Genomic DNA, 41,070 nt, shown 5'->3' on the forward strand with positions numbered 1-41,070 from the left:
TTTCAAATTTTGAACAATAGTATTTTTTTTTAGAATATATATTTTTTTATTGAAGAAAATAATATATAAGAAAAATTTTAGGAGGATTACAATGAAGAACACTACATCTAGATTAATATCAATTTTTATTGCTACTATTATGTTGCTAACAATAACATCTTCAACAATATATGGAGTTGATAAAACTTATAAAACTTCTTCAGCGCCACCTCAAATAAGTAAGGAACTAAAAGGGAAAGAAGAATTAATAAAATATTTTAACGAAATAAAAAGAATAAGAAATAATATGAATACGATAAGTATTAATGCCGAAACAGCTAAGCAAAAATCAGATACTATACAAAAACAAATCACATCATATTCATCAGAACTAAAGACAGTTTTAAACCTTTTAACTAGATTTAAAGTTATATATAAAGATTCACCATCTGATTTATTTGTGGCTAATCAAATTGAAATAATTGCATTTATACTAGATTCATCATTGCAGCAACAAGCGCTTCTAGTAAATAGGTTAGCTCAAGGAGAAGCTACTGACTTGTTTTTCTCTGAGTACTTAGTAAGTATATACTATTATTTAAATATAGCGGACGAAATGATTAGTTATCTTGAAAGATTTTATAGTATTAAATAAATAAAAAATCTAACTTTTTAAGTTAGATTTTTATTGATAATATCGATAGCTATGTTTTGATGTATCGATATTATCAATTTGTAGAAAATTAACATCTATTGTAATATGAATATGTAATATTTAAATAGATAAAGAGGTATGGCTATGGAATATAAAATTAATAAAGATCAAATGACGCCGAAAGAAAGAATGGAAGCTTTCTCTAAGGGAGAGCCAATGGATAGAATTTTATGTTCACCTTTTTTAGGTGAAAGTGTATCATCTATATTTGGGCATACAATATATGAATATAATCACTCAGTAGATGCACTTGTAGATGTAGCAGTAGGAAGCTATGAATTATTTAGACCAGATAGTATAGGTTTTGGGCCAGGATTACAAGGTATACCAGAGGCTATGGGAAGTGAAGTTACATTTCCAACACATAATACACCTTATATAAGTAAATCTGCTATAAATGATTATAGTGAAATAGGAAAATTAAAGCCTATAGATCCTTATAAAGATGGAAGAATAAGATATTTTTTAGAAGCTTTAAAAATAACTCAAGATAAATTAAGTTCAGTAGTTGGAGTTGGGACTTCTGTTGGAGGACCATTTACGACAGCTTCCTTTTTAAGAGGAACAGATAAATTCTTGAGAGATTTAACTAAAAACAAAGATCAAGCTCATGAATTATTAGAGCTTTCAACACAGAGTGTTATAAATTATATAGATGCAGCTTGTGACATTGGGCTTGCACCAAGCTTAGCAGAGCCAAATGCATCATGCACTATGATAAGCGAGAAAAACTTTGTAGAATTTGCAAAACCGTACTTAAAAAGATGTATGGATAGAATTATTGAAAGAACTGGAAGTGGAACAACTTTACATATATGTGGAAAAACTAAAAAAGTATGGGGACATATGGTAGATATCGGAATATCTAACTTAAGTTTAGATAATGTAGATGATATTGGAGAATTAAAAGAGGCTTATGGAGATAAGGTTTGCTTAATAGGTAATGTCGATCCTGTTGAAACTATAATGAGAGGTAGCATAGAGGATATATATAATGAAGCTAGAGAATGTATAAAAAAAGCTCATGATAGTAAATGTGGATTCATATTAAGTACAGGGTGTGATGTGCCAATAGGAACTGATCCTAAAAAAATTATAGCATTAATGGATGCTGCTAGAATATTTGGAGCATACCCAATTAATATAAAAAATTTATAGGGGGAATATAAACATGGAAAACTTAAAAGAATCTTTATTAAATAAATTAGCTTCATGCGTACTTGAAATGGAAGATGAAGAAGTCATAGATGTAGCGAATGAATATATAGAAAATGATTTTGATGCGTATGAAGGTATATCCAAAGGGCTAGCATCAGGTATGGAAGAGGCAGGAAAATTATATGAAGAAGAAGAGTATTATATACCTGAACTACTTTTATGTTCAGATGCAATGTATGAAGGGATTAATATATTAAAACCACGTTTACAAAAACATCAAACAGGAGAACATTACAGAGCTGTAGTAGGTGTTGTAGAAGGGGATACTCATGATATAGGAAAGAACTTATTTAAAATAATGTTAGAAACTTCAGGATTCGAAGTTTTTGATTTAGGAAGAGACGTTCCTCCTATAGATTTTATAAACAAAGCAAAAGAAATTAATGCTGATGTAGTAGGAATGTCTACTCTTATGACAACTACAATGGATAATATGCAGGTAGTAATAGACTTATTAAAAAAAGAGAATATGCGTGATGATGTAGTTGTTATGGTAGGCGGAGGACCTATATCACAAAGCTTTGCAGACCAAATTGGAGCAGATGGTTATGCTCATGAAGCTTCAAAGGCGGTAAAACTTGCAAAAGATTTAGTAGATAAAAAAAGAGCCACAGTCAAAGAGGTGGTATAAAATGAATCAAAAAGAACGACTGTTTAAAGTTTTAAAAAAAGAAAGTGTAGATAGACCCCCATGTATATGCCCTGGGGGGATGATGAATATGATAATTGAAGATGTCATGGATATAGAGGGAGTAAAATGGCCAGAAGCTCACTTAAACCCACAAATGATGGCAGATTTAACACAAGGTATGCATAAAAATAAAGCTTTTGAAAACTTTGGAGTTCCTTTTTGCATGACAGTAGAAGCTGAGGGCATGGGAGCTACTGTATATATGGGAACTAAAAATACAGAACCTAGAGTAACTGAATATCCGATTATATCTAGTGAGGAATATAAAAAATTAAAAAATATAAATGTTGATGAAGGTCGAGCAAAGGTAGTTATAGATGCTATTAAGATATTAAAAGAAAGAAATGAAGATGTTCCAATAATTGCAAATTTAACAGGACCAGTTAGTTTAGCATCATCATTACTAGAACCTATGATATTTTTTAAAGAAATAAGAAAAAAACCTGAAATGATTCATGAACTTATGAACTTAGTAACTGATAATCTTATAGTTTTCGGAAAAGCTCAGCTTGAAGCAGGTGCGGATATCTTAACAATATCAGACCCTAGTGGTACAGGTGAAATATTAGGTGCTAAAAACTTTAATGAATTTGCAGTTCCGTATTTAAATAGAATAATAGATGAATTAAAAGAATATGCAAATGGGGGAACTATAATACATATATGTGGAAGGTTAAAAAGCATATATAAAGAATTAAACTCACTACATAGTGATGCAATTAGTTTTGACTCAATAACTAGTGTTAAACAAGTTATTGAAAATGTATCGAATAAAGCTATTATGGGAAATGTAAGTACTTTTGCACTTGAAAATAGTGATACAGAAAGTTTAAAAACTATGTGTAACTCATGTTTAAAAAATGGAGTAGATATAATATCTCCAGCTTGTGGCATAGGAGTAAGAACTAAATTAGATAATATACAAGTTCTATTAGAATGTACAAAAAATTATAGCAGATAAAGAGGGATTTTATGAGTCTTTTATATGATGGGGACAAAAGTTATAAATTTGAAGTCGGGAGAAATCTTTTAGATATAATACAAAGTAATAACTTAGGTATGGAAAGTCCTTGTGGTGGAAAAGGGATATGTGGAAAGTGTAAAGTTAAAGTTTTAAGCGGAGATATTAATCCTTTAACTAATGAAGAATTAAAGTTTTTATCTAGAGATGAGATTGAGAATAAAGTAAGACTAAGCTGTTTAGTTTATCCTGAAGGGGATATATGCATAGAATTTTTAGATAAAAAAATATAAATCATAAGATATTATCAGATGGCTATATGCCAAACTTTGAAAAACAACCACTACTTAGAAAAGAAGTATATGATATAGAAAAACCTACGCTAGATAATAACATACCTTATGAAGAAATACTTGAAAAACAGTTTAAGTGCAATTTTAAAGATGATTACTATTTATTGAAAGACATTCCTAATATATTTGAATGCGAAAAATGTACAGGGGTGTATATAGATGAGAAATTAATAGGAATAGAAGAAAATGATACACAGGACAAACTATATTCAGTTGCTATAGATATTGGAACAACAACTGTAGTTTGTTCATTAATTGATATTAAAAATAAATGTGAAATAAGTTCTGAAAGTGAAATAAATCCACAAAAAGAATACGGTCTAGATGTTTTATCACGTATTCATTTTATTAAGAATAAAGAAAATGGATTAGAAATTTTACATAAATTAATTATAAATTGTATAAATGATTTAATAAAAAAATTATGTAATAAAAATTCTATAAATGTATCTAATATATATGAAGTTTCAATAGCTGCAAATACAACTATGATGCATGTATTATTAAATATTAACCCTATGTCTATAGGAAAATCTCCATATTCACCTACTTTTGTGAAAAGTAAAAATGTTAGGGCTAAAGACTTAGGTATAGAAATATCTAAGTTTGGAAGTGTGTATTTACTTCCAGGCGTATCTAGTTATATAGGGGCTGATATTGTAGCGGGTGTATGTGTTAGTAACTTAAAAGAGACAGATAAAAATGTATTATTTATAGATATAGGTACGAATGGAGAAATGGTCTTATCTAAAAAAGGTGAGTTAGTATCTTGTTCATGTGCAGCAGGACCTGCATTAGAGGGTATGAATATAAGCTGTGGAATGAGGGCTGGAGATGGGGCTATTGAAAATATCAAAATTGAAAATCAAATAAATATCAATACTATAGGAAATCAGAAACCTGTAGGAATATGTGGAAGCGGAATTGTTGATGCAATTAGTGAATTAGCAAGATTAAAACTTATAGGAAAGACAGGGCGTATAGTAAAAAAAGATGCTGCAAAAGATAATAAAAAAATAAGTCACTTAAGTGATTACATAGCAGATGAAAATAAAAAGAGACGATTTATAATATCTAAAGGTGATAAAGAAATATCTATAACTCAAGAAGATATAAGACAAGTGCAACTTGCAAAAGGAGCTATTTTATCAGGAATTTATGCATTAGCAGATCAAGTTAACATGGATATAAATGAGTTAGATAAAGTAATAATAGCTGGACAATTTGGGAAGCATCTAAGCATAGAAAGTTTAGTTGGGGTTGGTATAATACCAAAAGAGCTTAAAGATAAGATAATATATATAGGAAACTCCTCTAAAACAGGAGCTATTATGAGTTTATTATCTAAGAATATTAGAAAAAATATGGATTTTATAGCAAGTGATATAAATTATTTCGAATTATCTACAAAAGAAGGATATGAAAGATTATTTACAGACTGCTTAAAATTTTAAAAGGTGATTAAATGATAAAAATAGATATAGTCTCTGGATTCTTAGGTTCTGGAAAAACTACGCTTATAAAAAAATACTAAATGATAATAAGAATGAAAAAGTTGTAGTTTTAGAAAATGAGTTTGGACAAATAGGAATAGATGGAGAACTTATAAAAAAGATGGACTAGAAGTTATAGAACTTCAAAATGGATGTATATGCTGTAGTATAAAATTAAATTTTAAAAACACTATAGAGGAAATTATAGAAAAACTTAGTCCTGATAGAATAGTAATAGAGCCAACTGGAGTAGGTTTACTCAGTGAAATATTAGTAATGCTTAATGATAAAAAGCTTAAAAAATATTTAAAATTAAATTCTATAATTACTGTGGTAGATGGAGTTAATTATTTCGATTATATAGATAATTTTGGTGAATTTTATGAAGACCAAATAAAAAATGCTAAGACAATAACAATAAGTAAATCTCAACTTATAGATAATGAAAATTTAAATATGGTAATTAATTCATTGAAAAATATAAATGAAAACTCATACATAATTTATGAAGAATGGGATAGTGAAGAATTTTATAAAGTAATTAAAAATATTAATGAGTTAGCTAATTTTAGCGATGAAGATATAAAAAAATAAAACTAAAAGATAATAAGTAGAAAGCAATGAAAGAAATCTCATCTATAGCTTTAATGCCTATTAAAACATACTCTACAAAAGATATAGAAAAAATCTTTGAAACTTTAGAAACAGAGTCATTAGGTAAAATAATAAGATGTAAAGGTTTTGTAAATAGTGGAAATAGTCTATTGGAGTTCAATTATGTAAATGGTAAATATGACATTAAAAAAGTTGCTTAAAAATTTGTCCTAAACTTTGTATAATAGGAACAGAGTTAAAGTTTGAAGAATTAAAAAAGACTTTTATATAGGGGGAAATATGGAAAAATTAGATTTTAAATGTGATCAGATAGATAATGAAAATATACCACTAGAGATAATACAGGGTTCTAATTTAAGTTTTCCTAATTTACATAAGAATGCAAATGATATGGCATACATATCGAAAAGTTTAAAAGATTATAGAAAAGATAGTATTTGCAAGTTGCCATTTTGTACTACAGTAGAGGCTGAAGCTTTTGGTGCAAATATAAACTTAGGAGATGAAAAAAACTGTCCTAGGTCAAGAGATTATGCATTTTCTAGTTTAGAAGAATTATCTAAATTAGATAATATAGATTTTGACAATGGAAGGATAAAAGAAGTATTAGAATCAATAAGTATACTAAGTTCAAAAAATGAAATAGTAACTTTGAATGTTTGCGGACCTATGACAATTATATCTTTACTTGTAGACTTAAAGTATTTTTATAAAGGGGTTAGAAAGAACCTTGAGTGTATAGACAAGTTAATGAATATTATTGAGGATAATATAGTTAATTATATAGTTAAAGGATATGAAAAAGGAGCTAAGATAATATCCTATAGTGACCCAGTAGGAGATATAAATATTGTTGGCCCAAAAGTATATGAAGAAGTAGTTAGTAAAACAACTATCAATATATTAGAAAGAGCTTCGACATGTATTGGCGAAGGGGTAATACACATATGTGGAAAGACGTCTTCAGCGCTTTTTAATCTAAAGAAATGTAAATTTACAAAAGTTGAATATGAAAGTTGCTTAACTTACGGAGAAGCTATCTGCAATATTATAGAAAGTAAAAAAGTTAAAATTATAGGTAATAATTGTATGAAAAGAACTCAATATAATTTGAAAAATTCACAAATTTTTATAATCGATATTAATTAAAAAAGAAACTACCATTAAATTTTATTAAAATTTAATGGTAGTTTCTTTTTTAATTTTCATATGCTAATTTTGAAAAGCTTTGAGTAATTAACATATTAGTTAAAACTAGTTCTCGTAAGTTATATCTATCAATTTGCAGATTACCCATATTAATTAGTGACAAAACTATCATTACATACAAATATACACATATAATATTTTGATAAAAGAATTTGTTGAGGAGGGATTTTTATATATTGTAAAGCTATTTTAGAATATGATGAATGCATTATTAACATATATGAGAAAGTTGAAACTATATCAAAATTTTTAGGAAAAGACGAAAACATAAAAAAATATGTAAAATCAAAGTATAAAATAAGTAAAAAAATTCTATTGAATGTGTTAAATCTATATTAATAAGTATAGAAAAATCCAATAGGGATTGGAATGTAACCAATTTAGAAAAAGAAATTCAATATATATTAAATAAATGTGAAACTTTAAACATCCCAGTAATAATAGATTTAAAAGAAGTAGAAAGCTACATAGGAGAACTTAGTAGATTGAAGCAAAAATATAAGCATAATTTTTATTTGAAAAAAGCAGTTAAATTAAAAGAAGATGAAGAATACTCTAAATGTGAATTAAACATAAAAAAAGGTGTGAAAAAATTATATATAGATATAATAGACTCACAAGATATATGTATATACATATATAACCAGTATAATAATTTCTTGGGACCATTAGATTTTGATTCAATAGGAAATACCTTTGATTTAGAAAATACAAGCATAGACATAAGTTCTAAAAATGAAAAATCCTTAACTATAAAAATGACATCAAAAAAATCAATAAACGAAGGAACATGGAGTTTATATTTTAAAAAATTAAATGTAAAAGAAAAAAATTAGAAGTTTATGTTACAACAGGAACGAACTGTGAAATAAAAAATGTGTTACTAAAAGATGGTAATAAATCGTTAGTTATTGCCAAAAATTCAAATAATGTGAGACAGTTGCATCATAGTAAAGTTAATGAAGATATAGATTATGATAGATATATACCCTCCTTTTATATTCATTTTAATGAAGACATATATGAAGATCTAGATAAATTAAATGGAATGGTTAAACTTTATAAGATACATAAGAATTTTGGAATTATATATTTAGATAAAAATAATATAGATCAGAGTTCATATATTTATGGATTAAAATCAATAATTTCAATTGAGAGACATATAAAGATGACTCAATTAGCTAAAATTAACTTAAGTACAGAAAATGGGATAACTGCAACAGAGGAAATAGGAGCAAATTATTTTAAAACAAATCCTAATATAGATATAAGTGGTAGTAAAGTTTTAATTTGCATTGCAAATTCAGGGATTGATTACTTGCATCCTGATTTTATATATCCGGATGGAACTTCAAAGATTCGCTACTTATGGGATCAGACAAAAGATGAAAATCCTCCTGATGGATTTATTATAGGAACTGAATATACTAGAGAGGATTTAAACAAGGCAATACAAGAAAATAATAAAAATCTGTCTATAGACGAGGAAGGCATAGGAACGGCATTAAGTGGAATATGTAGTGGATTAGGACGTGTAGATAATGAATACTCAGGAGTTGCAGAAAGTAGTGAGCTAATAGTAGTTAAACTAAAAAATAATGATTTATCAATAATTCCATGCTAAGTGCGGCATTAGAATATGCATATGAAAAAGCAAAAAAGAAAATTTGCCATTGATTAACAATATAACATTAGGAAGTAATCAGTCTGTGTCTAGTGGAATAAGTACTATTGAGAACGATAAATTTTTTGAATATGGATTTTGTAATATTGTAGCTGCAGGAAATGAAGGAAAAGGAGATCACCATGCAACAGGATTGATAAATTTTGAGGGGGAAGTAAAAGATATAAAAATTGAAGTACATGAAGATGAGGAAGAGATTGAAGTAGATTTATGGATGAATAAACCAGATAAATTAAACGTAATAATAGTATCTCCAACTGGAGAAGAAAGTAAACTGTCATATGTATCAAACTACAGTATAATGGAAGGATTATTTGACCTAGAGAGAACTATGTATAGAATTTACACAATATATCCTTTACCATATGGAGGACAGCAACAAACGGCAATTAAACTAACAAATGTAAAAAAAGGAATTTGGACAATTAGATTAATTGGTCAGTATATAACAAATGGAATTTATAATTTATACCTTCCAAATAATGGTTTAACCAAGTCTGTTGTTAAGTTTAGTTTAAATAACCCTAAATACACAATAAGTTTTCCAGGAGGGTATAGAGACATGATAACGGTAGGAACATATGATAGTGTAAATAAAAGTATTTGGTCTGAATCTTCAAGAGGACCTGTAATAGGAGTTATAGGGAAAATGATTAAGCCGGATATAGTAGCTCCAGGGGTTAATATAATAGCTGCATATCCTGGGGAAAAGTATTGTACTATTACAGGGAGTTCTGTATCAGCATCGTATGTAGCCGGAGGAGTTGCATTAGTTATGCAATATACATTTTCAGACAGGTATTACAAAAGTAAAGCGGTCGTTCAAAAGATAAGAACATTTTTAAGAGGTGGAGCAAAGAGAAGTGATCAATTAGTATACCCAAATGAAATTTATGGTTATGGAATTTTAGATATAAAAGGTGCATTTGATCAATTAAAATAATTTTTTGGAAGGATATTAATTATGAAATCATATATTATTACTTATAATGGAGAAATATATGAACTCAAAGATGAGTTAGAAAAGTATAATATTAACCAGTATGCTATTTTGAATGAAAAGCTGGTCACTATATATGTAGAAGAATCTTTTGATGAGCGAATTTTAAATAAACTTGAGTTTGCATATGATTGGATGTTATCTATTCCTGTAAGTTCCCTTATAGAAATTGGTGATAATAATTATAATAAGGGTTCAAGAGTAAGAGAAGTAGCAGATATAGATTATATAGACCGAAATCCATACATATGTACATTTGGTGATGGTAATGTAATTGCTATTATTGACTCTGGAATAGATTATTTACATCCTGACTTTATCAATGAAGATGGAAGTAGCAAAATTATAGCTATATGGGATCAAGAAAGTGACAAAGGTAATTCACCAGAAAACTTAAACTTTGGAAGCGAATTTAGTAGGGAGGAAATAAATGAATATATAAAAATTAATAGCTACGAGTTGACTAAGGACGTACAAGGAACAGGAACTATAGCTGCAGGAATAGCATGTGGAAATGGAAGGTTAAACTCACTATATAAAGGAATAGCACCAAAAAGTGAATTACTTATTGTAAAATTAAGAGCTATTAAAGATGTATATAAAAAGGGAACAATAGGATATGAGCTAAGTGATTTTTTAGCAGGAATTAGTTATGTAGTAAGCTTTATAAAAAAATATAATAAAAATTTCATATTTAATTTAACTTTAGCAGAGAGAAGTGAATCAATTATTTTAACTAATTTTTTAGATACTTTTAGTGAACTTAAAAGAGCTGGAAATATAGTAGTTAGTGGAATGGGAAATGAAGGTAATACAGATATTCATTGTAGTGGGAAATTTACTAGCATGGATGAAATAGAAGATGTAATTATACAAATAGGAAATCAGGAAAATTTAGATATTTCAATAAGCTGTATTGGCCCAGATAAAATTTCAGCAACTCTAATATCACCATCTGGAGAATATAGTTATCCTATTCAATATTCTCCAGATGGAAATATGTATAATGGGACATTTAACATTGAAAATACTAAATATTCATTTCGGTATATATATCCATGGATAAAATCAGGAACAGCAGAAATTTTAATTAAATTAAAAAATGTAAAACCTGGAATGTGGACACTTAGATTACAGCCTGAATTTATTATAACTGGAGAGTATGATGTTTACTTGCCTAATAAAAATTTAATAGATAAAGATACTAGATTTGTAAATTCAAATTATTTTTCTACTACTAATATTTTTGCTGCTACAGAGAATAGCATATCTATAGGGGGATTTAATAATGAAATTGATAGTATGTGGCTAGGATCATCAATAGGAACATTAAATCAAGTACCATTAAAACCTGATATAGTTGCTCCATGTATAAATATAGTAGGACCTTATAAAGATAGGTCCTACGCAAAAGCTAGTGGAACTGGAGTAAGTAGTTCTATTGTAACTGGAGTTGTATCTATACTAGTAGATTTTTTGGTATCTCAAAGTAATTTGAATCAAAGACTAATATACACCGATATAATAAAGACATATTTAATGATAGGAGCTGATAGATTTATATATAAGTATCCTAATATAAGAATGGGTTATGGAGTTTTAAACTTAAGAAACACTATACAGCAAATATCTCAAAATTTAAGATAAAAGAAAGGATAATATGGAAATAAAAAGAAAGATATCAAAACTTAAAACAAATTAGCATTATAACATTAATTTTTTTTATAGTTATTATGAGTTGGATAATGTATTTAATGAATAATAAAAAATATAGAAAAATTGATGGTGATTCTAATATTATAGATAAAATTAACGAAATGACATTAGATGAAAAAATTGGGCAAATGGTATTGAGTGGATTCGATGGAACTGACTTTAATGATGAATTAAATACATTAATAAATGATTTAAAAGTAGGTGGGATAATACTTTTCTCAAGGAATATAGAGAACTCTAAACAATTAAAAAAATTAAATTTAGATATTGAAGAAGCAAATAAAAATATACCTCTATTCATCTCAATTGATGAAGAAGGAGGGAGAGTAAATAGATTATCTAAAAATATAAAAAAAATTTGAAAGTGCTAAATCAATTGGAGATAAGGGAGATGCAAAGCATGCATATGAAAATGGAAAAGAGATAGGAAAAACTCTAAAGGAGCATAAAATAAATATGAATTTTGCACCCGTATTAGATATCTATAGTAATTCTAAAAATACGGTTATAGGAGATAGAGCGTTTGGGGATAATGAAAAAATTGTAGAAACTATGGGAATAGCTACAATGAAAGGGTTAAAAGACGAGAATGTAATACCTGTAATAAAGCATTTCCCAGGACATGGAGACACTGAAGTAGATTCACATATAGGATTACCTATAGTTAAGAAAAATATAAATCAATTATATGAGTTTGAGTTTGTACCTTTTATAAAGGCCATAAAAAGTGGAGCTGATGTAGTAATGGTTTCTCATATATTAATGAAGCAAATTGATGATAAAAATCCAGCCACTTTATCTCATAATTTAATAACTGGTATATTGAGAAATGATATGGAATTTTCGAATGTTATAATTACAGATGATATGTTTATGAAAGCTATAACTAATCAGTTATCAGTTGAAGAAGCAAGTGCAAAGTCTATAAAAGCGGGAAGCGATATAATTTTAATAGGAAGTGATGTAAATAAAACTAAGTTAGTTATAGAAAAATAAAATTAGCTGTGGAAAGAAATGAAATTTCGGAAAAAAGAATAAATGAAAGTATATATAGAATTTTGAAATTAAAAGAAAAATTGTAAAATAATAAAAATAGCCTCATTTTAATTTTAAATGAGGCTATTTTTTATTAATTTATAACACTTATTTTAGTTATTGGATATATAGTTATGTTAGAATCATTATTATTTACAATTGCTATCCCTTTTCCAACATAATCAACAGTTCCATTAATTTGTTCATATGATTTTGATAGGTGGTCAATACTGATTAATTCAAAACCTGATAAAACATTTGAAACCTCTTTATTAAAAGTAAGGTCTTCTACAACATAATGTTTATTTTTTTTAACATCTATTTTATCAACAGCAGTATTGTATTTAACATCAGTAATATTGGATATGTCAGTTTTATCTATCTTATTTAAACTACTTATTGATTCAAAACCTTCTTTACAAACAGCTTTAGTGCTTTCTGGAGAATTAGTTATATTTTTAATTAGTTGTTTTTTATTTTTATTGAGGAGTTAAGAGAAGCTATATTCTTTTCATTATATTCAGTTATTTTTGTATTATAGTTTACATCTATATCTTTTATAACAGGTGTATAATTTTTAGATATACTAGAAATTGAACTATTTAATTGAGAATCTACATTTATATTTCCCAGTAAGTTACTAACATTCTCATCTATTACTGTTAATTTTTTTAGATTTATCTTTAGAGGTTCAAAGGTTCCATCATCTAACACGACTCCTATATATCTTTCTCCTGTAGGATCAATCATAAGCGGTTTTCCATCTAATTCAGATTTATTTACACCTTTATTGATAGGAGCGAAATCTAAAACTTCTATAGTATTAGATTTAATTATTTGAGTACTTTCATCTATATTAGACAGTGTGTTTTTTAGGGTAAATACATCAATATCAGATAAACAATCAATAGTGGATTTATTTACTTTATCTACAGCAGAAGTAGAACTAGGGTTTATAGAGACTTTATAATTTGATATATCTAAATCTGTTAAGACATCTATGGAATCAGTATATATAGGTTTTGAAACTTCTATTTCGTTTGATTTATCTGTAAGGACTAATTTTTTTTCAGTTTCAATATTTGAAACTACACTAGAATTTAACTTTTCAATATGGCTTACTACATCTATATTATTTACATCTATATTAAAATCATTTAGTGTATTTTCTTTTGTTATATCTAAATATGTAGATTCATTTAAAACGTTATCATGAATTTCTTTTGTATCTAAAGTATGACTAGTCTTTAAAGGAGTATTAAAACTTACTGTTTTTATATTTTCTATATTTTCATTTATGTAGTCTTGTATATTAGAATAGCCATTAAATTGATTAAAACTATTAATTTCGTTTGAATTAGAGAATGAATTAAAGTTATAAGATATATTGTCAAAAGCAACTAAATTTTCTAGTTTTTTTAGTAATAAAGACTTAAATTTACTAGAAGGTATATTTTGTGTAAGAACTCTAACTTTAGTTATATTACTTAAGTTTATAGCTGTATTTTTATAAATAATTACATCATTATTTATTAAAATTGTATTATCTTTAGAATTTGATATTAACATGTCAATAATTGAGCCGTCATCAGTTGTAATAGAAATAGGTACAGAGAAATATTTTTCATCACCAACTATGTATGACAAATCCTCAATTAAAATAATTGTATCTATAAGAGTTTGTATGGCAGTTTTTTGATCACACATAAAAAGCCTCCTCAAAAATAAATAGTATATATTATTTTTATGTCCATTAAAATAAATTTATTACAAACTCTAGTAAAGACCTAATCATAGGTCTTTACTAATGTTGTATTGAGTTTATTTTTTGCACCATTCTTCATAAAACTCATGTGAATAATGATGGCAGTCATCTTTGCACTCTAGCCCATTAAATGCAGTGTAAACAACTAGTTCGTCTTTTATAGTTACATAGAATTTTTCTTTTATAGAAAGACAGTCAAATACATTAGCTGTAAATGTATTACTAGTTGAAGTATACGTAGATGTAGGTATTACACATTTAGGAAGTATTTCAAGTTGGAAATCTGCTTTAACATCAATAGGGTCTGTAACTTGAGGAAGACAAATATTATTATATAATGTTATATCTCCAAATGAATCAACTTCACCAGTTAAAGGAGCTGCAGGATATGTTGCTACAAATGGTATACATCCTATTTTACCTTGTAAAACATATTGGAAATTAACTACTCCAACTTGTATAGGTCCTTGAGCTAGGTTAACATTTCTACCTTCTTCACAACATATAAAATTAGGAGTCAATTGACCTGTATAACTAGAATATAAATTTAATGTTGTAGAACAACTTAATGGAGTTGCTGTAAGTGTAGTAGCGTTTGAATCTATTATTATTGGTAATAAATTTTCAGCTAGTTCAGGATCAGTATTTGTAAATCCTAGGCAATCGTATTTAACTGAAATTTTTTCTATACATACTTTATCACCATTTGTATAAGGGCATGGTCCTTGAGAAACAACACTAAATGTTAAACCAGAAGCAACTCTTTCTTGCTTTTTATTTATACATTTAAAGTCATATATTCTTTCGCCTAGTATAGGTATACAAGTTGCTCTACGTATATCAGGGCACTTAAATTCTAAAGGATCACAACACTTCATACATTCATTTGGTTGTGGTTTTGGTGGTTTTGTACAACAACAATCGTTTTCTGGACCGTGTGGGTGATTACATTCTGTACATACTTCATGATTAGTTTTATTTTCACTCATGTTATATATTCTCTCCTATGCATAATATATTTAAAGAGAAGTTTTCTCTTTAATTAAATATATGAGATATGAATATACTATGTTACTTTATTTTAAAGAAAATTTGTCTAAAATATGAATAAAATAAAAGATTTATAATAGATATAAATAAATGGGAGAATAAAACTATCTATTAAAAAGGGGATGAAACTATGCTTTTTAATGATACTGATATACTAATAAAAAAATCAAATCAAGATTTAAACATACTTAATTTAGGTAGTGGTATAACATATCATGTTATAAAAAATGGTTCAAATGAATTATGTAGTCAAGATGTCATTAAAGGAGAATTTTCATTTATAGATACTTATGCTGATATAGATAAAAATGATAATATATATGGAATTTTAAGTGATAGAAACGGTAAGCTATTAGAACTGAAAATAGGAGAAGATATACAATTTAGCACGGTACTTAAATATGATTATAAAAATTTTTATATTAAGTTTCCTTATATAAAAATTATTTCAAATAAAAACATATAATTTATTATTCTATAAATAAAAAAATCCATTAATGTGTACTTTAATACATATATACATAGATGGAGATAAAACTATAAAATCTAAGGTAGATTATATACCTTATAATATAATGAGTAATTTTGAAGTTGTATGGAAAGATGATAGCCCTATTTTATTTTATTTTAAATCTATAGATGGGTGTGAAGAACTATTTACTACAACATTTGACAGTGAAAAAGTTTTATGGTCAAATCCTTTAAAGTTAACAGATTCTAAAGAACTTAAAATATATTTATCTGTATTAAAGGATAGAAATAATAATTGTCATATAGTTTTTTCAGAAAATAGTGGAGGCAAATATTTTTGTAAATACATAAAATTAAATTTAAATGAAAATAGTTTTAATAAAATAAGAGTAGAAACTATAAAGACAAGAACTATGTGCTTATTTCCTCATTTAATTAATTATAAAAATGATTTATACATACAATGGGGAGAATATAACTATGTTTATACATGTAAATCAAATGACTTAGGAGAGGTTTGGGATATAGAAAATATTTATGAAAAGAAATCAGATAAATCTCTAAGAAGATATATATTTAAATCAAACTATGAAAAAGATAAATTATGTAAGTGCAATACTATTTTTACAAATTTAGACAACATAAAAAGTAATAATTTTGAAATAGATTACATTATATAAGATATTAAAATTAGATAAAATATAAAAAAATGTAAAAAAAAGTAATTATTTGTATAAAACTAAATTTTCCAAAAACATACAGAAATCTTTACTATTATGCAAAAACATAATATAGTATAAATTAAGAATGAAAACGTTAGTTACTGAAGTAACTAAAACATTATAGGGGGACAAAATATGTTTTTACAAAGAAATTTTAGATTACATCATAATCCACATGTAAATGGATGTTGTGGGACTTGTGGGTCTGATGAACACGAACATGCTCATGAACATACTCACAATCACTTACACGATCATGAACATGTAAATGGATTAGGGCATGATCATAACCATGAAGATGGATTTACAGGGGTTCATTCACATGATCATAATCATACACATGAGCATGGGCATGACCATAATGGGGAACATGAGCATAGACACGAGTAAAAATTAGATATTATGAAATAGAAGCCATGAAGGTTTTACTTAAGAAAAAGGTCTGTTTTTGTACCTTTATTTAAGTGACTTCATGGCTTTAATATTTTTTAGGGATAATTTACTAAACATATGAAAAATGGGGGAAATTAAAATGATAAAAAGTAAAAGTTTAAAAAAGTTTATAGCATTAATGGCTATAGCAGGGTTAACACTTAGCGTTGTAGGCTGTTCATCAAACAACAATAAAGAATCTAAATCATCAGATACAAAAGTCGAATCAAGTAATTTTAAAACAGTAGAGTATGTTTATTCAGATGGAGCTAAAGATTATAATGTAAAAGTTGATGCACCAAAACAAAAAGCAGTTACATTGTCTCAATTCATGACAGAAATGTTATTAGCACTTGATTTAGGGGATAGAATGGTTGGAACGGCTCTTTTAGATAACCCAATACTTCCACAATTTGAAGCTGCGTATAAAAAAATACCTGAGCTTAAAGTGGGAGAAGGTCACTCTATATCAAAAGAATCTTTTGTAGCTACTGGGGCAGATTTTGTTAGTGGATGGGATTCTTCTATTAATGAGCAAACGACAGGATCTCCTCAAGAACTTATAGATAAAGGGGTAGCTCCTTTTATGGCATCAGCATATAAGCCAGATGCAACAATAAACAATGTATATGATGACTTTAACTTACTTGGAAAAATATTTGGAGTAGAAGATAAAGCTACTGAAGTTGTAAATAAAATGAAAAGTGATATAAAAGTTGTAGAGGATAAAGTTGGAAATGTCAAGGAAGAAGATAGAGTTAAAATGATGGTTTATGACTCTGGAGAAAAAGATGCAATGGTAGTTGGATCAGGACTTGCGAATAACTTAATAGAAATAGCTGGAGGAAATAATGTATTTGGAAAGGATGCTAAAAAGCCTTATATAAATGTTTCTTGGGAAAGTATAGTACAAAAAAATCCAGAAGTAATACTAGTAACAGATTTCTTAGCTGGACAACCTGTTCAAGAAAAAATTGATTATTTAAAATCAAATCCAGCACTTAAAGATGTACCTGCTATAAAAAATAATAAAATATATGTAGTTAAGTTAGCTGACTTATCTCCAGGTGTTAGAAATCCAATGGTAATAGAAGAAATGCACGGATACTTCTATGGAGATAAAAAATAATGCAAGTTTCGGTTGAAAATAAAAGAAGCCTTTCTAAAAAGAAAGGTTTCTTATTTTGGGTTATAGCTTTAACTATAATATTAGCAGGTACAATAGTTGGGGCAATAGCAGTTGGAAGTACTTATATAGAACCTGGTGAGGTATACAAAGTATTACTTAATAGAGTGACAAATGGAACATTATTTAGCGGTGTAGGCGAAGTTATGACTCAAAATATAATATGGGAAATAAGATTTCCTAGAGTGATTTTAGGCGCAATATGTGGAGCAGGGCTTGCAATATGTGGGGTTTTAATGCAGTGTGTAACAAAAAATCCAATAGCAGAGCCTTATATACTTGGAATATCTTCAGGAGCTTCTTGTGGAGCAGTTTTTGTTATAGTTTTAGGTGGAGTATCAAGTGTAGGAATAAATAGTATAACTAGTGGGGCGTTTGTAGGGTCATTATTATCTGGAGTACTAGTTTTTGCAATAGGAACTCAAATGGGTAAAACTACGTCAACTACGAGGCTTGTACTTACAGGTATGGCTATTTCTACTATATTTTCAGCATTAACAAACTTACTTATATATTCAGCTAAAAACTCAAATCAGGCTAAAAATGCATTGTTTTGGACTGTAGGTAGTTTAGGTGGAGCTAAATGGGATGTATTGTTAATTCCATTTTTAGTATTAATAGTTGTTATGATTGTAGCATTTACAATGTCAAAATCTTTAGATATCCTTCTTTTAGGAGATGATAGTGCGATAATACTTGGAATAAATGTAAAATTAATAAAATCAATAATACTAATATTGGCAACACTTTTAACATCTACTCTGGTTGCAATAACTGGGGCTATAGGATTTATAGGATTAGTAGTTCCTCATATATGTAGAACTATAGCTGGAAGTGATCATAAAAAACTTATAGTTTTATCTGCACTTATAGGATCTATATTTTTAATTGCATCGGACGTTTTAGCTAGAGGACTTTTCCCTCCAGTAGAAATACCAATAGGTATAATAACATCCTTAATAGGTGGACCATTCTTCTTATATCTGATTTCTAAGAAAAATTATACATTTGGAGGAAGAGACTAATGTTTAAATTACAAGTTAAAAATTTGGAATTTAGTATAGATAAAAAAGAAATTTTAAAAGATATATCATTTGAAATACCTAAAGGATCGTTTGTTGGAATTATTGGACCAAATGGATCAGGAAAATCTACTATATTAAAAAACATATATAGACTGTACAAGCCAGATAGAGGGCAGATACTACTTGATAATAAAAATTTACTTAATATGAAAGATAAAGACTGTGCAAAAGAAGTAGCAGTTTTAGCTCAAGAAAGTAACTCTCAATTCGATTTCACTGTAGAGCAAATTGTAAAAATGGGAAGGTACCCATACAAATCTGTATTTGAAGATTATTCAAAGAAAGATTTAGATATGGTTACTGATATGTTAAAACGAGTAGGGCTTGAAGATTATGTTGGAAGAAGTTTTTCAAAGCTTTCTGGAGGAGAGAAACAAAGAACTTTAATTGCAAGAGCATTAGTTCAAGATACTGAATTTTTGATTTTAGATGAGCCTACAAATCATTTGGATATAGGCTATCAAATACAGTTAATGGATTTAGTAAAAAGCTTAAATATAACTACTTTATCGGCTATACATGATATGAATATGGCTTCTATGTATTGTGATTATCTAATTGTTATGAAAGATGGAAAAATAAAAAACTGTGGAAGCGTTAAAGAAGTTATAACTGAGGAAATGTTAAAGGAAATTTTTGGTGTAAATGCATATGTAGGTGTAAATCCTATGAATAATAAATTGCAGGTATCATTTATGCATAGTCACTCACACATAAACGGAATTGGACATGATCACATACATGAAGATGGATTTACAGGAGAGCATGAACACTTCCATAAGCATGCAGCATATCAAGGATAAAATAAACTCTAATTTAGAGTTTATTTTTTTATTTATATACACAATTTAATCAATGAGATGTACTATATATATTATGTTATATATATAACATGGAATTTCCGTGAAAATGGTTGCAAAAGATGATTAATAGTATATAGTATAACATATAAGAAATAAAAAATATCAATAATATATACTATATATTGGTGGAGGTAGTGTTAATGTGTACTTTAATAGCTTATGGGAGTAATAATGGAATAACTAAAAACTTAGCAATGTCTTTATCAGAAAAATTAGACTCAGAAGTAGATGTAAGAAATACAAAATATAATTCATCTTTTTACTTAGATAAATATGAGAATGTGTTAATAGGAATAAACCTAGAAGATGGAGAAATTTCAACTGAAATTCAAAGATTTATAGAAAATAACATAGAAGAGTTTAAATTTAAGAAATTAGGATTTTTCACAGTAAATAAAGATGAAAAACAAATAAATTATATCGATAATAATCTACCAAAAGAATTTACAGGACTTATAAATTTTGAAGAACATTTTAAAAAAGAAGATGAAGAAAAAATTTATAATTTTGTAGATGTTTTAAATAATAATTTAGCATTAGCTTATAATTAATAAAATAGCCCATTGTAATATTAACAAATATATATTTAACAAATCACTAGTTATATGGAAACATATAGTCTATATTTATTTTAAGGGTAATATATATTATAATAAAATTGAGTTAAATTATATTTTTAAGGAGAAAATAAATGGGAAGATTATTAGAACTAAATATGGAGTCCGATGCATTAGAGCTTGCAAGAAATTTTTGTAGGGATAATGATTTAATGCTTTTAAGCAATAACATAGAAGACGATAGCTTACTTGTAATGGATAGAAGCTGTAATACAAAAAGGATATATATAAAGAATGATGAGTGGTCATTAACAAAATAAAAAATAGGAGTGTATACTCCTATTTTTTATTTTGTTATTAAATCTATAAATTCACTTGCTATAGATGAAATTGGAGAATCAATAAGTTTAATCCAACCAAGTGTAATTTCTGGTAAGACATCAATATTGACATAACGACCTTTGTGAGAGCTATCAAAATACAATTTTGTATAACTATTTTCTAATTTTAGTATTATAGTTGCAGCATTTACAGATTCCATTGTATAAATTAAGGCTCCATAGTCAGATACAAGTATATTATTTTTAAAAGATAATTTATTTTTATAAAAATCATTTGAATACAAAGCATTATAGTCATCATGATTACATGTAACTAATGGGTATTCAAATAGATCTTCAATTACTAAATTTTCTTTATTAAATAGAGGGTGGCTATCTAATATATAACCATGTAATTTACCAGAAGTTAGAGGATTAAATTCAATATTTTTAGATTTAAAAAGTTTATTCCATAAATCCATGTGTTCATTTGATATAGATATTATCCCAATATCTGATTGTTTTCTTACAACATCATCTAAAACTTCAAAGTAGTGAGAATGCTTAATTTTAAAATTAGTAATATTGCTATTATAATTTGAATGAAGAGCTAAAAAATTATCCATTATGTAAGAAAATGATTGAGTAGATAAAGAAAAATTAATAGGAGTTAATGAATTAGAATTTGATCCTATTGAATTGATATTTTCTACGTCTCTACAAATTGACTCAGCGTATTCTAAAAATTGAGCACCCTTATTTGTAACAGAAACACCTCTAGGAAGTCTTTGAAAAATTTTAAATCCAATATCATCCTCTAAATTCTTTATAGATGAGCTTAAATTAGGCTGAGTTAGAAGTAAATTTTTAGCTGCTTTAGATATAGATCCACATCTTGCAATTTCAAGAGCGTATACAATTTGTTCAAGTTTCATATTAATCCTCCAATCGTAAGTATAAATATTATTTATATATAGGTATAAATATTTTAGATTTTTTCAAAATAATAATTAGTAGTAATATTAAATTATACATTAAGTGAAGAATACATCAAATTTATTTTAAAATATTTATTGATATTGGAGGTAATTAAAATGTTAAGATATAAAGAAAATATAAGTGAATACATAATTAAATGTAGAAGAGATTTACACCAAATACCAGAGATTGGGTTGAATTTACCAAAAACATTAGAGTACGTAAAAAAGAATTGAAAAATATGGGTATAGATTATAAAGAGTTTAAAACATGTACAGGACTTTCAGGATTGATAGGTAAAAAAACAAATAAAAAGGTTATAGCATTAAGAGCTGATATGGATGCTTTACCTATAACGGAGGAAACAAAAGTAGATTTTAAGTCAACAAATGGAAATATGCATGCATGCGGACATGATGCACATACTGCAATGCTTTTAGGTGCAGCAAAAATATTAAAAGAAAATGAAGATAAATTAAATGGGCAAGTTAAACTTATTTTTCAACCAGGAGAGGAATATGGAGGAGGAGCAAAAGTAATGATGGATGAAGGCGTTTTAGAAAATCCAAAAGTAGATGCTATTATAGCCCAGCATGTTATGAGCATACCATATTTTAAACCTGGACAGATTGTAACAAAAAAAGGAGGAATGATGGCATCATCAGACCGATTTAAAATAAAGGTTGTTGGAAAAGGTGCACATGCATCAACTCCAGAATTTTCAAAAGATCCGATATTTATGACAAATCAAATTATAAATATGATACAAGGAATACTGACAAGAGAAAATGATGTTCAAAACCCTATTGTAATAAGTATATCCAATATAAAAAGCGAACAACCATCAACTCCAGCATATAATATAATACCTAATTATGTTGAGATTTTAGGCACAGTAAGATGCTTAGAAAATGATTCTAGAGATTTTGTAAATAAAAGATTAGAAGAAATTGTATCTGGGGTAACAAAGACTATGGGTGGAAACTATGAGTATGAATATGAATATGGATATCCAGCACTTAATAATAATAATGATATGGTTGATTACTTATCAGGTATTTGCAAAAATATATGGGGTGAAAACTCAATTATGCTTTTACCTAAAGGAGCTATGGGTAGCGAGGATGCATCTTATTACTTTGAAAAAATACCTGGAGTATACTATGGATTAAACACAATAATAGAGGGTGAGGAGATTTATCCTCTTCATAATCCAAAAGTAAAACTTAATGAAGACGTATTTGAAAAGGGATGTAGGCTTTTAGTAGAAGGAGCAATAAATTTTTTAAATAATTAGTAACATAATTAGCTTAATTTGAATATAAATTAATATTGACAGCAAGATATTTAATTGATAGAATTAAAATTAATTTTAACATGTTAAATGGAGTTATCAGGCACGTATTATTATGTGCTGGGTTTCTTAGGAAGCAGTGGATATATAAATCCATGGGATAGTTTAAAAACTTTTCCATGGATTTTTTTGCGCTTTAGGAATTAACAGACCGAAAAATTGTATATTAAACAGGTATAGGAATTTATAAGTTTGGTTTTAAGCGCAAAAAGTTTTTGAGCAACGGACAAAGTCGTTTTAGTAACGGGACACGAGTTTGCCGAGTGGACGTTGACGATATGAAATTTGAGTGACATGAAGTGGTTCGCAGACGTAGTCGCTCAAGCAAAGCTAATTTTTATTTTTAAAATTAAGGAGGCTAATTATGATATCTGATAATTATAAAAAAGTAAAACAAGTTTTATGGATAATATTATTTGCAAACATAGGTGTTGCAATATTAAAAATAGCAATTGGTAGTATTATAAAAAGTGCAAGTATGACTGCTGATGGATTTCACTCAATATCTGATGGAACATCAAACATTGTAGGCTTAATAGGAATATCTATTGCATCTAAGCCCAAAGATAAAGAACACCCGTATGGACATAAGAAATTTGAAGTTATATCAGGTCTTTTTATAGGTGCAATGCTTTTATTTATAGGTGGGAAAATTATATTTGAAGGTATTTTGAAATTTCAAAATCCAGTTGAACCAACAATAACAATTGGAAGTTTATTTGTGTTAATATTAACTCTTATAATAAATATATTTGTATGTACTTATGAATATAGAATAGGTAAAGAACTAAATAGTTATATACTAATATCAGACTCACTTCATACTAAAAGCGATATATTTGTTTCTATAGGGGTTTTATTAACTTTAGTTGGGGTTAGATTAGGATTACCAGCTATAATTGATCCTATTGCATCTTTAGTTGTTGCAGGGTTTATACTTCATGCTTCATATGAAATTTTTAAATCTACTATAGATGTTTTAGTTGATAAAGCAATAGTTGATGAAGAGGCTATAAAAGAGATACTAAAAAGCTTTAATGAAATAAAAGATGTTCATAACATTAGAAGTAGAGGTAGTGAAAATGATGTGCATATTGATATGCATATAATGGTTGAACCTAATATAACTGTTGAAAAATCTCATAAATTAAATCATGATATTGAAGAATCTATAAGAAAGAATATAAATAAAAGTGCTCAAGTCATAATTCATATAGAACCATTTTATAATAAGAAAACCACTGATATATAAAACTTGACTATGGGTGGTACTTTAAGATATAATCCATAAATCATATACTGTTTATATAAGTAATGACGTAAAAGATAATAATTAGGAGTGAGATAGATGAAAATAGCAGTTATAATGGGTGGTATATCTTCGGAAAGAGAAGTATCACTAAGATCAGGCGAAGAGGTTTTTAACAATATAGATAGAGATAAACATGAAGCAGTAAAGATTGTATTAAATGATAAAAAAGATATATTCACTAAGGTAACAGATGATATAGATTTTGCATTTTTAGCTCTTCATGGTAAATTTGGAGAAGATGGATGTGTCCAATCTATTTTAGAAGCTATGGATATTCCATACTCAGGATGTAATCCATTAACTAGTGCTTTATGCATGGATAAAAATATGACTAAAAAAATATTAAGAGATTCTAATTTACCAACAGCACCTTGGACAGTAGTTAGAAAAATAGAAGATATAAATTATGAAGAAATAGAAAAAATAGGATATCCAGTATTTATAAAGCCAAATAGTGGAGGGTCAAGTGTAGCAACATTTTTAATAAAGTCTAAAGAAGAAGTATTAAATGCAGTACAAAAAGGATTAGAAGTTGATGATTGTGTAATGATAGAAAAATATATAAAAGGTGGAGAGTACACATCATTTATATTAAATGGAGAAGTATTCCCTACTATATCAATAAAATCAAATTCAGAGTTTTTCGATTTTGAGTCAAAATATAGTTCAAACGGGGCTACAGAAGAAGTAGTTTATTTAGAAAAAGAATTACAAGAAAAAGTAAATGAAATATCTAAAGGATGTTGGGAAGCTTTTAACTGTAAAGCTTATGTTAGAGTAGATGTAATAATAAGCGATGGTGTGCCATATGTATTAGAATTAAATACATTACCAGGAATGACCCAAACTAGTTTAATTCCAAGAAGCGCGAAGGCTAATGGAATAGGATTTAGTGAGTTGATAAATAAAATAATACAGTACTCTTTAAATTAAAAATATAAAAAATAAGCTAATTCAAAATAAAGATTAATCTATAAGTTGAGTTAGCTTATTTTAGTTGAGTTATTTAATTAATTTGCTTTAGCTTTTTGACTTTCAAAGAATTTATCGGATTCTTCTTTTACTTCTTTTCGAAGTTTTATTACGCCTATCATATTTGTAGCTATAACGCAGGCTAGGGCAGAATCTAATAACACTACTACATTACCTAACTTACATAATGCGCCTATAATTATAAAACATAAATAAATCAGTCTAACTAACTTAGATGTTTTTAAACCAAATAAATATTCAGCTTGCTTTTCGCCATAAAAAATTATGACTATTAAAGTTGATAAAACAAACATAAGCATACAAATAGTTAAAAAACCTCCACCAAATTTAGTACCTAATACACTTTGAATTGCCATAGAAGGCATAGCAGCAGCTTTGTCAGCTCCAAGGTCAGACCATATTCCTGTAGTTAAAACTAACAATGCTGTTATTGTACATATAAACAGTGTATCAACGATAACTTCAAACACGCCCCAAAGAGCTTGTCTTGCAGGAAAATCAGTAACAGCAGCAGAATGAGCTATTGTTGATGTACCCATACCTGCTTCTGTTGAATAAGCTCCTCTAGCTGCTCCAGCTCTTATTGTTGCTGATACTATAGAACCTGTAAATCCACCAGCAGCGGCAGTAGGATTAAATGCTCCTTTAAATATTAAGTTAAATGCATATGGTATGTTTTGAAGTTAATTAACACGACTGTAAGTGATATTAAAAAAAATGCAACAGCCATAAATGGGACTAGTTTTTCTGTAACTTTTGAGATTCGTTTTATTCCTCCATAAACAACCAATCCGACTATGAACACAAGAACTGAACATGATATGATAGGAGGGATATTTATAGTTTCAGCAGTTTGAATAATTGAAGCTGACTGAGTTGCTATAGATGGTGCTATTTCAACCATTAAGAAAAATGCGAATAAAGATCCTAGTAAGGGCATTTTTGCTCCATTTTTAAGATAATACATAGGACCTCCTACGTATTCACCATCTTCATTTTTAACTCTATATTTTATACCTAATATAATTTCTGAGTATTTAAGAGCACATCCAAATATGGCAATAATCCACATCCAAAATATAGCTCCAGGACCTCCTGTAGCTATAGCTAGAGGAACACCTACTATATTTGCAGCACCTATTGTAGAAGCTAAAGCAGATGTAGCTGCCTGAAATGGAGTTATTGTTCCATCCCCCTCTCCTTTTTTGAATATTTTTCCAAAAGTTTCTTTTAGTATGAATGGTAATTTTGTTATTTGAAAAAATTTAACGTAATTGACATGGTTATACCACCACCGACTAGGATAATTAAAATCGGATAAAGCCATAACCAATCAATAAATTGCTTGAATATATCAAACATAAAATAATACCCCCTTGAATTTGTATATTAATTTTTTTAGCATAAAAATATTTGTGTAGTTAAATTGTAGCAGTTGTTTTTGAATATATGCAAAGAAAATTTTTATGCTGAATATAAATTAACTTATAAAAATTAAATTCTTAGAATACAAAAAAATTTAATATTTCTTTATTTTGGAGGATTTAAATTTCCTTTTTGTTTGAAATATTACAGTAAGTAAGCATATAATTTATATATATAGAAATATAGAAATACATAAAAACTAAAATAAATAAAAAGCTTAAAAATAAAGTATAAATATGAAGAAATTATAGTTAAAATATATTTTTAAAAAATTAAAAAATATATAAATTACATATTGCCTATTACGTAACGTAACCCTATAAAATATAATTAGGCAATGAAGTTGGGGGGGATATAATGAATGATGAAAGATTATATACTACAGGTGAATTTGCTAAGATGGCAGGAGTGACAATAAGGACTATAAGGTATTATGATAATAAGGGAATTTTAAAAGCATCTCATCATAATGAACTTGGTTACAGATTATATTCAAATAACGATTTTATAAAGTTAAAAAAATTTTAGCTTTAAAATATCTAGGATTGTCTTTAGATGAAGTAATGGGGATTGAATTACAAAGCTTTGGAAAAGATGATATAGCTAATTCTTTTAATTTACAAAAAATATTATCAGAAATAAAATAAACCATATGAAAACAGTTCTAAATATTATGGAAGCAGCAGAATCTAGTATTAAAAATGATGAGTGTATAAACTGGGAAAAGACGATAAATATAATTAAGATGCTAGAAAATGAAAACCAGCTGCTTCAACAATACATAGATTCATCTAACCTAAATGCAAACGTTAAACTTCAAGATAAGTTTGGGTCTAATCAAAAAGGTTGGTACAATTGGGTTTTTAATAAATTAAAATTTAAAAAAAATTATAAGGTATTAGAAATTGGTTGCGGTAATGGAGCTTTATGGTTTAAAAATATTAATTCTCTAAAAAAGAGTGTAAATATAACTTTAACAGATATATGTCAAGATATGATTGATGATGCAAATTATAATCTTAGAGACTATGACCATAAATTCAATTTCAAAAGAATAGACCCAAGTGATATGCCCTTTAAAGATGAAAGTTTTGATGTAGTAATTGCCAATCATGTTTTATTCTACATGAAAGACTTAGATAAAGTTTTATTTGAGATTAAAAGAGTTTTAAAAACAGAAGGACAATTTTACTGCTCTACTATTGATGATAAACATATGAAAGAATTAGAAGAAATTATGATAGGCTTTAGTAGCAACATGAAAATTTCAGAGAAAAAGCTTTGTGAAAACTTTGGTCTAAATAATGGAGAATGTATACTAAAAGACTATTTTAGTGATATCCAAACTTATTCATATAAAGATAAGCTTATAGTGAATGATACAAAAGCTATATTAGAATATGTATATACAATTCCAGGTAATATTTTGGAAATAGTAGATACAAAGAAAAAGAATTTGAAATTATATTGATGAACATATAAAAATAAGTAAGATTCATATAACAAATAGCCATGTATTATTTAAAAGTACAAAAACTGGACTGTAAACACCAATTTAAAATAAGATTTTAATAGACTTATATTTTATACCAAACACATACAATAATGTTAAAAAATAAACAAAATAATTTATTTATTAGTTAAGTTTAATGTATATAAATTAAAAGTTTATACAAATTAATATAGAATATAAGATTTTTAAAATAAATTTACAATTAAATTGTACTCAATTAAAAAAGTAAAAGAAATATTTACACTAAGTAGGGAGGAAATGAATATGGGAATTAGAGTAACAAGTGAAATTAAACCTTTGAAAAAAGTGTTACTTCATAGACCAGGTGCAGAAATTGAAAATTTAACACCTGAATACTTAGAGAGATTATTATTTGATGATATTCCTTTTTTAGAAGTTGCTCAACAAGAACATGATGCTTTTGCAGAAGTATTAAGACAAAATGGAGTAGAGGTTGTTTACTTACATGAATTAGCAGCAGAAGCTATAGAAGATGAAAAAGTTAAAGAACAATTTATAAACCAATTTATAAAAGAGGCAGGAATTAAAAGTCCAGAACTATATAAAAATGTTTATAAATTTTTTAAAAGGATTTAAAAATAATGAAGAATTAATAAGAAAAACAATGGCAGGTATAAACAAAAATGAATTACCTAAACTATCAAATAAAAGTTTAGCTGATTTAGCTGATGATGATTACCCATTTATAGCTGATCCAATGCCAAACTTATACTTTACAAGAGATCCATTTGCAAGTATAGGAAATGGGGTAAGTTTAAATAAAATGTATTCAGTAACTAGAAATAGAGAAACTTTATATGCTGATTATATATTCAAGTATCATAAAGATTTCAAAGGACAGATTGAAAGATTTTATGATAGAGATTTTGAGCATCATATAGAAGGGGGAGATATACTAAACTTAACTGAAAAAACTTTAGCGATAGGTATATCTCAAAGAACTGAAGCTGCAGCTATTGAACATATAGCTAAACAGATATTTTTCCATAGTGCAAACAATAAAATAGAAACTATATTAGGGGTTAATATACCAAATAATAGAGCTATGATGCATTTAGATACAGTTTTCACTCAAATAGATGTTGATAAATTCACTATACACCCAGGAATACAAGGACCTCTTCAAGTATTTGAAATAACTAAAGGAGATTCAGAAGGTGAATTAAATATTAAAGAAATGAATGAAGATTTAGAAGTTATATTAGCTAAACACCTTGGAGTAGAAAAAGTTACATTAATCCAATGTGGTGGTGGAGATAAAGTTATAGCTGATAGAGAGCAATGGAACGATGGTTCTAATACATTATGTATAAAACCAGGGGAAGTTGTTGTTTACTCAAGAAACTATGTAACTAATCAATTATTAGTTGAAAATGGAATAAAAATACATGTTATACCATCAAGTGAATTGTCAAGAGGTCGTGGAGGACCAAGATGTATGTCAATGCCTTTAATTAGAGAAGTATAAGTTTTACAATATGCTAAAGACTTCTTTAAAAGATTTAAAATTGAGACTTTTAAAGAAGATATAAAAAATATAATATAATTCAATATAAATTACTAGGAGGGTTTTACAATGGGAGTTAATTTAAGAGGTCGTTCATTTTTAAAATTATTAGATTTTTCAAGTGCAGAAATTAGATATTTATTAGATTTATCTAAAAACTTAAAAGATTTAAAAAGAGCTGGTGTAGTAAATAAGGCATTAGACGGTAAAAATGTTGCTATACTATTTGAAAAAGACTCAACTAGAACTAGATGTTCATTCGAAGTTGGAGCAATGGACTTAGGAATGGGTGTTACATACTTAGGACCTACAGGGTCTCAAATGGGTAAAAAAGAGTCTATAGCAGATACGGCTAGAGTTTTAGGTAGAATGTACGATGGTATAGAATATAGAGGATTTTCTCAAGAAATAGTTGAGGAATTAGCAGCTAATGCTGGAGTACCAGTATGGAATGGATTAACAAATGAGTTCCATCCAACTCAAATGATAGCTGACTTATTAACTATAGAAGAAAAATTAGGAAGATTAAAAGGTGTAAACTTTGTTTACATGGGAGATGCTAGAAATAACATGGGCAACTCTTTAATGGTTGCTTGTGCTAAGATGGGACTTAACTTTACAGCTTGTGCTCCAAAGGAATTATTCCCAGCAGATGAATTAGTAGCTGAATGTAAAGAAATAGCTAAAGAAAATGGATGCACTATAACATTAACTGAAGATGTTATGGCTGGAACTAAAAATGCTGATGTTATATACACAGATGTTTGGGTATCTATGGGAGAACCAGATGAAGTTTGGGAAGCAAGAATAAAAGAATTAAAACCATTCCAAGTTAATAAGCAAGTTATGAATAATGCTAATCCAGAAGCTATATTCATGCACTGTTTACCAGCATTCCATGATTTAAAAACTAGAGTAGGTGCTGAAATGCATGAAAAATTTGGTATAACTGAAATGGAAGTTACAGATGAAGTATTTGAATCTAAGCAATCTGTTGTGTTTGACGAAGCTGAAAACAGAATGCATACTATAAAAGCTATAATGGCTGCTACTATAGGACAATAATCTATAGTAAAAAACCCCCATTTTGTTATATGAAATATTATGGGGGTTATTTTTATAAAATATTTGAAAAGCGAGAGAGGATAATTATGAAAAGATTAGTGATAGCATTAGGTGGAAATGCATTAGGAAATAATCCTGAAGAACAATTAAACTTAGTTAAGCATACCGCTAAAACAATAGTTGACCTTTGTGAAGAGGGATACAATGTAATAGTTGGACATGGTAATGGGCCCCAAGTAGGGATGATAAATTTAGCTATGGATTTTGCATCTAATAATGGGGCTAATACACCAAGTATGCCGTTTGCAGAATGTGGTTCAATGAGTCAAGGATATATTGGATACCATTTACAACAATCAATAAAAAATGAATTAAACTCTAGAAAATTAAATAAAAATGTTGTATCAGTAGTTACTCAAGTTGTAGTTGATAAAAATGATGAGGCATTTAAAAATTTAACTAAACCAGTCGGAATGTTTTACACTAAAGAAGAAGCTGATAAAATAGCTAGTGAAAAAGGATTTACATTCGTTGAAGATGCAGGTAGAGGATATAGAAGAGTTGTGGCATCTCCTCAACCAAAGAAAATAGTGGAATTAGATACAGTTAAACAATTAGCTGATAATGGAAGTATAGTAATAACTGTTGGTGGTGGTGGAATACCAGTAATAGAAAAGGAAGACGGATCACTACAAGGTGTGGCTGCGGTTATAGATAAAGATAAATCAAGTGCTAAATTAGCTAAAGACCTTGATGCTGAGATGCTAGTTATATTAACTGCGGTAGATAAAGTTTGCATAAACTTTAATAAACCAAATCAAAAAGAATTAGATAATATAAGCTTAAAGGAAGCAGCTGAATTTAAAGAACAAGGGCATTTTGCAAAAGGTTCTATGCTTCCTAAAATAGAAGCTTGTATGGATTTTGTGGAACAATCTACAAATGGAAAAGCTTTAATAACATCTTTAGAAAAAGCTAAAGATGCTTTACATGGAAAAACAGGAACAATAATACAAAAATAAATAAAATTTGAGTAAAATATATATCATATAAAAGGGGGAGTATTGTTTTTGAAAAATGATATTCCTTTTTTAGAAACAATATGATAATTTTTTAATATATCACTAAAAATTTAATAAAGGGATTTGATAAAATGTCAAAAAATAAAACCAAAAAGTTTAAATTTCCATCTGCGTATACTGTATTATTGATTATAATGATAGCAATAGCTATTATAACTCAAGTTGTTCCAGGTGTAAAAAAAGCTAGTTTAGCTGATACAGTTATGGCGCCTGTTGCAGGTATGGTGGGTGTTCAAGATGTAGATTTGGCAAGTAAAGTTTCAGATGCAATGAATACAAGTGGAGTTAAAAGTGCACTAAAAACAATAAATAGTGCGGATGGGCCTTTAATAAGTGTAAGCAATGAAGGGTCAGTTAAGGGAGCGATAGATGTTGCTTTATTCGTACTTATAATAGGCGGATTTTTAGGGGTTGTTACGAAAACTGGAGCATTAGATGCTGGGGTTGGAGCATTAGTTAATAAACTAAAAGGAAAAGAACTTATGTTAATCCCTGTTTTAATGATAATCTTTTCATTAGGAGGAACATCTTATGGTATGGCAGAAGAGTCACTAGCATTTTATGCACTTATAACTGCTACTATGATAGCAGCAGGGTTTGATTCAATAGTTGGGGCTTCGATATTATTGCTTGGTTGTGGTTGCGGGGTTTTAGGTTCAACTGTAAATCCATTTGCAATAGGAGCAGCAGTTTCAGCAGCTGGAGCAGCTGGAGTAACTATAAACCAAGGAACTACTATAATATTAGGTGTAATATTATGGATTGTAACTACTATAATTTCTATAATATATGTAATGCGTTATGCAAAAAAAGTTTATGCTGATAAAAATGCAACTATATTATCTAAACATGAATTAGATTCAGCAAGTGAAGCATTTAGTAAAAATCAAGAAGAAATATTAGAGTTAAATGGAAAAGAAAAGTAGTATTAGTATTATTTATACTATCATTTGTAGTTATGATTTTGGGAGTTATTCCATGGAGTGAATTTGGAATAACAGTATTTGACAATACTACAGCATGGTTAAATGGAAGTCCTCTAGGGGGATGGTGGTTCCCTGAATTAACAGCTTGGTTCTTTTTAATGGCTGTTATTATAGGATTTGTATATAAAATGTCAGAAGAAGATATTGTAGGATCATTTATAGCTGGTTGTGCTGATATGGTTGGAGTTGCACTTGTTATAGGTATATCAAGAGGTATATCTTTTATGATGGCAAATGCAGGCTTAGACTTATATATACTAGATAAAGCGTCTGGAGTATTAAGTGGAGTATCTTCTATATTATTTGCCAATATGGCTTATGTAATTTATATAGGATTATCATTTTTAATACCATCTACTTCAGGACTTGCATCAGTATCTATGCCTATATTTGCACCATTAGCACAAAAACTAGGTATATCACCAGAAGTAGTAGTTACAGCTTTTGCAGCAGGTAGTGGTATAGTAAACTTAGTAACTCCAACATCAGGAGTTGTTATGGGGGGACTTACTATATCTAAGATAGATTATGCTACTTGGGTTAAATTTGTAAGTAAATTATTAGTTATTATATTTGTAGCTACAGTTATTATATTAGCTGTGGTACCATTATTCTTAGGATTATAAAATAAGTGTAGGTGAATTTATGAGTTTAGTTAGTTTTTTAAGTTGTATTTACTTTATATTTACAGTAGTACTTCTTTTTAAGAGAAATACTATGGGGAAGATATATATAACGTTTGGATTATTGACATATATATTTGTAACTTTATACTCGTATATACCTAAAATACCATCAAATTTACAGCAACTGAGTATATTTATTGCATTTTCACTTATGATAATTATATTTGGAATTATGTTTGGGGTTTCATGAAAATGTTAAAAAAGAGTAATAGAGCATCTACAATTGCGTCTATAGTATCTTCTTTTTTATTAATATTAGTCTTATTTAATATAGAAGGCTATTTAACATATATGTATATACCTGTACTTTTATATATGTTACAAAATAAAGTAAATAATAAGCTAAATACTTGTAATACTTAACTAAAAAGTATAGAGATAAATAAATTTATCTCTATACTTTTTTACGTTTAAGTAAATTGATAGTATAATATTTAGTTGATATTTAAATATAATAAAAAGCTTTTTAAGTAAAAGAAGGAGTCATTTAAGTAACGGCACACCAATTTGTCGACACAGTCATTCAAACAAAGTAAATTTTTGTTTTTAAAATTAAAGTTGAAATAGTATAATTATAAATAGAATTTTTAAGATTAAGAGGTGATTATTTGTTATTTTCAAATTTAAAATTAAATAATAAAGATCCAATTTATATACAAATAAAAAATCATATAGAAATAATGATAAGCAAAGGATTAATACCAGACAATAGTAAACTACCTTCAACAAGGGAGTTAAGCCAGTTTTTAAATGTAAGTAGGAATTCTATAATTTCTGCATATGAAGAACTAAAAGCAGATGGAGTAATTTACTCGGTTTATGGAAAAGGAACTTTCGTAAATCATAAAAATGAGTCAGTAAATAAATCTTGGAATGTAGATTTCAATTGTCTTGAAAATGAACAGATAAAAATAGCCAATGACATGGATATTGTAAAAAGTGAGATTCCATGGAGGGACGACTTAATATCTTTTAAAAGTATAGCTCCAAATGGAGAGTTATTTGATATAGATGAGTTTAAAAAGGCTTTTTTAAACAGAATATCATTAGAAGGTCATAAAATTTTAAACTATGGGTACGCAAAAGGGTACAAGCCTCTTATAGATTATTTATTGAGCTATATGAATAGTAAAGGGGTAGATACAAGTAATAAAGATATACTAATAACTAATGGGTTTACAGAGGGATTGGAGATTATTTTATCATCATTCACAGAAAAAGATGATTATATAATATGTGAAAATCCAACTCACAATACAGCAAAAAAGATATTTAAATTTTTAGGGTTAAATATTGTAGGCATAGATATAGATAATGATGGTTTAAATTTTAATATGTTAGAAGAAAAGCTAGACTTTTTAGAAAAAAAAGGTATAAAACCTAAATTTGCGTACATAACGCCATCATATCATAATCCAACAGGAATGGTTATGGATCCTGAAAATAGATACAGATTCTATAAATTAATGAAAAAGTACAATATACCAATAATAGAAGATGGATTCAATGAAGAGTTGCTGTATTCTAGTTCTCATATATTTCCGATTGCATCTCTAGATAATTTAAATAATGGGGTTGTATATATAGGTAGTTTTTCAAAAATACTTTTCCCAGGGCTTAGAATAGGGTGGATACTATGTGATAAATCTGTAATTTCAAGGATTGAAAGTGTAAAAAGATGCAAAAGTATTCATGTTTCATTTTTAGACCAAGCAGTCCTATACGATTATTTGAGTAGTGGAGCATTTGAAAATATGTAAAAAAAATAAAAAAATTTTATGGAGAAAAGTTTAACTATGCATATGAATGCGTAAAGAAATATATACCAAATGAATATATACTAGGGGAAGGCGGACTTCACATTTTTATAAAGTTAAAAAATATAAACTCAAGGAAATTATTAGAAAAATGTTATGATAAAGGGGTTATATTTATGCCAGGAGATATATTTTATGTAAATGAAAAAGGGGAAGACACTTTGAGGTTAGGATTTTCTAGACTTTCATTTGAAGAAATTGAAAAAGGAATAAAAATTATAGGGGATTCAATAAATTCATTTCACAACTAAAAAACACATTTCACAACCAAATGCGACTTAAATTTACTTTTATTTTATATAATATAGTAATAAATATTAAAAATTTATAGATGAAAAATTAAAGGGGGGTTACATAAGTGGCAAAAATGAACTATAACTTAGCTGAAAATAAAAGTGATTTAGGGGTTGCATTAGGGGAGTCAGTTTTAAACGCTGTATTTTATAAAGACTTAAAGGGGACATATATTTATTGTAATAGAGAGTTTTGCAATTGTTTAGGATTGACATCTAATCAAATCATAGGAAAAACAGATAAAGATATATACAAACATAATAAACAATCTAAAATTTTTGAAGAAAAAGATGAAGAAGTGATTACATATAAATCAAAGAGAATATACCAAACAGAAATAGAAACTCAAAATCAAAAAAGAAAACATATAGAAATAACAAAACTCCAATGTTAGATAGGAAAATCAAGTTTGTGGGATTGTTGGAATGGTTAGAGATATAACTAATACAGCACATATACATGAAGAAATAGAAAAGTTAAAATCTGATTTTTTTTCAAATCTATACCATGAGTTAGGAACACCAATAAATGCAATTATGAGTTCACTACAATTATTGAGTTTCAATATTGATTCAATGCGAAAGGTTGATGTAGATGAAATTAAATACATAAGTGACATTATAAAAAAAAATAGTCTTAGATTGTTAAAACTTACCAATAATCTCGTTTATGTAACTAAGTTAGATTCAAATGAGATAAAATGTAATTTTAAAATTGGAGATATTGTTTATTTTATAGAAAATATTTGTATAAAAACTGCTGTATTTTGTGAAGAAAAGGGTATAATTTTAATCTTTGATACAAATGAAGAAGAATATATTGGAAAATTTGATGAAAATATTATTGAAAAAATTTTATTGAATTTATTGTCTAATGCAATAAAGTATAACAAGAAAAATGGAAGAATAGAAGTTGTATTAACTTGTGAAAAAGATTATATTACTATAAAAGTTAAAGATGATGGAGTAGGTATACCAAATAGATATACAAAATGTATTTTTGAAAAATTAAGCTATGTTGATGATAGACTAGTAAAATTAAATGAAGGAAGTGGATTAGGTTTATATATAACTAACTCATTAGTGAATATATATGGGGGGAGTATAGATGTAAATACTTCTTTAGATGAAGGTAGTGAGTTTATTGTAAAACTTCCATTTAAAAATGTTAATTCAAAAGATAAATTATCTACTCCATGTGTAATAAGTGGGTTTGATCCTATGAGTATAGAATTTTCGGATATATACTAATAGAGTTGAAAAATATGATTAAAATAACAATTCATATAAGACTTTGATAATAAAGATGGAAATTTATGTTTCTATCTTTATTATCGTTTACGCTATATATTATAAATGTTATTATAAAAAGTAATTATATTACAAATAAAAAATGGAAGGTGTTATAAGGTTGAAAATAGCTATTTGTGACGATGAAAAAATATACAGAGACACAGTAAAAAGTTATATAGCTAAATTTTCAAAATCAATAGATACAAGTATTACTATTTTTGAGTATGATTCAGGACTGAGACTTTTAGATGATATTAATGATGAAGATTTCGATTTAATTATATTAGATATAGTTATGGACGATATAGATGGAATTGAGACGGCTAAAAAGATAAGACTCTTAGATAAAGAAGTATACATTGTTTTTCTTACTAATTATGCAGAATATGCAATTAAGGGGTATGGATTAAATGTATACGAATATTTGCTTAAAGAATCGTTAAGTGAAGAAAAATTAAAAGAAATTATTTTAGAAGTAAAAAAAAATCAAAAAACTAGGACTATAGTTTTAAAAATGCAAAAAGAAATTGTTAAATTTAATGTAAATAGTATATATTTTTTGAGGTAAACAATAGAACTATAACCATACACTATGATTTTAATGGAGAATATAAAACTAAATCATTTTATGGTAAGTTAGAACATATAGAAAAACAGTTAGAGGGAAAATTTTTTATAGGAGTCATAGAAGTTATATCGTTAATATAAAAAAGATACGAAAGATATCCTCAAGAGAAATATTTTTGATATTCCACAAAAAGCTATGGTTAGTAGACTGAAAACTTTAGAGCTAAAAGAAAAATATATAAATTACAATATAAAGGATTAACGTATAACAATAGGAGGATAATTTGTTTGTTTACATAGTTGGATTAATCGGATTTATAATTTTCATATATTATAGTTACTTTAGATCTATAAAAGTTACATATAAAGATACTGTATCTATGTTTGTAATAATACTACTCCCATTACTCACAACATTAATGGAGATATATAATACAACTTTATACATAACAATATTTACAGTAATTTCACTTTTAATTATATACATATATATAAAAAAGCTAGAAGTTAAAACCAGGATAATTTTAATAGGTTTTACAATTTTAAAGTATGCATTGTATTCAAACTTAATAGCTTTTATAATATATAAATGTACGTTTGATTTTATTTTAAAGTATAATTATTCTTTGGAAATTTTATCAAATGGATATTTCATAATAGATACTTTAATATCAATTATTTCTATTGGTACATTTATAGTAATGTATTATAAATTTATGAATACAAGAATTAAAAATAAATATATTTATTTGAATAAACAATATAAATATTGTGTTTATGTCACAATAAATTATTGCATAGACAATATTATAATAGCACATTTTTTAAAATGGATATTTATAAGTGAAAATAGCATGGAGATTGTTAAATATATAATGTTTTATACATTGGTTAGTGAGTTAATAATTCAAAATATATTGATAAAGGCAGAGCTTTCTTACACAAAATATAATCTTGAAGTTAGTAACAATCAATTAGAAAATCAAATTAAACACTATAGTGAATATGAAAAATACATGAAAAAAGTTAGGTATATTGCTCATGATATTAAGAAACATAAATTTGCTTTAAATCAGTTAGTAGCATCTAAAAAGCATGAAGAAGCAAAGAATTTTATCTATGAGATAGACAAAGAAATTGAAGCAATTGATTGCTATTTTGTTAGTGAGCATATTTTAATGGATGCACTTATCAAAAATAAAATAAAAGTATGCGAAAAATATGGAATAAAACTAAAATATGATATATTTATACCTAAAGATATACATATAAAAAATATGCATATATCAATAATATTTAATAATTTAATAGATAATGCCATAGAGGCATGTATGAACTTAGAGGATAATAAAAGAGAAAAATATATTCACTTATATTGCGATGTTATAGATAGTAAATTAATATGTGTTATAAAAAACTCTAAAAATAAAAAACCACTTGAATTAGATAAAAGTTTTAAAATAGAAACTTTTAAAAAAGATAAAACTAATCATGGAATTGGTATTGAAAATTTAAAGCTTACAATAGAAAAATATGAGGGGGTTATAGATTTTAATATAGAAGAATACTGTTTTACTGTAAAGTTTATTATCCCAATATAAAAATGCTATTTCAAAAACAAAATAGCATTTTTACATTGATTCTAACAAACTGAATTTCTTGAATTTTTAGCTTTGTATAGCTGTGTATCAACTAAATTCAAAGCATCACTAAAGGTTACATTTTCTTTATTAAGATAAGAAACTCCAAAGCTACAAGTGATATTAATTTTATATTAAAACTCTCTAGTTTCAATAAAGGTTTTAAAATTATTTATTATAGTATAAGTTTCATTTTCAGATTTATTTTCTATAACAGCTATAAATTCGTCTCCTCCATATCTACATGTCCAACCGCCAAAATTTTTTATATAAGAATCAAGTAAGTTTGCTACTTCTTTAATAACAAAATCACCAAATAAGTGTCCGTAAGTATCATTTATATCTTTAAATTTATCAATATCTAACATTATCAAACTAACTGAAAAATCAGGTAAGGATAAGTATATTTATACTATTTTTCATGGAATTCAAAAAACTCACTTCCTCTCTTTAAACTACTATTAACAAATAGTATAAGTTTTTATTAATTTATTTGCAAATTTAAACATTAATAATATAGTTAAAAATACAAAATATGAGATATAATAAAATATGAACTAAATCAAAAGAGAGGGAACGCAATGTTAAGAAAAGATGAATTCCTGGAGAAATACCAAATAACAGATAAAGAGTTAATAAAAGATAGTATAGATTGGGATGAAATTGAGTATATTTATGAAGACTTTATGATGTATAGAAAAAGTTATGAAACTCAAGCTGAGTTAATAGCAACTATATTAAGAAGTCATCCAAAGGTTCACTCAGTAAAAACTAGAGTTAAAGACCCAGAGCATTTAATTGAAAAAATAATAAGGAAGATAGATAATAGACGATTAAAATATGGAAATGATTTTAATTTTACTGTAGATAACTATAAAAATGAAATAACTGATTTACTAGGAATAAGAGTAATACATATATTTAAAGAGGATTGGGAAGAAATACACAGTTTTATTACTAGGATGTGGAAAGTATTAGAAATTGTTTCTAATGTAAGAGAAGGTGATAATACAAAAAAATTCGAAGAACTAGGAATTGAAGTATGTTCAAGGTTATCTGGATATAGATCTGTACATTACATAATAGAGTCATATCCTACGACACAAAAAATAATTGCAGAAATACAGGTAAGAACTATTTTTGAAGAGGGATATGGAGAAATAGATCACCAACTTAGATATTCACATAAGCAGATTCCAGATGTTCTAGCACAAAATTTGATGTTATTGAATAGAATAGCAGGTAGTTCAGATGAAATGGCATCACTAATTAATGTACTAAATAAAAGCATAGAAGACGTAAAAATAGAATATGAAGATAAGTTAAAGGAAAAAGACAAAGAAATAGAGAACTTAAAAAAATAATAGGAAAAAATAACAAATAGTAACAAATATAAATAATTATAGAAAATATAG

48 protein-coding genes and 2 pseudogenes are annotated in these 41,070 nt (G+C 27.3%); 45 read left to right on the forward strand and 5 right to left on the reverse strand.

Translation table 11 applies throughout. The annotated features are described in order from the left end of the window. Positions 1–91: 91 nt before the first annotated feature. The 16 genes and pseudogenes from LEQ07_RS14015 (at position 92) to LEQ07_RS14080 (ending at position 12,633) form a co-directional block, all read left to right on the forward strand. Positions 92–634 (forward strand): hypothetical protein, encoded by a 543-nt coding sequence (locus LEQ07_RS14015; RefSeq protein ID WP_046822970.1) that lies wholly within the window; start codon positions 92–94, stop codon positions 632–634. Positions 635–778: 144 nt separating this feature from the next. After that, complete coding sequence (locus LEQ07_RS14020; protein WP_046822971.1) at positions 779–1,852, forward strand: uroporphyrinogen decarboxylase family protein; 1,074 nt, start codon at positions 779–781, stop codon at positions 1,850–1,852. A gap of 13 nt (positions 1,853–1,865) precedes the next feature. Then, complete coding sequence (locus tag LEQ07_RS14025) at positions 1,866–2,543, forward strand: corrinoid protein (RefSeq protein WP_046822972.1); 678 nt, start codon at positions 1,866–1,868, stop codon at positions 2,541–2,543. Position 2,544: 1 nt separating this feature from the next. Next, on the forward strand, positions 2,545–3,564 hold the full coding sequence (locus tag LEQ07_RS14030) for a methylcobamide:CoM methyltransferase MtbA (protein WP_046822973.1): 1,020 nt from the start codon (positions 2,545–2,547) through the stop codon (positions 3,562–3,564). Positions 3,565–3,575: 11 nt separating this feature from the next. Beyond that, complete coding sequence (locus LEQ07_RS20210; RefSeq protein ID WP_317852086.1) at positions 3,576–3,857, forward strand: 2Fe-2S iron-sulfur cluster-binding protein; 282 nt, start codon at positions 3,576–3,578, stop codon at positions 3,855–3,857. A gap of 26 nt (positions 3,858–3,883) precedes the next feature. Then, entirely contained in the window at positions 3,884–5,371 is a 1,488-nt protein-coding gene (locus tag LEQ07_RS14035) for an ASKHA domain-containing protein (RefSeq protein WP_317852087.1), read from the forward strand. A gap of 11 nt (positions 5,372–5,382) precedes the next feature. Continuing rightward, on the forward strand, positions 5,383–5,451 hold the full coding sequence (locus tag LEQ07_RS23105; protein WP_442952427.1) for a GTP-binding protein: 69 nt from the start codon (positions 5,383–5,385) through the stop codon (positions 5,449–5,451). Between the two features lie 85 nt (positions 5,452–5,536). Continuing rightward, positions 5,537–6,004, forward strand: a pseudogene (locus LEQ07_RS14040) (GTP-binding protein); the annotation flags it as partial. Between the two features lie 26 nt (positions 6,005–6,030). Next, positions 6,031–6,225 (forward strand): GTP-binding protein, encoded by a 195-nt coding sequence (locus LEQ07_RS14045; protein ID WP_263331156.1) that lies wholly within the window; start codon positions 6,031–6,033, stop codon positions 6,223–6,225. A gap of 79 nt (positions 6,226–6,304) precedes the next feature. Continuing rightward, entirely contained in the window at positions 6,305–7,174 is an 870-nt protein-coding gene (locus LEQ07_RS14050; RefSeq protein ID WP_263331157.1) for a uroporphyrinogen decarboxylase family protein, read from the forward strand. 545 nt (positions 7,175–7,719) lie between these two features. Continuing rightward, on the forward strand, positions 7,720–8,070 hold the full coding sequence (locus LEQ07_RS14055; protein ID WP_263331158.1) for a hypothetical protein: 351 nt from the start codon (positions 7,720–7,722) through the stop codon (positions 8,068–8,070). A gap of 41 nt (positions 8,071–8,111) precedes the next feature. After that, positions 8,112–8,861, forward strand: a complete 750-nt coding sequence (locus LEQ07_RS14060; RefSeq protein ID WP_263331159.1) for a S8 family serine peptidase — start codon at positions 8,112–8,114, stop codon at positions 8,859–8,861. Positions 8,862–8,910: 49 nt separating this feature from the next. Continuing rightward, positions 8,911–9,864 (forward strand): S8 family serine peptidase, encoded by a 954-nt coding sequence (locus tag LEQ07_RS14065; RefSeq protein WP_263331160.1) that lies wholly within the window; start codon positions 8,911–8,913, stop codon positions 9,862–9,864. Positions 9,865–9,885: 21 nt separating this feature from the next. Then, the gene (gene cspC / locus LEQ07_RS14070) at positions 9,886–11,568 is read left to right on the forward strand and encodes a bile acid germinant receptor pseudoprotease CspC (protein WP_263331161.1); all 1,683 of its coding nucleotides are present in this window, start codon (positions 9,886–9,888) and stop codon (positions 11,566–11,568) included. Positions 11,569–11,654: 86 nt separating this feature from the next. Beyond that, entirely contained in the window at positions 11,655–11,999 is a 345-nt protein-coding gene (locus tag LEQ07_RS14075) for a glycoside hydrolase family 3 N-terminal domain-containing protein (RefSeq protein ID WP_263331162.1), read from the forward strand. Positions 12,000–12,012: 13 nt separating this feature from the next. Beyond that, entirely contained in the window at positions 12,013–12,633 is a 621-nt protein-coding gene (locus tag LEQ07_RS14080) for a glycoside hydrolase family 3 N-terminal domain-containing protein (protein ID WP_263331182.1), read from the forward strand. Positions 12,634–13,134: 501 nt separating this feature from the next. Here LEQ07_RS14080 and LEQ07_RS14085 read toward each other — a convergent pair. Beyond that, complete coding sequence (locus LEQ07_RS14085; RefSeq protein ID WP_263331163.1) at positions 13,135–14,379, reverse strand: hypothetical protein; 1,245 nt, start codon at positions 14,377–14,379, stop codon at positions 13,135–13,137. A 114-nt stretch (positions 14,380–14,493) separates the two neighbouring features. Then, complete coding sequence (locus tag LEQ07_RS14090) at positions 14,494–15,426, reverse strand: hypothetical protein (RefSeq protein ID WP_263331164.1); 933 nt, start codon at positions 15,424–15,426, stop codon at positions 14,494–14,496. Between the two features lie 191 nt (positions 15,427–15,617). Here LEQ07_RS14090 and LEQ07_RS14095 point away from each other — a divergent pair, with 191 nt between their 5' ends. From LEQ07_RS14095 to LEQ07_RS14130, 8 genes are all read left to right on the forward strand, one after another. Then, positions 15,618–15,953: a hypothetical protein gene (locus LEQ07_RS14095; protein WP_263331165.1), complete on the forward strand. Its 336-nt coding sequence runs from the start codon at positions 15,618–15,620 to the stop codon at positions 15,951–15,953. 31 nt (positions 15,954–15,984) lie between these two features. Next, the gene (locus LEQ07_RS14100; protein WP_263331166.1) at positions 15,985–16,638 is read left to right on the forward strand and encodes a hypothetical protein; all 654 of its coding nucleotides are present in this window, start codon (positions 15,985–15,987) and stop codon (positions 16,636–16,638) included. Positions 16,639–16,815: 177 nt separating this feature from the next. Continuing rightward, positions 16,816–17,070, forward strand: coding sequence for a hypothetical protein (locus LEQ07_RS14105; protein ID WP_046822220.1), 255 nt, complete (start codon positions 16,816–16,818; stop codon positions 17,068–17,070). 142 nt (positions 17,071–17,212) lie between these two features. Then, positions 17,213–18,241 carry an ABC transporter substrate-binding protein gene (locus LEQ07_RS14110; protein WP_263331167.1) on the forward strand — a complete coding sequence of 343 codons (1,029 nt, stop codon included), beginning with the start codon at positions 17,213–17,215 and terminating at the stop codon, positions 18,239–18,241. After that, positions 18,241–19,323: a FecCD family ABC transporter permease gene (locus LEQ07_RS14115; RefSeq protein ID WP_046822222.1), complete on the forward strand. Its 1,083-nt coding sequence runs from the start codon at positions 18,241–18,243 to the stop codon at positions 19,321–19,323. Before LEQ07_RS14110 ends, LEQ07_RS14115 begins: the two co-directional genes overlap by 1 nt. Beyond that, positions 19,323–20,186 (forward strand): ABC transporter ATP-binding protein, encoded by an 864-nt coding sequence (locus LEQ07_RS14120; RefSeq protein ID WP_263331168.1) that lies wholly within the window; start codon positions 19,323–19,325, stop codon positions 20,184–20,186. The genes LEQ07_RS14115 and LEQ07_RS14120 overlap by 1 nt, the downstream gene beginning before the upstream one ends. A gap of 200 nt (positions 20,187–20,386) precedes the next feature. Next, positions 20,387–20,797 (forward strand): flavodoxin domain-containing protein, encoded by a 411-nt coding sequence (locus LEQ07_RS14125; RefSeq protein WP_021430513.1) that lies wholly within the window; start codon positions 20,387–20,389, stop codon positions 20,795–20,797. Positions 20,798–20,937: 140 nt separating this feature from the next. Then, the gene (locus tag LEQ07_RS14130; protein ID WP_021430512.1) at positions 20,938–21,123 is read left to right on the forward strand and encodes a hypothetical protein; all 186 of its coding nucleotides are present in this window, start codon (positions 20,938–20,940) and stop codon (positions 21,121–21,123) included. A gap of 26 nt (positions 21,124–21,149) precedes the next feature. On the opposite strand, the gene LEQ07_RS14135 is transcribed toward LEQ07_RS14130, so the two are convergent. Further along, the gene (locus tag LEQ07_RS14135; protein WP_263331169.1) at positions 21,150–22,058 is read right to left on the reverse strand and encodes a LysR family transcriptional regulator; all 909 of its coding nucleotides are present in this window, start codon (positions 22,056–22,058) and stop codon (positions 21,150–21,152) included. Positions 22,059–22,342: 284 nt separating this feature from the next. On the opposite strand from LEQ07_RS14135, the gene LEQ07_RS14140 reads away from it, so the two are divergent. The 3 genes from LEQ07_RS14140 to LEQ07_RS14150 all read left to right on the forward strand — a co-directional run bounded on the left by LEQ07_RS14140 (position 22,343) and on the right by LEQ07_RS14150 (position 25,700). Next, positions 22,343–23,398: a M20 metallopeptidase family protein gene (locus LEQ07_RS14140; protein WP_263331170.1), complete on the forward strand. Its 1,056-nt coding sequence runs from the start codon at positions 22,343–22,345 to the stop codon at positions 23,396–23,398. A gap of 421 nt (positions 23,399–23,819) precedes the next feature. Beyond that, on the forward strand, positions 23,820–24,707 hold the full coding sequence (locus LEQ07_RS14145) for a cation diffusion facilitator family transporter (protein ID WP_263331171.1): 888 nt from the start codon (positions 23,820–23,822) through the stop codon (positions 24,705–24,707). Between the two features lie 96 nt (positions 24,708–24,803). Then, the gene (locus LEQ07_RS14150; RefSeq protein ID WP_046823724.1) at positions 24,804–25,700 is read left to right on the forward strand and encodes a D-alanine--D-alanine ligase; all 897 of its coding nucleotides are present in this window, start codon (positions 24,804–24,806) and stop codon (positions 25,698–25,700) included. A gap of 77 nt (positions 25,701–25,777) precedes the next feature. Here the strand turns inward: LEQ07_RS14150 and LEQ07_RS23110 are convergent. Further along, positions 25,778–27,087 (reverse strand): annotated as a pseudogene (locus tag LEQ07_RS23110) (alanine/glycine:cation symporter family protein). 455 nt (positions 27,088–27,542) lie between these two features. On the opposite strand from LEQ07_RS23110, the gene LEQ07_RS14160 reads away from it, so the two are divergent. The 17 genes from LEQ07_RS14160 (at position 27,543) to LEQ07_RS14225 (ending at position 39,616) form a co-directional block, all read left to right on the forward strand. Beyond that, the gene (locus LEQ07_RS14160; RefSeq protein ID WP_263331172.1) at positions 27,543–27,713 is read left to right on the forward strand and encodes a MerR family DNA-binding transcriptional regulator; all 171 of its coding nucleotides are present in this window, start codon (positions 27,543–27,545) and stop codon (positions 27,711–27,713) included. A gap of 124 nt (positions 27,714–27,837) precedes the next feature. Beyond that, entirely contained in the window at positions 27,838–28,656 is an 819-nt protein-coding gene (locus LEQ07_RS14165) for a class I SAM-dependent methyltransferase (RefSeq protein WP_263331173.1), read from the forward strand. 306 nt (positions 28,657–28,962) lie between these two features. Further along, on the forward strand, positions 28,963–29,295 hold the full coding sequence (locus LEQ07_RS21720; protein ID WP_332843201.1) for an arginine deiminase family protein: 333 nt from the start codon (positions 28,963–28,965) through the stop codon (positions 29,293–29,295). Then, on the forward strand, positions 29,267–30,187 hold the full coding sequence (locus LEQ07_RS14170; RefSeq protein WP_332843202.1) for an arginine deiminase: 921 nt from the start codon (positions 29,267–29,269) through the stop codon (positions 30,185–30,187). Before LEQ07_RS21720 ends, LEQ07_RS14170 begins: the two co-directional genes overlap by 29 nt. Before the next feature lie 108 nt (positions 30,188–30,295). Beyond that, the gene (gene argF, locus LEQ07_RS14175; protein WP_046823805.1) at positions 30,296–31,291 is read left to right on the forward strand and encodes an ornithine carbamoyltransferase; all 996 of its coding nucleotides are present in this window, start codon (positions 30,296–30,298) and stop codon (positions 31,289–31,291) included. 86 nt (positions 31,292–31,377) lie between these two features. Further along, a complete protein-coding gene (gene arcC, locus LEQ07_RS14180; protein ID WP_332840888.1) occupies positions 31,378–32,313 on the forward strand; it encodes a carbamate kinase in 936 nt (311 codons plus the stop codon). Between the two features lie 131 nt (positions 32,314–32,444). After that, positions 32,445–33,299, forward strand: coding sequence for a hypothetical protein (locus LEQ07_RS14185; RefSeq protein WP_263331174.1), 855 nt, complete (start codon positions 32,445–32,447; stop codon positions 33,297–33,299). Positions 33,300–33,331: 32 nt separating this feature from the next. Continuing rightward, the gene (locus LEQ07_RS14190) at positions 33,332–33,985 is read left to right on the forward strand and encodes a hypothetical protein (protein ID WP_263331175.1); all 654 of its coding nucleotides are present in this window, start codon (positions 33,332–33,334) and stop codon (positions 33,983–33,985) included. 19 nt (positions 33,986–34,004) lie between these two features. Further along, positions 34,005–34,235 (forward strand): hypothetical protein, encoded by a 231-nt coding sequence (locus LEQ07_RS14195; RefSeq protein WP_263331176.1) that lies wholly within the window; start codon positions 34,005–34,007, stop codon positions 34,233–34,235. Positions 34,236–34,237: 2 nt separating this feature from the next. Continuing rightward, positions 34,238–34,408, forward strand: a complete 171-nt coding sequence (locus tag LEQ07_RS14200; RefSeq protein ID WP_263331177.1) for a hypothetical protein — start codon at positions 34,238–34,240, stop codon at positions 34,406–34,408. A 245-nt stretch (positions 34,409–34,653) separates the two neighbouring features. After that, positions 34,654–35,805: an aminotransferase-like domain-containing protein gene (locus LEQ07_RS14205; protein ID WP_332843203.1), complete on the forward strand. Its 1,152-nt coding sequence runs from the start codon at positions 34,654–34,656 to the stop codon at positions 35,803–35,805. Between the two features lie 173 nt (positions 35,806–35,978). Then, complete coding sequence (locus LEQ07_RS21725) at positions 35,979–36,113, forward strand: hypothetical protein (RefSeq protein ID WP_332843204.1); 135 nt, start codon at positions 35,979–35,981, stop codon at positions 36,111–36,113. Positions 36,114–36,229: 116 nt separating this feature from the next. Next, on the forward strand, positions 36,230–36,550 hold the full coding sequence (locus LEQ07_RS14210; protein WP_263331183.1) for a PAS domain-containing protein: 321 nt from the start codon (positions 36,230–36,232) through the stop codon (positions 36,548–36,550). Positions 36,551–36,581: 31 nt separating this feature from the next. Continuing rightward, a complete protein-coding gene (locus tag LEQ07_RS14215; protein ID WP_263331178.1) occupies positions 36,582–37,406 on the forward strand; it encodes a sensor histidine kinase in 825 nt (274 codons plus the stop codon). Positions 37,407–37,566: 160 nt separating this feature from the next. After that, complete coding sequence (locus LEQ07_RS14220) at positions 37,567–38,016, forward strand: LytR/AlgR family response regulator transcription factor (protein ID WP_263331179.1); 450 nt, start codon at positions 37,567–37,569, stop codon at positions 38,014–38,016. Positions 38,017–38,116: 100 nt separating this feature from the next. Next, positions 38,117–38,227: a LytTR family transcriptional regulator DNA-binding domain-containing protein gene (locus LEQ07_RS23115; protein ID WP_442952428.1), complete on the forward strand. Its 111-nt coding sequence runs from the start codon at positions 38,117–38,119 to the stop codon at positions 38,225–38,227. 72 nt (positions 38,228–38,299) lie between these two features. Beyond that, on the forward strand, positions 38,300–39,616 hold the full coding sequence (locus LEQ07_RS14225; RefSeq protein WP_263331180.1) for a sensor histidine kinase: 1,317 nt from the start codon (positions 38,300–38,302) through the stop codon (positions 39,614–39,616). Positions 39,617–39,789: 173 nt separating this feature from the next. Here the strand turns inward: LEQ07_RS14225 and LEQ07_RS14230 are convergent, their stop codons facing one another. Continuing rightward, positions 39,790–40,029 (reverse strand): GGDEF domain-containing protein, encoded by a 240-nt coding sequence (locus LEQ07_RS14230; RefSeq protein ID WP_152650820.1) that lies wholly within the window; start codon positions 40,027–40,029, stop codon positions 39,790–39,792. Between the two features lie 207 nt (positions 40,030–40,236). Between LEQ07_RS14230 and LEQ07_RS14235 the strand changes: the two genes are divergently transcribed. Next, complete coding sequence (locus LEQ07_RS14235; protein ID WP_263331181.1) at positions 40,237–41,019, forward strand: RelA/SpoT domain-containing protein; 783 nt, start codon at positions 40,237–40,239, stop codon at positions 41,017–41,019. The last annotated feature ends 51 nt before the right edge of the window (positions 41,020–41,070 follow it).

This window comes from Paraclostridium sp. AKS73 (assembly GCF_025671395.1).
Classification (GTDB): domain Bacteria; phylum Bacillota; class Clostridia; order Peptostreptococcales; family Peptostreptococcaceae; genus Paraclostridium; species Paraclostridium benzoelyticum.

Coding starts and splice junctions, on each gene's coding strand:
- LEQ07_RS14015 (WP_046822970.1), top strand. CDS start 92: ATGAAGAACACTACATCTAGATTAATATCAATTTTTATTGCTACTATT.
- LEQ07_RS14020 (WP_046822971.1), top strand. CDS start 779: ATGGAATATAAAATTAATAAAGATCAAATGACGCCGAAAGAAAGAATG.
- LEQ07_RS14025 (WP_046822972.1), top strand. CDS start 1,866: ATGGAAAACTTAAAAGAATCTTTATTAAATAAATTAGCTTCATGCGTA.
- LEQ07_RS14030 (WP_046822973.1), top strand. CDS start 2,545: ATGAATCAAAAAGAACGACTGTTTAAAGTTTTAAAAAAAGAAAGTGTA.
- LEQ07_RS20210 (WP_317852086.1), top strand. CDS start 3,576: ATGAGTCTTTTATATGATGGGGACAAAAGTTATAAATTTGAAGTCGGG.
- LEQ07_RS14035 (WP_317852087.1), top strand. CDS start 3,884: ATGCCAAACTTTGAAAAACAACCACTACTTAGAAAAGAAGTATATGAT.
- LEQ07_RS14045 (WP_263331156.1), top strand. CDS start 6,031: ATGAAAGAAATCTCATCTATAGCTTTAATGCCTATTAAAACATACTCT.
- LEQ07_RS14050 (WP_263331157.1), top strand. CDS start 6,305: ATGGAAAAATTAGATTTTAAATGTGATCAGATAGATAATGAAAATATA.
- cspC (WP_263331161.1), top strand. CDS start 9,886: ATGAAATCATATATTATTACTTATAATGGAGAAATATATGAACTCAAA.
- LEQ07_RS14075 (WP_263331162.1), top strand. CDS start 11,655: ATGAGTTGGATAATGTATTTAATGAATAATAAAAAATATAGAAAAATT.
- LEQ07_RS14085 (WP_263331163.1), bottom strand. CDS start 14,379: ATGTGTGATCAAAAAACTGCCATACAAACTCTTATAGATACAATTATT.
- LEQ07_RS14090 (WP_263331164.1), bottom strand. CDS start 15,426: ATGAGTGAAAATAAAACTAATCATGAAGTATGTACAGAATGTAATCAC.
- LEQ07_RS14095 (WP_263331165.1), top strand. CDS start 15,618: ATGCTTTTTAATGATACTGATATACTAATAAAAAAATCAAATCAAGAT.
- LEQ07_RS14100 (WP_263331166.1), top strand. CDS start 15,985: ATGTGTACTTTAATACATATATACATAGATGGAGATAAAACTATAAAA.
- LEQ07_RS14105 (WP_046822220.1), top strand. CDS start 16,816: ATGTTTTTACAAAGAAATTTTAGATTACATCATAATCCACATGTAAAT.
- LEQ07_RS14110 (WP_263331167.1), top strand. CDS start 17,213: ATGATAAAAAGTAAAAGTTTAAAAAAGTTTATAGCATTAATGGCTATA.
- LEQ07_RS14115 (WP_046822222.1), top strand. CDS start 18,241: ATGCAAGTTTCGGTTGAAAATAAAAGAAGCCTTTCTAAAAAGAAAGGT.
- LEQ07_RS14120 (WP_263331168.1), top strand. CDS start 19,323: ATGTTTAAATTACAAGTTAAAAATTTGGAATTTAGTATAGATAAAAAA.
- LEQ07_RS14125 (WP_021430513.1), top strand. CDS start 20,387: ATGTGTACTTTAATAGCTTATGGGAGTAATAATGGAATAACTAAAAAC.
- LEQ07_RS14130 (WP_021430512.1), top strand. CDS start 20,938: ATGGGAAGATTATTAGAACTAAATATGGAGTCCGATGCATTAGAGCTT.
- LEQ07_RS14135 (WP_263331169.1), bottom strand. CDS start 22,058: ATGAAACTTGAACAAATTGTATACGCTCTTGAAATTGCAAGATGTGGA.
- LEQ07_RS14140 (WP_263331170.1), top strand. CDS start 22,343: ATGGGTATAGATTATAAAGAGTTTAAAACATGTACAGGACTTTCAGGA.
- LEQ07_RS14145 (WP_263331171.1), top strand. CDS start 23,820: ATGATATCTGATAATTATAAAAAAGTAAAACAAGTTTTATGGATAATA.
- LEQ07_RS14150 (WP_046823724.1), top strand. CDS start 24,804: ATGAAAATAGCAGTTATAATGGGTGGTATATCTTCGGAAAGAGAAGTA.
- LEQ07_RS14160 (WP_263331172.1), top strand. CDS start 27,543: ATGAATGATGAAAGATTATATACTACAGGTGAATTTGCTAAGATGGCA.
- LEQ07_RS14165 (WP_263331173.1), top strand. CDS start 27,838: ATGAAAACAGTTCTAAATATTATGGAAGCAGCAGAATCTAGTATTAAA.
- LEQ07_RS21720 (WP_332843201.1), top strand. CDS start 28,963: ATGGGAATTAGAGTAACAAGTGAAATTAAACCTTTGAAAAAAGTGTTA.
- LEQ07_RS14170 (WP_332843202.1), top strand. CDS start 29,267: ATGTTTATAAATTTTTTAAAAGGATTTAAAAATAATGAAGAATTAATA.
- argF (WP_046823805.1), top strand. CDS start 30,296: ATGGGAGTTAATTTAAGAGGTCGTTCATTTTTAAAATTATTAGATTTT.
- arcC (WP_332840888.1), top strand. CDS start 31,378: ATGAAAAGATTAGTGATAGCATTAGGTGGAAATGCATTAGGAAATAAT.
- LEQ07_RS14185 (WP_263331174.1), top strand. CDS start 32,445: ATGTCAAAAAATAAAACCAAAAAGTTTAAATTTCCATCTGCGTATACT.
- LEQ07_RS14190 (WP_263331175.1), top strand. CDS start 33,332: ATGATTTTGGGAGTTATTCCATGGAGTGAATTTGGAATAACAGTATTT.
- LEQ07_RS14195 (WP_263331176.1), top strand. CDS start 34,005: ATGAGTTTAGTTAGTTTTTTAAGTTGTATTTACTTTATATTTACAGTA.
- LEQ07_RS14200 (WP_263331177.1), top strand. CDS start 34,238: ATGTTAAAAAAGAGTAATAGAGCATCTACAATTGCGTCTATAGTATCT.
- LEQ07_RS21725 (WP_332843204.1), top strand. CDS start 35,979: ATGCCAGGAGATATATTTTATGTAAATGAAAAAGGGGAAGACACTTTG.
- LEQ07_RS14210 (WP_263331183.1), top strand. CDS start 36,230: ATGAACTATAACTTAGCTGAAAATAAAAGTGATTTAGGGGTTGCATTA.
- LEQ07_RS14215 (WP_263331178.1), top strand. CDS start 36,582: ATGGTTAGAGATATAACTAATACAGCACATATACATGAAGAAATAGAA.
- LEQ07_RS14235 (WP_263331181.1), top strand. CDS start 40,237: ATGTTAAGAAAAGATGAATTCCTGGAGAAATACCAAATAACAGATAAA.